The sequence below is a fragment of the Polaromonas sp. AER18D-145 genome (genome assembly GCF_002379095.1).
In the GTDB taxonomy this organism is placed as follows: Bacteria; Pseudomonadota; Gammaproteobacteria; order Burkholderiales; family Burkholderiaceae_C; genus Polaromonas.
On sequence record NZ_NBZV01000008.1, the window covers coordinates 1 to 57671 of the forward strand.

Genomic DNA, 57671 nt, shown 5'->3' on the forward strand with positions numbered 1-57671 from the left:
GCCTGTATGAAATCCTACAGATCTTGAACCTGTCCATGTTTGAAACTATCCCTATAAATCAACTACTTACGCCACCATCGCCGGATTCAGACCCGGATTTCGAGCCCGATCAGCTCGCTCTCCTCTGAAGAACGTTGGGACACTACTGATACAAGGTGATGTCGATGGTCCACACACCCGGTTCGGGTAATTGCGGATTTGTCAGTAACCTTTCAATGGACCCTTAAGAAATGTTTATGAATGTCGCGTGAAATTCTTGTTGGTAATTTTCGCGACGAAGAACGATGATTGATTCGCTCTCCTTGGACGGCGCGAAGTTTAAAGTGAGCGACAGGGTTGAAATAATTTCCTTGGCGTAAGTAACTCTGAATTCATTAAAAAAATGCCAGCGATCCAATCTATCAGTAAAAAGACTGACCCAACATATTTACGCAACCATGAACATATGTCCAGGTTGATTGAACAGTTGAGGTCACTTGAGCATCGTGCAGTATTGCGTTCCGCGAAGGCGGCGTCCAATTTCCACTCGCGCGGCAAACTCCTTCCGCGAGAGCGGCTGGCGAACTTGCTAGATCCAGGACAACCATTCCTCGAATTGATGACGCTGGCAGGCTATTGCGGTATCGAGGACACGGATCCAGAGACCAGCATTCCAGGTAGTGCCATCGTTGCTGGTATCGGTTGCGTGTCGGGCGTGGTTTGCATGGTGGTGGTTAACGATGCAGGAATCAGTGCCGGCGCCATGCAGTCGATGACCGCGCTTAAAGTCATCCGATGTCAGGAGATTGCGCTAGCCCACCGGTTGCCGTTCTTGCAGTTGGTGGAAAGCGCCGGGGGTAACCTGAAAAAGTACCGGGTGGAACGTTTCATTAACGGCGGCGGCATGTTCTACAACCTGGCACGGCTGTCGGCGGCCGGTTTGCCCGTCGTGTCGCTGATTCACGGCTCATCCGCTGCCGGGGGGGCCTACTTGCCAGGCCTGTCCGATTACGTGGTGATGGTGCGCAATCAGGCACGTGCTTTCCTTGCGGGACCCGCATTGCTAAAAGCTGCTACTGGTGAGGAGGCGAGCGAAGAAGAGCTGGGTGGGGCCGACATGCACGCCGCCACCTCCGGCCTGGCCGACTATGTGGCCGACGATGACCGTGACGCCATCAGGAAGGTTCGCGACCTGATGTTGGCCATTGGCTGGACCGAGGCGCCCCGCATCGCCAGCTGGAAGATGCCGCGCTACGAGGCGGCCGACCTGCTGGGCCTGATGCCTGCCGATGCCCGCACCCCCGTGGACATGCGCGAGATCATAGCGCGCCTGGTGGACGACTCCGAATTTCACGAATTCAAGCAGATGTATGGCGTGCAAACGGTGTGTGGCTATGCCGCGATTCAAGGCAACCCGGTCGGCGTTCTGACCAACAACGGGCCGCTGGACACTCTGGGCTCGACCAAAGCGGCCGAGTTCATTCAGCTATGCGTTCAACTGAACCGTCCCATCCTGTTTTTGCAGAACATCACCGGCTTCATCGTCGGCAAAGCGCACGAAGAGGCTGGCATGATCAAGCACGGCGCCAAGCTGATTCAGGCGTTGTCCAATGCACCGGTGCCGCGCATCACCATTCTGTGCGGTGCCTCTTATGGCGCGGGCAACTACGGCATGTGTGGACGAGCCTTCAAGCCTGACTTTCTGTTCTCATGGCCCAACGCCAAGACCGCCGTGATGGGGAGCGAACAGGCCGCGATGACCATGCGCATGGTGGCCGAAGGTGCGGCCAAGCGCTCTGGTCGCCCTGTGGCGCAGGCTGAACTGGAAGTCGAAAGCCGCCAGATCACTGAGAACTTTGAGTCCCAGTCCTCTGCCATCTACACCAGCAGCCTGTTGCTTGACGATGGCGTGATTGACCCGCGCGACACCCGTGAAGTCTTAAGCCTCGTGCTGAACACCATCGCGCAAGGAAAAAACCGTACCGTATCGCCGATTCAGTTTGGTGTCGCAAGATTTTAACCAGGAGACAACATGCTTACCCACGAACATATCGCATTACAGGACAGCGTTAGGCAATTGATTGAAAAAGAAATTGACCCTTTTGTTAACGAATGGGAAGCAGCCGAAATTTTCCCGGCGCACCAGGTTTTCAAGAAGCTTGGATCGGCTGGCTTCCTCGGTGTCAACAAGCCTGTCGAGTTTGGCGGCATGGGCCTAGATTACACCTACGAGATCGCATTTTGCGAGGCCATTGGCGCTGTAAGCGCAGGCGGTGTGGGCATGGCCATTGCGGTGCAGACCGACATGGCGACCCCGGCGCTTGCGCGCTTTGGCTCGGACGAACTGCGCGAGCTGTTCCTCAAACCCTCCATCGCGGGCGACTACGTGGTGTGTCTGGGTGTGTCTGAGGCGGGCGCGGGTTCCGATGTGGCCTCGGTCAAGACCACGGCCCGCAAGGATGGAGACGACTACATCATCAACGGCGCCAAAATGTGGATCACCAACGCCCTTCAGGCCGATTGGATGTGCTTGCTGGCCAACACCAGCGACGGCGATCCGCACCGCAACAAATCCCTGATCTGCCTGCCGTTGCGCGAAAACGGCAAGCTCCTGCCGGGCATCACCATGCAGAAGATCAAGAAGGTGGGCATGTGGTCGTCCGACACGGCGCAGGTATTCTTTGACAATGTGCGCGTGCCCCAGCGCTACCGCATTGGCGAAGAGGGCATGGGCTTCACCTACCAGATGCGCCAGTTTCAGGAAGAGCGTTTGAGTGGCGCTACGCGCCGCGTGACGGCACTGCTCAACGTTATCAATGACACGATTGACTACACCCGCGAGCGCAAAGCCTTTGGCAAACCCATCCTGGACAACCAGGTGGTTCACTTTCGCATGGCCGAGCTCAAGACAGAGGTGGAGTTGCTGCGCTCGCTGATCTACCGCGCCGCCCAAGTCCACATGAACAACGGCGATATGACCGAGTTGGCCTCGATGGCCAAGCTCAAGGCCGGCCGGCTGTGTCGCGAAGTTACGGATTCGTGCCTGCAGTACTGGGGTGGCATGGGTTTTACCTGGGAAAACCCGGTGTCGCGCGCCTGGCGTGACCTGCGCTTGATCTCCATCGGGGGTGGGGCCGACGAAGTGATGCTCACCATCATCTGCAAGCACATGGGTATTCTTCCCAAGAAGACAGCGTAATGACAATAAGGGGGATTTTTCCGGAAAACATGACATGAGATTTCACACTGTACTGATCGCCAACCGGGGGGAGATTGCCCTGCGCGTGATGAAAACCGCGCGCCGCTTGGGCTTGCGCACGGTGGCCGTTTACTCGGACGCGGACCGCGATGCCCTGCATGTGCGCGAGGCCGACATGGCCGTGCACATCGGGCCCGCCGACTCGTCCTTGAGTTACCGCAACATCCCCGCCATCCTGATGGCCTGCGCCCGCAGTGGCGCGCAAGCCGTGCATCCCGGCTATGGTTTTCTGTCGGAAAACGCGGAGTTCGCCCAGGCCGTGGTAGACGCCGGACTGACCTTTATTGGCCCATCATCCCGCGTTATCGCGCTGATGGGCAACAAGGCCCAAGCCAAGACGGCGATGCAGGCGGCGGGGGTGCCCACGATTCCCGGCGCACAGGACTGCACCGTGGACGAAGACGTGGTGGCTGCGGTGCGGCGCATCGGCTACCCGGTCATCTTCAAAGCGGCGGCGGGCGGTGGCGGGCGCGGCATGCGCGTGGCTCGAGAAGAGGCTTCACTGCTCAAGAGCTTTCACGAGGCTCAGTCTGAAGCGCTGGGGGCGTTTGGCTCGGACGAAATCATCATTGAACGTGCTATCGAGCGCGCCCGCCACATCGAAATTCAGGTGCTCTGCGATGAGCATGGTCACCACTTGCATCTGGGCGAGCGGGACTGCTCTATGCAGCGCCGTTTTCAAAAGATCATTGAAGAAGCGCCGTCACCAGCCGTGTCGCCGGCCCTGCGCGATGCCATGGGTGCCGTTGCACGCCAGGCTTGCGCGGCGATTGACTATGTGGGAGTGGGCACGCTGGAGTTTTTGCTAGATCCGGACGGTTCGTTCTATTTTATGGAAATGAATACACGTCTGCAGGTCGAGCACGGCGTAACCGAGCTGGTGACCGGTCTGGACCTGGTGGAGCAGCAGATACGCGTGGCCCAGGGAGAGCCGCTGGCGTTCGAACAGCAGGACGTGACCCTGCGCGGCCATGCCATCGAGTTGCGGGTTTGCGCTGAAGACCCAGACGCCGGCTTTGTGCCTCAGGTAGGCCGCGTCGACACTTGGTGCGCGTCGCCCGACATCCGTGTTGACACGGCGCTGGAAAGCCCGATGGTGGTAAGTCCGTACTACGACTCTATGGTCGCAAAGTTTCTGACTTGGGCCCCCAGTCGTGAAGAATGCATTCAAAAACTCAGTCTGGCTTGCGAGAAAACCGTACTGCTCGGCATCAAGACCAACTTGTCGTTTTTGGAGCGCTGCATCAACCACCCGGTGTTCCTGCGCGGCGAGGCGACGACCACGTTCCTGAGCCGGGAAGATCTGCGCGGCGTGCACTGGCAGCGCACACCTTCGCTGCATGCGGCGGTTGGGGGTGCTTTGGCGATCAGCGGCGTGTTCGACACGCTGCGCACCAACGAAGTACGCGGTGCCGCGCAGCGGCCTGCATTCGAGCTTCTGGTGGCGCGCCAAGGCGACGGTGGAACGGCCGTTTTGCCACAGGACGGAGACCCCGTGCGTGTGCGTGTGCGTCCGGTGATTGACGGATTCATGGTGAGCATGGGTTCTGCGTCTGATGAATCCGCAGCGCTTCAAGAGATCAGCGTGACGGATCTGCGCCTGGAGTCCGGCCGCATTGCCTTTGCCGTGGATGGTCTGCGCCGCAGCCTGACGGTTTCACAGCCTGACCTGCAGACGGTTTGGATTCAAGATGGCGCCTCGGCCTGGTGCTACCAGCGTGCAGTCCGCCAGGCGAGCCTCACCAGCGCTACCGCCGGCATGTTGCAGATACGCGCCCCGATGACGGGCAGAGTGATCTCCCTACTCCTGCAATTGGGCGACGAGGTCACGGCTCAACAGACCTTGGCGGTGGTGGAGTCCATGAAGATGGAAATGCCCATCACGGCCACTGTGGGCGGCACGGTTAGCAAGCTCAACACAAGCGCGGGCGAGCAGATCGCCACCGGCCAAATCCTGATGGAAATCACACGAGCATGAACATCTCTATCCACCCCCCCTCCACTGAACGCCGGATACAGATCGGCTGTGCCTCGGGTTTCTGGGGCGATTCCCAGATCGCCGTGCCACAACTGCTGACAAGCCAGACGCTGGACTACATCGTGTTCGACTATCTGGCCGAAACCACGATGTCGATCCTGCAACGGGCGCGCATGCGCAACCCCGAGTTGGGCTACGCCACGGATTTTGTGTCGGTGGCCATCAAGCCCAATCTGCGCGCATTGATGGAGCGCCGCATCCGCCTGGTGTCCAATGCTGGTGGACTTAACCCCGAGAAATGCCGCGATGCGATCCTGGCGTTGGCGCGTGAGCAAGGGCTTGCGCCGAAGATCGCCATCGTCACGGGCGACGATGTGACCGCGCTGGCCGCTGAGTTCCGTGCATGTTCCGACATATTTCCCAGCAAACCAGAGGACGCGGTCGCTGTGCCGGCCTCCCCGCTGTCGGCCAGTGCATACCTGGGCGCGCTGCCGATTGCCGAGGCCTTGCGCACCGGGGCGGATATCGTCATTACCGGGCGCTGTGTGGACAGCGCGCCGTTGGTGGGCATTGCCGCTTACGAGTTTGACTGGTCCTTTGACGACTACGACCGGCTGGCGCAGGCCAGCTTGGCCGGTCACTTGGTGGAATGCGGCCCGCAGGTAACGGGCGGCCTGTTCACAGACTGGGAGACGGTGCCCGACTGGGCCAACATCGGCTATCCGATCGTGAGCCTGGAAAGCAGCGGCGACTTCGAGTTGTACAAACCTCCTGCAACCGGCGGCCTGATCACGCCCGCGACGGTGACCGAGCAACTCGTTTATGAAATCGGTGACCCCGGTGCCTACCCGTTGCCCGATGTGGTGTGCGACTTCCGCCAAGTGAAGATAGCTCTGGTGGGTGTAGACCGAGTGCGTGTGATGGGTGCGCGAGGCTGCCAGCCCTCTGCTGACTACAAGGTTACCGTCACCTACCACCAAGGCTTTCAACTGGCCATCATGATGGCGATTCGCGGCCAGCGCGCGCTGGCCAAGGCGCGGCGAACGGCCGAGGCGCTGCTGGAGCGAACGCGCCTGCAGATGCGACAGAATGGGTTTGACGACTACCGCGACACCCTGGTGGAGTTGCTGGGGGCAGAGTCCATGTACGGCCCCCATGCGCGGGTGACCGAAAGCCGCGAGATCGTGCTGCGTATCGCCGCCCAGCACGAGGATCGCAAGGCGCTGGAATTCTTGCAGAAGGAGGTTGCGTCGGCCGGCATCTCCATGGGGCCGGGTACGCGCAGTCATTTTGGCGGGCGCGCGGACGTGCAGGCCGTTATCCGCACGGCGTCGTTCTACCTGTGCAAGAGCCGGGTTCCCGTGCTGCTGCAGGCGCAGGCCGGGACGGCACCGGTGGAGATTGTGCAAGCGGCGATGCAAGGGGTAGAACGGCAAGGCAAATCTGAGCACGCGCAGCACAACGCCATGCCTCAAGCGCTAACTCCGGGCGCAGACCATGACCCGATTCGCGTGCCCCTGTCACGGCTGGCGCATGCGCGCAGCGGCGACAAAGGTAACGATGCCAACGTAGGGGTGATTGCGCGCAAGCCGGAGTTTTTGCCGGTGCTCATGCGCGAGCTGACCGCGCCCCGCGTAAAGGACTATTTCCGCCACTTGATTGAGGGCGGCGTGACCCGCTTCGAGCTGCCCGGCACCAGTGCACTGAACTTCTTCATGGAAAGTGCGCTGGCGGGCGGTGGTTCCTGCAGTCTGCGCTCTGACCCGCTTGGCAAGTCCTACGCCCAGATGCTGCTAGACCTGGAGGTGGCGTGTCCGCGCGCTCTGTTGCAGGACGGCCACCCGTTTCCAGCGTGGTAACGCTTCGCGCCTTAAGCAGTTGTCGCGTTACCGTTTCATCGTTTCATCGTCAAAACCAAAAGGAGATAAGCATGCAGACAAATCGTAGAGAGTTCATGGCCTTGAGCGCTGGCGCTCTGATGCTAGGCTTGCCCGGGGCCGCGCGCGCGCAGCAGTTGGACAAACCGGTGCGCATCATTGTTGCCTACGCGGCTGGTGGAGCGTCCGACACCATCGCCCGCTACGTGGCCGAGAAGATTACCCAGAAGGTAGGGCATCCGGTGATTGTGGAGAACAGGCCCGGGGCCGATGGCAATATTGCGGCGGAAGCGGTGGCTCGGGCCTCGGCAGACAACAGCTATACGCTGCTGGTATCCGGAGTATCCACGCATGCGGCCAACGCATCGATCTACAAGAAACTGCCGTTCGATCCGGAGCGCGACTTTACGCCGATGACCACCTTGATGAGTTCCCCCTACCTGATGGTGATCAACCCCCAGCGCGTGAAGGTGACCACCTTGAGGGAGTTTGTTGCAAGCGCCAAGGCCGAGTCCAAAGACCTATCCTTCGCCAGTGCTAATGTGGGTGGTCGCGTTGCCGGTGAGCGTTTTCGCGCGCTGGCCCAAATTCAGGCGGTGAACGTGCCCTACAAGTCCAGTCCGCAGGCGATGACGGACCTGCTCGGTGGTCAGTTTGACTTTTACTTCTGCGACACGGTGACGGCCCTGCCCCAGATACAGGCCGGGAAAATCGTCGCATTGGGGGTGTCGGTACGGAACCGCATGTCCATGCTGCCGAATGTGCCAGCGATTGCCGAGTCGGGTTACCCCGATTTTGATGTGTCGTCGTGGATATCCATGTGGAGCGCCGCCTCGGTGCCGGTTGATGTCTCGAACCGCCTGGCCGAATGGGTTAACTCGGCACTGGATAATCCACAAGGACGTGACTTTATAACGAGCAAGGGGCAGTTGCCTTTCCCCGGCTCACCCAGCCAGTTGCGTGCCCTGCAGCGCCGCGATACCGTGGAGTGGGGTAATATTATTCGCTCGGCAGGTATGCAGCAGCCATGACGGTGCATGATGGGTATGATGGGCTGCGTACTTTTTCTCCGGCTCATGCTCAGGTCGGGGAAAACAGTTCGGTGAGTTTGCGGGTGGCGTCACTGCTGTCGTCCATACGGGCGTAGAGCTGGTAGCTGACGGAGGGTAGCGGCGCTAACCCAAGTTCCTGGTCCACCACTTTGAGGTCCGGCGTGAGCATCTCAATCGTTCGCGCCGTGATGCCCAGGCCGGCACGCAAGGCGGCGCGCAGGCCGGTCACGGTGGTGGTCTGAAAAGTCGGGCGCCAGGCCCGATTCTGTGCCTCCAGGCTCTCTAGTGCCATGCGCCGGAACACGCATGGCGAGTCAATCAGAACCAGTGGCAGTGTCGGGCTTTGCAAGTGGTGGGCGCGCGTACCAGAAAGCCAGACCACCGGCGAGGTGCGCAGCACGATGCGGCGAAACTCATCATGGTTTTCCAGGTCGAGCATCAGGTCGATGTCCCCGCGCCGTAGCGCGGACGCCAACCAGCGGCTGCGCCCCACCTTGATTTCGATGCGAAGACTGGGGTAGGTTTCCGCACACAAGGCCAAGTAGTCCGGCAGCAAGGTGTCTACCCCATCCGCACAGGCTCCTAGCTTGACCGGGAAGTCAAATACATCTTGCGCCATGGCACGGCAGGCTTCGTCGTTGAGGCTCATGATGCGCTTGGCATATTCCAGCAGTCGCGCGCCTTGGTCGGTCAGCCGCTTGTTGCGACCGATGCGCACAAACAAGGTGCAGCCCAGAACGGACTCCAGCCGCTGCATCTGCTGCGATACCGCGGCCTGCGAACGAAACACCGTTTCTGCCGCGACAGCAAAGCTCTCGCGCTCCGCCACAGCGGTGAAGGTACGAAGCAGGCCTAGGTCCAGATTACGCAGTCCCATAAGTATTCCTTAACAGTTTTTCCATTTTCCTCCATTTTCTAACTGGTACTGAGTAGCAGACAAGATTAAGATTTTTCCATTGAAAATGAGATTCAAACCAATTGGCCCTGCTGCGGGCACTGCATATGATTCATAAGGCTTACACGGGGTTGCGGGTGCTTGACATCTCACAGGGGATTGCCGGGCCCTATTGCGCGCAGATGCTGCAGCAATTGGGAGCGGAGGTGGTGAAGATTGAGCCACGTGAGGGTGACTGGAGTCGAACCATGGGTCTGGCACGCGGTGGTATGACGGCCATTTCCATCGCCTACAACCGGGGCAAGCGCAGCATCGCGCTGGACGTGCGGCACTCTGAGGGCCTGGCGATTGTGCAAGCGTTGGTCGCCCAATCTGACGTGTTGGTGCAGAGCTTTCGCCCCGGTGTGGCGCAACGCTTGGGCATCGGTTACGAGCAGCTTTCCAGCCACAACCCAAAGCTGGTGTATGTCTCGATCAGTGGCTTCGGCCCGAGTGGGCCCTACCTGACTCGGCCGGCAACCGATTCGGTGGCGCAGGCGATCACTGGTTTTGCCGTAGCCAACGCGGCGGCCGACGGTACGCCCCGTATGACCAAACCCTACATGGCCGACATCAGCTGCGGCATGTATGCCGCCCAGGCGGTGGGTGCCGCGCTGTTTGCTCGGGAGAGGCAGGGCACGGGCGCGCATCTGGACGTGAGCCTGCTGGCCAGCCTGGCGGCCTTGCAAAACATCCTGGTGATTGATCGCCTGTGGGGCGATGGGCATGCTCCCCAAGTTGCGACCACGCCAAAGGCCGCGACAGTGCCCCAAGGCATTTCCCGCACCGCTGACGGACACATCGTTCTGGCGGCATTAAGCGACGCAATGTTCGCGAGCATTTGCGAGTTGCTGGGCCGACCCGAGTGGCTGGCCGATCCGCGCATGGCTACCGCCAGCGACCGACTGCGCGTTGCCGCCGAAATTCAGGCGGGCGTGGCCGACGCGCTGCGCACCCGGACCACGGCAGAGTGGACACGTCGCTTCAGTGCAACCGATGTGTTGTACGCGCAGGTGAATGATTTCAACGATTTTCTGGCCGATCCCCAGGTGGCACACCTGGGCTTGTTGCAGTCGATGTTGCAGCCAACTTCGCAACAAATACCACAGGGCCCGGAGTCTACGGCGCATCAACTCCTGTTTGCCGGCCTTCCCGGTGTCGCACCAGATGCGCGCCCTGCCGGCGAGCGCGCACCACTCCCAGGCGAGCACACGCGGCAAATTTTGCAGGAACTGGCCTACAGCGAGGAACACATTGCCCAGCTTGAGCAAGCTGGCGTAGTTGGCCCATTGGCTCACCAAGCCGATGCTAAAAATGAAGACACCATTCCCACCTATGGCGCCGCCTTCACCTCTATCCCTTCTACTCCGAGAACATGACCACGCCATTACCAAATCCAGACGCCATTGAGGTGTCTAGCAGTCCCGTCCGCGTTGTGTGCCGCAATGGCCTGTGTGAAATCACCTTGAACCATCCAGAGTCGCGCAATGCGCTGGGGGTAGACATGGTGGACGCGCTAACCGCTGCCGTGGCCCACGCCTCGACCGACGCGGAAACTCGAGTGATCCTGATCACCGCTGCTGGCGAGGTCTTCAGCGCTGGCGGCAACCTGAGCAATATGACCGAGCGGTTGGTGGCCCAGCCCGAGGCTGGGGGGGTGGACCCAATCGCCGTCGGCAACCGTCGCTATGGCAAATTTCTGGAACTGTTCAGTGCCTGCCCCAAGCCTACCGTGGTAGCCGTGCGAGGTGCGGCCATGGGCGGCGGCGCGGGCCTGGTATGCGCGGCAGACATTGCTATTGGCATGCAGGGTGCCAGGTTCGGTTTTCCGGAAACAGCCATCGGCCTGGTGCCCGCCCAGATTCTGCCTTTCGTGGCCGCGCGCATCGGCGTGCAGCATGCCCGTCGTTTGATGCTGACGGGCGAACGCATTGGTGCGCAGGAGGCGTTACGTATAGGCATGATCGACTACTTTGTGGATGACCCGCAAACGCTGCAAGACCGGGTGACCAGCATTACGGCCATGATTGCTGGTTGCGGACCTGTCGCGTTGGCCCGAACCAAACAGATGTTACGCACCACGTTCGACATGGAGTCTTGGCAGACAGAGGGCCTGCCCCGTTACTTGGACGCGGCCTCGCAGCTATTTGCCCAGCAAATGCGTACGGAGGCGATTGAGGGTGTGGCCGCCTCGCGCGCGAAACGCCGCCCCAACTGGACCCCTCCCCTGCAAACCGGAGCTTGAGCAAATACATGATGAACAACCAAGTCAATTCGTCCGTCGCAGACACGGACCTGGAGGAAATCCGCACCGCCGTGGCCTCGCAGTGCGGGCGTTTTGACGACGCCTACTGGCTGGCCAAGGACACGGAAGGCGGGTTTCCAGGCGACTTTTATCGGGCCATTGCCGATGCCGGCTGGCTGGGCATTTGCATGCCTCCAGCGTTTGGGGGCTCGGGTCTGGGCATGCGGCACGCGGCCACGTTGGTGCAGACCATTGCGGCGTCGGGTGCCGGCATGTCGGGAGCTTCGGCCATCCACATGAATGTGTTTGGCCTGCAGCCGGTGGTGGTGTTTGGCAGTCCTGAACAGCAGGCACGTATGCTGCCGCCCCTGATCGCCGGGCGCGAGCGCGCTTGCTTTGCCGTGACCGAGCCCAGCGTCGGACTGGACACCACACGCGTGAAAACACGAGCCGTGCGCGAGGGTGACTACTACGTGGTGCACGGACAAAAGGTCTGGATCTCCACAGCGCAAGTGGCCGAGAAAATGCTGCTGCTGGCGCGCACCAAGCCGATAGAGGAATGCGCGCGGCCCCAGCATGGCCTATCGCTGTTCTACACCACGCTGGATCGCGCGAGGGTGGATGTACGGGAAATTCACAAGATGGGGCGCGCTGCGGTGGACTCGAACGAGCTGTTCATTGACGGCCTGCGCATCCCGCTTGAAGACCGCATTGGCGAGGAAGGGCGAGGCTTTGAGTACATCCTCCATGGCATGAATCCCGAGCGCATTCTGATTGCCGCTGAGGCGATTGGCCTGGGCCGTGCTGCGCTGGGCAAGGCCGTGCAGTACGCCAAAGAGCGGGTGGTATTCAATCGCCCGATTGGTATGAACCAGGCCATCCAGCACCCGCTGGCCGAGCGTTGGATGGCCTTGGAGGCGGCGGACCTCATGGTGCAGCGCGCCGCATCGCTGTACGACCTTGGGCAGGAATGCGGCGCGCAGGCCAACGCCGCCAAGTTCCTCGGGGCAGAGGCGGGGTACCAAGCCTGTCTGACGGCAGTAATGACGCATGGCGGCTTTGGCTATGCCAAGGAGTACCACGTGGAGCGTTATCTGCGCGAGTCGCTGATTCCCCGAATTGCGCCGATCAGTCCTCAGATGATCCAGTGCTTTATCGCCGAGAAAGTTCTCGGCCTACCGAAATCCTACTAAGAACATGAACATGTCCGCACTCAATGGCTTAAAAGTTGTCGATCTATCACGTGTGCTGGGTGGTCCATTGTGTGCTCAGATTCTGGGCGACCACGGCGCCAGCGTGATCAAGGTGGAGGGGCCCGACGGGGATGAAACGCGGACCTGGGGTCCACCTTTTCGCGATGGCCAAGCTTCTTATTTTGCGGGCATCAACCGCAACAAACAAACAGTCTGTGTAGATTTGTCGCAGCCTCAGGGCCGTGACGTGGTGCTGCGACTGCTGGAAGATGCCGATGTGTTGATCGAAAATTTCAAGACGGGCACTCTAGAGCGCTGGGGCATGGGCTATCAAGAGATACTCGCTACGCGATTTCCACGCCTGATTCACTGCCGCATCACTGGCTTTGGCGACAGCGGCCCACTGGGTGGCGTGGCGGGTTACGACGCCGCCGTTCAAGCCCTAGCCGGCCTGATGAGCGTCAACGGCGAGCCCGAAGGGCAGCCGACGCGCATGGGTGTGCCCATTGTCGATGTCACAACAGGGCTGAACGCCACCATCGGCATTCTTATTGCTTTGTCAGAGCGTAGCCGGAGTGGGCTTGGGCAGCAAATCGAATCCACGCTGTTCGACAATGCGCTCGCCGCACTCTACCCGCACTCGATCAATTCGCTCTTCACCGGCAAGCCGCCCAAACGCTCCGGCAACGGCCACCCCAACATCGCACCCTACGACAGCTATGCCACGGGCACCGAGCCCATTTTCTTGGCGGTTGGCAACAACGGGCAGTTCGCCCGCATGTGCGTGGCGATTGGGCGCGATGAACTCCCGGGCGACGTACGCTTTGCCACCAACGCCGACCGTGCCGCTCACCGGTTTGAGCTGAAGGCCGAACTTGAGAGAGCATTTAACCGATTTGAGGCGAAGCAACTGTTCACCCTGCTGACCGGGGTGAATGTGCCGTGTGGGGTGATCCACAGCGTGGTGGAAGCATTGGAACATCCCCACACCGTGCACCGTGAAATGATTGCAAAAATTGGTCCGCACTCCGCCGTAGCATCCCCTATCAAGCTCAGCAGAACGCCAGCCAGCTACCGCATTGCGCCGCAGGAGATTGGCGAGTCGACGCGCAGGGTGCTGGGTGAGCATGGGTTTTCTGCGAGCGAGATCGAATCGCTACTGGCCGGAGGCGTTATCCGCCAAGGCGGCTTAGAGATTATCCGTAAATAATGGTTACGTCCAACTTGATCTTTCTGAACGCCATGATTGATGCGGCCGAGTGGTTGAGAGCCAGAAAGCTGCGGTCAAGTTTTTCGTACCGCACCAGCAGTTTTCGGAACCGGTTGAACCAGCTATGCGCCAGGACGGTCGAACGCTTGATCTGGATAGTGGCAAACGTCTGGCTATCCGCCCGCGCTCGGGTGCCGAATTTGTGCCGCTACAGTTGCCGCAGTCGGCGACGGTGGGCGCCGCCGGGCATGATGAAGCCGTGTGCGTGTATCACGAGGAAGGCTTCTTTGGATGCGTGACCGTCTCTAGTTTCAGGTTCGGTCAAGGCCCGGTGGCTCAGGTGTAACGGGCAAGCCGCTCCGCCTCACCCCGCCAGCTTGCCCTGCAACTCGGCCACCGCCTCCGGGTTGACCAGCGAAGACAGGTCACCCGGACTGTCTCCCCGGTACACGGCCCGCACCACGCGGCGCATGATCTTCATGTTGCGCGTCTTGGGCAGGTCGCTGACCAGCAGCACCTGCCTGGGGCGGTAGGAGGCGCCCATGCCATGGACGACCGCCTGCGACAGTTCGGCCTGCAGCGCCGCGTCCGCCGCCACGCCGGGCATGGGCACGCAGACGCAGACGATGGCCGATCCCTTGATCTCGTCGGGCACGCCGATCACGGCCGCCTCCGACACCTTGCCGGTGCCGGTGAGCAGGGTCTCGATCTCTGACGGGCCGGTGCGCTTGCCCGAGACCTTGATCGTGTCGTCGCTGCGCCCGAGGATGTAGAACAGGCCGTCCTCGTCACGCATCGCGAAGTCGCCATGCACCCAGACGCCGGGAATGGTGCGCCAGTAGCTGTCGAGGTAGCGTTGGTCGTCCTGCCACAGGCTCTTGGTGAAGCCGATGTTGGGGTTGCGCAGCACCAGCTCGCCGACCTGGCCCGCGCCGACCGGCTGACCGCTGTCGTCGACGATGTCGACCCCGGCGCCAAGCCCGCGCGCGCCGAACGAGCCCGGCCGCAAGGGGTGGTGCAGGGTGCCGGTGAAATTGCAGCCGCCCACCTCGGTGCCGCCGACGATGTTGAGGAAGGGCAGACGTTCCTTGCAGACGTGCTTGAAGAACCAGCGCCAGGGCGCTTCGGTCCAGGCCTCACCGCCGGAGCAGGTGATGCGCAGCGAGGACAGGTCGTAGCGCTCCACTTCTTCGTCGCCGTAGCGCATCAGGCTGCGGATCAAGGTGGGCGCGACACCCAGGTAGGTGACTTGATGGTCCTGCACCAGGCGCCAGAAGCGGCCCGTGTCGGGAAAGTCGGGCGTGCCCTCGACCACCAGCAGGCTGCCACCGAAATAGCTGGGAATGCAGGCGCACATGGCGCCCACCATCCAGCCCATGTCGCTCATGAAGAAGAAACGATCACTCGGTTTGAAATCGGCGCAGATGTGCATGTCGCGCGTGACCATCGAGCCCAGGAAACTGACGTGCGTCCAGACACAGCCCTTGGGCTTGCCGGTGGTGCCCGAGGTGTAGAGCAGCACGGCCGGCGCATCGGCCTCCATCTCGGCGGTCGGCAGGTCGTGGGGCTGGCCGGCGACCAGCGTGGCCCAGTCGTGGTCGCGTCCCGGCGTCATCGGGCAGGGGGCGGCGTCGCCCAGGTGGCGCAGCACCACCACGTGCTGCACGCTGGGTACCTCGCGCAGCGCTTCGTCCAGCACCGATTTCATGATGCCGGGCGCGCCGCGCCGCCAGGTGCCGTCCACCGTCAGCACCGCCTTGGCTTGCCCGTCGTTCAGGCGGGCGACGATGGGCTGCGGTCCGAAGCCCGAAAACAGGGGCATCAAGACGGCGCCAATCTTCAGTACGGCAAAGAACGCGATGAAGGTCTCCGGCAGGTTGGGCAGGTACAGGCCGACCCGGTCGCCCTGGCCGATGCCCAGCGACTGCAAGGCCCCGGCCAGGCGACACACCTCGGCATCAAACTCGCGGTAGCTCAGGCTCCTGCGGTTTTTCGGGTCTTCGCCTTCCCAGACCAAAAATGTCTGCTCCCACACCGGCGTGCCGCGGTGCCGGTCCAGGCAGTTCAGCACGATGTTGGTGGTGCCGCCGACACACCAGCGCGCCCACTCGATGCCGCGCGAGGTGTCGAGCATCTGCGTGTAGGGCTGGTAAAAGCGGAAGTCGCAGAACTCGAGGACTTCCCGCATCAGCCAGGCCGGATCGGCATCGGCACGAGGGCTCAGGCTCTCGAAGCTGGATTCGCCTACTGTGTGCAGGAATGCCGTGAGGTTTGATTGCGCAATCAGTTCAGGGGTAGGCACCCAATCAAACGGTTGTTTGGTAGAATTCATGCCTGAATCCTATCCGAACGTCGTGTTGGAGTCCAGCGGCCCAGTCTCCGCGCATCGTTTCTTCTCCGTAACGCTACGCAGTCAGAAAGCACAGAAAGGCGGTCCATCCGTGCATGTCGATGAAGCGATCCGCAGCCGGAAATCGGTCAGGCGGTTTCTATCCACGTCCGTACCCACTTCGGTCGTGCAGCACATCCTGCGCGTGGCGGCGCGGGCTCCGAGTGGCAACAATGTGCAGCCGTGGAAAGTGTATGCGGTGGCGGGTGAGGCCCGGCAGCGCCTGTGTGATGCCTTCATCGAGGCGGCTACGCACGAACCTGACCGGCATCAGCCCGAGTACGCGTATTACCCCACGACCTGGGTCGAGCCCTATCTGGAGCGCCGGCGTCGCTGCGGCTTCGGTCTATATGCAACCCTGGGCATAGCCCGCGATGATGCGGCGGCGCGTGAGCACCAGATGCTGCGCAACTACACGTTCTTCGACGCGCCAGTAGGCCTGCTCGTCACGCTCGACCGCCGCCTGAACACCGGCAGCTTCATGGATCTGGGCATGTTCATCCAGAACATTCTGGTGGCCGCCCGCGCGCAGGGCCTGCACACCTGTGCGCAGGCGGCGTTTGCCTGGTACCACAAGGTGGCGCGTGCTCAACTGCCTATGAACGACCATGAAATTCTCGCCTGCGGCATCGCCCTCGGGCACGAGGATCTGTCGGCCCCGGAGAACGCTTTCATCACCGAGCGTGCCGAGGTGGAGGCATTCGCCAGCTTTCATGGTTTCTGATTCCGCTTGCCGGGATTGCGCGCCAGCGGATGCGTCTTCCCTCTGCTCGGCAATACATTAAAAAGAGGAGACTGATCATGATTCTGCACAGCACAGAGGCTTTGAAGCGCTACACCGAAAGCGGTCACTGGGGTCGACGTACCCTGCTCGATTTGCTGCGCGAGACGGCGGCCAAGGCGCCGGAGCGGCCAGCCGTGGTCGACCCGGCGGATCGGCCGGATCTCACCGGCACAGCGGCACAGAGCCTGAGTTATCGGGAGTTGTCGGCAGCGGTCGAGGCCATCGCGACCGGGCTGCTGGACATGGGCTTGCGCAAGGACGAGATCGTCGTCGTGCAATTGCCCAACGTCTGGGAACTGGTGGCCATGTTTCTCGCGGTCAGCCGTGCCGGGGGTGTGCTTTCGCCGATGCCGATTCAATGGCGCGACAATGAGTTCCAGAACGTCAAGAAACTCACCGAGGCGCGCTTCTTTTTCGGGATGCGCGATTTCAAGGGTGCCGACCAAATGGCCATCGCCGAGAAGACCGGCTTTGTCGCGCTGCCGATCGAGCGCATCGCCGAGATGGCGCACGGTGCGGCTGACATCGCCCGGCTCGACGCCATCGACGTCGACGCCAACGACATTTTCAGCCTGTGCTGGTCGTCCGGAACCGAAGCCCTCTCCAAGGGCTGCCCGATGTCGCACAACAACTGGCTCTTCCAGATGAACCTGATCCCGCAGACCGCCGGGCTGCACGAAGGGGACCGGGTGCTGGCGACCGCGCCGGTGGTCAACATGACCGGCGTGGCGACCTGGCTGGCCTCGCTGGCCATCGGTGGCACGACGCTCCTGCATCACCCGCTGAACATGCCGCTACTGCTCCAGCAGTTGATGCACGACCAGGTGCACTTCACCCTGCTGGTGCCGGCCGTGCTGAACATGATTCTCAAGCTGCCCAACGTCGACCAGCTCGACTTTTCCGGCGTGCGTTGCATCGCCTCGGGTTCGGCGCAGCCCTCGCGCTGGAGCATGGAGGAGTTCAAGCGGCGCTGGAACATCGAAATCCTGCATGCCTGGGGGCAGACCGAAGGCACCGCGGTGTTTGCCGGCGCGCTGGACGTGCCCGACTTCGCCAAGCGGGCCGATCACTTTCCGTGGTGGGGCCGTCCGGGCGTTGCGTGGCCCTCGGGCATACGCGGTGTCGAGATGAAGCTGCTCGACGAGGCCGACGCCGAATGCACGCAGCCGGGCCAGGTGGGCGAGCTGGTCTACCGCGGGCCCAACGTGTTTGCCGGCTACTACCGGCGGCCGGACCTGGCGAAAAGCACGTTCACCGCTGACGGTTTTTGCCGCACCGGGGACTTCTTCATCGTGCGCGACGCGCACCACATCGGGTTTTTCGACCGCAAGAAGGACATCATCATTCGCGGTGGCTACAACGTCAGCGCCGCCGAGGTCGAGAACCTGGTGCTGACCCATCCCGGCGTGCAGGAGGTGGCGGCGGTGGCGGTGCCCGACGAGATCATGGGCGAAAAGACCTGTATCTACGTCGTGCCCAAGGACAAGGCTCAGCCGCCGACGCTGGAGGATATTGTCGGCCACCTGAAGCAGATCGGCGTGGCGGCCTACAAGTTGCCCGAACACATCGAGTACCTTGACACCATCCCGCGCAACCCGGTGGGGAAAATTTTGAAGGCGCAGCTGCGACAACGTGTGCGTTCAGCGGCCGCCTGAACCAACCCCAACCCCTGAACCCTGTTATGGCAAACATCAAATCCGCCCCCTCGACACATACGCTTCGGGGTAAAACAGCGATCATCGGCGCAGGCATTTCGGCCGTCGGCCGCGTGCCGGGCAAGAGCGCGCTCGCACTGGCCGCCGACGCGGCAGGCAAGGCGCTGGCCGACGCCGGCATCGGCAAGCACCAGATCGATGGCGTGCTCTCAAGCTCCGCCTTTGCCTCTCCGTTCCACCGCTTCAGCGTGGCCTTCAGCGAGTACCTGGGCATACAGCCCACGTTTTCCAACACTCTGCAGGTCTCGGGCGCCACGGCGGCGACGATGTTCAACATCGCCGCTGCCGCCATTGCCGGCGGCCTGGCCGAGACCGTGCTGGTGGTGGGCGGTGACAGCCTGCTGACCGGCCTGTCGCCCGACCTGGCCCTGCGCTCCATGACCGAAAGCCGGGACCAGCAATACGAAATGCCCTTCGGCATTCCCGTGGCCAACACCTTTGCCATGACCGCGCACAGGCACATGAAAGAGTTCGGCACCACGGCCGAGCAGTTCGCCCAGGTGGCGGTGATCCACCGCGACCATGCGCGGCGCACGCCGGGCGCGCAGATGACCGCGCCACTCACGGTCGACGACGTGCTGAACTCCGGCTGGGTGACAACCCCTTACCACAAGCTCGACTGCTCGCTCATCTCCGACGGCGCGGCGGCCTTCATCGTCACCTCGGCCGAGCGCGCCAAGGCGCTGGGAATTGCCAAGCCTATTTACATCCTCGGTGGCGGCGAATGCTACACGCACGAGCACATCTTCCTGATGCCCTCGCTGACCACCACCGGCGCTGTGCAGTCGAGTGCCAAGGCCTACGCCATGGCGGGCTGCGGGCCGAAGGACATCGACGTGGCCGGGGTCTATGACTGCTTTACCGGCACGGTAATCATGATGCTGGAGGATCTCGGCTTCTGCCCCAAGGGAGAAGGGGGGCCTTTCGTCGAAGACGGGCAGATCACCTACGGCGGCGCGATTCCCTGCAACACCCATGGCGGCCTGCTGTCGTTCGCGCACTCGGGCATGCCGGGCTCGCTGTTTCATTTCTACGAGGTCGTCAATCAACTGCGCGGCAACTGCGGCGAACGCCAGGTCGCGGGCGCCGAACTCGGCCTGGTGCACAGCCTGGGCGCCGGCTTTGCGACCAACGCAACCACCATCCTGGGAACGGAGGCCACGCTGTGATCAATCCGAAGGACGCCCACATCAAGCCGCAGCCGACGTCGGATGCGGATTCGGAAATCTATTGGCGCGGCATTCAGGAGGGCAAGCTGCTGCTGCAGCACTGTCCCGGGTGCGACCACGTGCAGCTCTACCAGCAGATGATCTGCCGTGAGTGCGGCAGCGAGCGCCTTGAGCACCGTCCCGCCAGCGGCCGCGCCAAGGTGCATTCGTTCAGCGTGGTGCACCGGGCGCCCGGCCCGGCCTTCAAACAGGACACGCCCTATGCCGTGCTGCTGGTCGAACTCGAAGAAGGTCCGCGGATGATCAGCGCCTTCGTCGGCCCGGACCCTTCGGCGGTCACCTTCGACATGGCTGTCGAGCTGGTTTGCGAGCCCGTCGGGGGCGGTGTGTCGCTGCCGCGATTCCGGGCGGCCGGACTTCAAGCGTGAAACAGCGTCTTCGTGCGTCTTCTGAGTGTCTGAAGGCATGACCCAACCCAAAGCGACATTTCGCTGGCCCCATTTCGCTGCGTCGTCCTCCCAGGCGGTAGTCGAGGGGGCTCCCCCTGACCTGACGACGGCCACGGTTGCGCGGCGGGCGATTGCGCCCTTGTCCATGCGTGATCGGATCGTGGCCATCGTTGCGCCGGCCGGCTATGGCAAGACGACATTGATGGGAGGATGGTTTCGCGCTTGCAAAGACGCCGACCCCGTGTGGGTGGGGCTTGATGCTTCCTGGCGCGACCAGGTGTTCTTTGTGCGCTCTTTGTTGAATGCAGTCGGAGGTCCGTCCGAGCCTGTCGCGATGGGTGCCATCGACGCGACGGCGGCGGTCGAGAGCGGCTTGCTGGCGTTGTTGCAGGCCCTTGGCCAACGTCGTCGTCCCATGGTGCTGTTCTTCGACGATGTGCATGTGTTGCGTGGCAGCGAGAGCGCTCACACCCTGAGCCGTCTGTTGGTGGCGGCACCCGACTACTTGAGGTTCGTCGTTTGCGGCCGCGAAGGGATGGATTTCGATCTGGCCGTGCTGACCGCGCGCGGGCTGGTACGCTGGGTGACACAGCACGAGCTGAAGCTCGACGCGCAGGATGTGCGGGAACTGGTGCGGCGGCGCCGCCTGTCGGCCGGTGACGAAGAGGTTGAGCATATCGTCGGGATCACCGAGGGTTGGCCGGCATTGGTACAGCTTGCCCTCGCCAGCGGCGAGGGCGTACAGGAGGCCGCCGGGGGCAGCAGTAACTTGCTAATGGACAGCTTCGTTTACGAGAGCTTCTTCAAGGGCCTCGCGCCGGCCCGACGGCAGGCGCTGTTCGTGATGGCCGCCATTGGCGACTTCACGCTGCCGCTGCTGGTCGCGCTCGATGCGCCCGAGGGGGCGGAGGCGATCGCCGAAGGCGAGCAACTGGGCATCGTGCAGCGTCGGGGACGCGTGGCTGGCGAGCCGTTCTACGCCTTGCATGCGCTGGTGGCGGAGCGCGCACTGACGCGATTGGCCGACATGGGGCTGAGGCCTGTGTTTGTGCGCATACTGCGAACGCGTTGTGCGCAATGGTGGCATGCCCGGGGCGAGGTCTACCGTGCGATCCGCGTGGCCCTGGAAGGTGATGACGCAAGGCTGGCGTCGGCTTATCTGACCGGCTACGCGCGTCAACTGGTGCAGGGCGAGGGCCGGCACGAGACCTTCCTGGACCTGCTCGCGCAATTGGAATCACGCGGCGTGGAGCCAGACTGCGCGCTGATGTTGCAAGCGGTGTGGGCGCTGGTGTTTTTGCGCCGCTATGCCGAGGCGGCAGCGTGGCTGACGCGCATTGAGCGGGCTTGTGGCAAGGGACAATCAGCCGGCGTTCGCTTGATCCTGCATACGACCGTCCTTCAGCGCGGCGTGATCGCCGGCCTGCGTGATAACGAGGCCGATGCCGAGGTCTTTGTGCGCCGGTGGCTGGCAGGGCCACCCGATCCGGACCCATTCCACTATGGAGCCGCACAAACGGTGCTGGCCTATGCGCACAAATGCAATGGACGCTTCGCCGAGGCTGCCCAGTCCTTGCGCGAGGCGCAAGTGAAGTTCGAGGAGGCTCCTTCACCTTACGGCCACATGTGGGTGCGGGTGATCTCGGCCGCCTCGCTGCTCAAGGCGGGGCGGCATCGTGATGCCCTGGCAGACAGCGCCTCGGCGCTGGCCGAAGAGCCAGCTTTCGCTCCCGGCGCCGCGGGCCTGGCGGCCATGCTGCGCGCGATCCGCGCGTTGCTGCTGTATGAACGCAACCAGTGCACTGACGCGATGGTGGAAGTGGAAGCGGCACTGCCACTGCTGCCGCACCAGGGCATTGTCGATGCGATGGTCGCGGGCTACGTGGCGGCGTCACGTCTGCAGGCGGCGCGGGGCGACATATCCGGTGCGCTCGATGCGGCGGCGGAGGGCGAGCGCGTGGGACTGGCGCGCGGCTTCGTGCGCCTGCAGCTCACGATGGTGGCCGAACGTGCGCTGCTGCTGTTGCGCGCCGGCGACGTCGAGGCGGCGCGACAAATGGCCAACGATAATGGGTTGCTGCCGCAAGGACCGCAGACCAATCTGCACAGAGACAAGGCCGAGCGCCTCTGGGCCCGCCTCGATCTCGCGCAGGGGCGGCCCGATCTCGCTCTGCAATGGGTCGATTCCGGCATCGCCAGGGCGCGACGCAGCCACCAGCAGCACAAGCTGGCCGAGTTGTTGATGCTGCGCTCACTGGCGTTGGTGCGAACAGGAGATGCCGAGGGTGGGCACGACGCGGTGATGGAAAGCCTTCGCATCGCGGCATCGAACGGCTACGTGCGCCTGTACCTTGACGAAGGCCCCGAGTTGGAGAGCCTTTTGCGCCGCGTGGCTGACAAGCCGCAGAGTCCCACGCCGGCGTTTTTATACGCGCGAACGCTGCTGCTTGCCGCGGGCGCTGCATCTGCACGTCAGGATGCGGCGCCCGCGGACCAGGAGCGACCAACCGAGCGCGAACTGCAGATCCTTCGCCTGCTGGCAGATGGCCTGTCCAATGGCGAAGTGGCGGGTCGGCTTGTGTTGACCGAGGGCACGGTGAAATGGCATCTTCACAACATCTACGCGAAGCTGGGCGTGAAAAATCGCACGGGTGCTTTGCGCGAAGCTCGCACTCGGGCCTGGCTAGTTTGATGGGGCTTGCTTTTGCGGCATTCATTGAATATGTTTACCGCAAATCTTTTAGACCCCCGGCAGCCGGTGGTCCTTGAACTGCTCACGCAACTGGTTCTTCAGCATCTTGCCAGTGGCGCCGATGGGGATGGCCTCGACGAACACCACGTCGTCCGGCACCCACCAGGAGGCGACCTTGCCTTTGTAGTGTTCAATCAGCGCTTCGCGGGTGACCTCCGCGCCCGGTTTGCGCACCACCACCAGCAAGGGCCGTTCATCCCATTTCGGGTGCGGCACGGCGATGGCCGCTGCCATCGCCACCGCCGGGTGCGCCATGGCGACGTTCTCCAGGTCGATCGAGCCGATCCACTCGCCGCCGGACTTGATCACGTCCTTGCTGCGATCCGTGATCTGCATGTAGCCGTCGGCGTCGATCGTGGCCACGTCGCCGGTGGGGAACCACTGCGCGCCGGTCGTGTCGCTCACCAGGGGTTTGGCGCCATCAGGGCCGAAGTAGCTCTGGACTACCCAAGGGCCACGCACCAGCAGATCGCCCGGCGTCTTGCCGTCCCAGGGGACGTCGGCCCCCTGCGGATCGACGATGCGCATGTCCACGCCGAACACGACCTTGCCTTGCTTGGCGAGCAGCGCATGCTGTTCGTCCAGTGGCAGGGACAGGTGTTTCTGCTTCAGCCGGCTGACCGTTCCCAGGGGCGACATCTCCGTCATGCCCCAGGCGTGGATGACTTCAATGCCATGGTTATCTTCAAAGGCTCGCATCATGCTTGGCGGCACGGCCGAGCCACCGATGATGGTGCGCTTCAAGGGGGCGAGGCTGAGCGCGTTCTGCTCGGCGTGCTGGAGCATGCCGAGCCAGATCGTGGGCACGCCGGCCGCAAACGACACCTGCTCGGTGGTAATCAGCTCGTGCAGCGACTTGCCGTCCAGCGCGGCCCCCGGCAGCACCAGCTTGGCGCCGACCATCGCGCAACTGTAGGGCAGGCCCCAGGCATTGGCGTGAAACATCGGCACCACCGGCATCACGCAGTCGCGCGATGAGATGGAGATCGCGTCCGGCATGAGCGAGGCATAGGTGTGCAGCATCGTCGAGCGATGGCTGTAGAGAACGCCCTTGGGGTTGCCGGTGGTACCCGAGGTGTAGCACAGCGACGAGGCGGTGTTCTCGTCGAAAGTGGGCCATGCGAAGTCGGGCTTGTGCGCCGAGATCAGGTCTTCGTAGCACAGCAGATTGGACAACTTGCTCGCCGGCATCTTGTCCTTGTCGATCATCGCGACAAAGTGACGTACCGTCTTGCAGCGCCCCGCCACGGCCTCGACCAGGGGCAGGAAGGTCAGGTCAAAGAACAGCACCTGATCCTCGGCATGGTCGAGGATGTAGAGCAACTGGTCCGGGTGCAGGCGCGGGTTGAGGGTGTGCAGCACCGAACCGCTGCCGGAGGCGGCGAAATACAGTTCCAGGTGCCGGTAGCCGTTCCAGGCCAGCGTGGCGACGCGCTGCGAAGCTTTCACACCGAGATTGCCGAGCGCATGGGCCATCTGGCGCGCGCGGTCGTGCAATTGCGCATAGGTGATGCGGTGGATGTCGCCTTCGACGCGGCGCGAGACGATGGGCACATCGCCGCTATGGCGTGCCGCATGGGTGATGAGTGAGGAAATGAGCAGGGGGGCGCTCATCATTTGACCGTTCATGAAGTCTCCTTGGATTTTTTGGTTAAGGCTAAATCCGGCCACTGGCCGGGTATCGTGTTGAGAGGTGCCATAGCGCCTCTGTGGGGTGGTGACTTTTATGCGAATGAATCTACGGAAGTTTGTGGCTTGACAGGATGGCCCGCGCACACTTCTCGCCGATCACCATGCAGGGGGCATTGGTGTTCCCGCCGATAACCGTAGGCATGATGGAGGCGTCGGCGACACGCAGGCCCGAAAGCCCATGCACCCGCAACTGCGCGTCGACCACGGCCCTGTCGTCATTGCCCATCTTGCAACTGCCGACCGGGTGGTAAATGGTTTCCGCACTGCGCCGGATGTAGGCCTTCAGATCCTGGTCGCTGCTCACGCCGGCACCCGGTGCGACTTCGCCGCCATGGATGTCGTGGAAGGCCTTGGCCTCAAAGATGCGTCGCGCAAGTTTCAGGCCACGCAGCATCTCGTCCCAGTCGTCGGCATGGCTCAGGTAGTTGGGCTGAATCATCGGTGCGGCCAGCGGGTCGGCGCTTTTGAGGCCGATGAAACCACGGCTTTTGGGGCGCAACTGGCACATGTGCAAGGTGGCGCCGTAGCCGGGGGCCAGGTCACGGCCATGGTTTCGCAGGTAGGTCGGCAGGAAGTGAAATTGCACCTCTGGCAGCGCCGATTGTGGCGAGAGCCTGGCGAAACCCCCTGTCTCGGCCACGTTGCTGGACAGGAAGCCTTCGCGCTTGCGCCAGTATTGCCAGAGCCCGGCAAGTGCTTTCGGCAGGAAACCAGGCGCGACACCAATCGCCTGTTTGCTGCGGTCACGGATCATCACCGTCACGTCGAGATGGTCCTGCAGGTTCTGGCCCACGCCTTGCAGGTCGGCGACCAGGTCGATGCCCAGGCCCGTCAATTGCTGCCTGGGCCCGACACCCGACAGCAGCAGCAACTGCGGCGAATTGATGGCGCCGCCGCAGAGCACGATTTCACGCTCGACCTCGATGCGCTGTCGCTCGCCTTTGCGTTCGATCTCGACCCCCACGGCCTGTTTGCCAGAGAACAGGATGCGCGTGACATGGGCGCCGGTGAGCACGGTCAGATTCGACCTGTCCATGACAGGGTGCAGGAAGGCCCGAGCGCTGCTCCAGCGTTCCCCGTTCTTCTGGGTCACCTGGTGAGGCCCCGCACCTTCCTGTTGCGCGCCGTTGAAGTCCATGTTGCGCGAAATGCCGCATTGCACGGCGGCGTCGATGAAGCGGCCCGACAACGGGTTGGGCGATCGCACATCGGCGACGTTCAGTGGCCCATTTGTTCTGTGGTAGGTCGAGACACCGCGCTCGTTATTCTCATGTTCCATGAAGATCGGCAGCAGATCCTTGTAGGCCCATCCGGCGTTTCCCGCTGCTGCCCATGCGTCGTAATCAGCCTGGTGTCCGCGCATGTAGACCATGGCATTGATCGAGCTGCTGCCCCCGATTGTTTTTCCCCGCGGCCAGTACAGGCGACGACCTTCGAGTTCGGCTTGTGGTTCGGTGTCGAAATACCAGTTGTACTTGCGGGTGGCGAGCAAGCCCACGAGGCCCATGGGCGTGCGGATCAGCGGTGAGTCGTCGGACCGTCCCGCTTCGAGCAGGCACACGCGGTTCGACGGATCCGCGCTCAATCGGTTGGCCAAGACACAGCCGGCCGAACCTGCGCCCACGATGATGTAATCGAATTTCAAGATTTGTCCCTATGCGATTCAGAGAAAAAAGAAATGCACCAGGCTAGCTCGGTGCAACCGAGGCCATCAGACCAGACGCAGCGTCCAGTTGATCAGCCGTCGCGACAGATGGGTGTAGGGCGGGTAGAAGGTCGAGGCCAGCAACAGCCAGGTCTTGACGACCGCGCGCTCATGGCTGAAGGCCTTGAACCCGTAGACCCCGTGTGCGCTGCCCAGACCGGAGTTGTTGACGCCGCCAAAGGGCAAACGGCCATGCAGGAACTGCACGACGCTGTGGTTGACGCAGGCACCGCCCGAACTCGTCTCGCGCAGCACCTTGTCGGCGACCTTGTGGTTCTTTGTCCAGATGTACAGCGCGAGCGGCTTGGGCTGGTCGTTGATCTTGGTTATGACTTCGTCGAGATCGCGGTAAGCAATGACGGGCAGCAGCGGGCCGAAAATTTCCTCCTGCATGATCTTTGCATCCGGGCTGATGTTGTCGATCAAGGAGGGTGCGACGAACTGGCGATCTGTCTGGTGCTGGCCACCGGCCAGCAGCCTGGCGCCTTTTTGGAGCGCGTCATCCAGCAGTCCGACGATGCGCTTGGCATGGCGTTCATTGACGATGTGTGCCAGGTGAGGGCTGGTGCGCACGGCATCTCCTTCACCGTAGGCTTTGGCCAGGGCTTGGCGGCAGTGCTCTACAAAAACATCCTTGACCGATTCGTGGACGTAGACGTGATCCGGCGCAATGCAGGTCTGGCCGCTGTTGGTGCATTTGGACCACATGAGGTTGGCCGCCGCTGCTTTCAGGTCCGCCGTGGCATCGACGATGGTGGGGCTTTTGCCGCCCAGTTCCAGTGTCACGCTGGTCAGGTGCTTTGCCGCCGCGGCCATCACCACGCGGCCAATCGCCGGTGAGCCGGTAAAGAAGATGTGATCGAACGGCAGATCCAGCAGGGCCTGCGAGACCGAAGCGTCGCCCTGGAACAGGGCCACCTCGTCTTCGGGAAACACCTCGCGCACGATTTCGGCCATCAGCGCCGATAGATGCGGTGTCATCTCCGAGGGCTTGAGAATCGCTGTGTTACCGGCGGCGATGGCTGAGATCAGTGGGCCGAAAGTCAGATTGACCGGGTAGTTCCAGGGCGAGATGATCAGGCAGCGGCCCTTGGGTTCGCACTGCACGTAGCTCGACGTGCCGAACATCAGCAGGGTCGGAAAAACCTTGTTCGGCTTCATCCAGCGGCGCAGATGGCGACGCGCATCGTTGGCTTCGGCCACGATGGGCAAGATTTCGGTCAGGTCGACCTCGGCGGCCGGTTTGCCGAAGTCCAGTGCGCCAGCGCGCTGAATGTCGGCCTGGCGGGCGAGCACGGCCCGCTTCAGGCGGTCGATCTTGTTGAGTCGCTGCGCGGCGGTCGATTGGCGAAGCCGCAATGCTGTTTCGCGTTGGGCGGCGAAGATGCGGTCTATTTCCGCTTGTCCCGCCGGTTCGTCGGGGTTGACAAGCCGCATGGCATTGGAAGTCACCTTCATTTCTGTCTCCTGCATTTTATTTTGGTCTCGTATCACGTCGATTCGAGGTCGAAGCAAGTCTATTCAGATGCGCGATGGAAATCACCCTAACGAAAGTTAGGTGCAACGTCGTGTGCTTCGATCTACCATTCTTCGAGTGTTGGCGAAAAGCTGGCCGAGCCTCTTTCTTGCAAGTGGGTGGAGGCTAAGTGATTACCCTTAATTCACACGATTCACACGACAGGAGACATGACAATGAAAACAGTTTCGATTCAAGGTTCCGGGGATATGCGGATAGCCCGCGGCGAAGTCAAATCTTCGCGGGAGGTCATCGGGGCGCCGTGGGCCAAGTTCTTTTTGGCGCTGCTTGCGTTCGCGGTGCTCTATACCGGCTATCGCGTCTACTCCGAGGTGTCGGCGTTCACATACGGGCTCGACTATTTCAGCCACGAGTTCGATGTTTACTGGATGCGTCTGCTGTACGGACAGTTGCTGCTGATTGGCGCGCTGGGAACCGGGGCTCTGGTGTATCTCTGGCGCACCCGTGAGCGGGATTTTTCCCGGATCGGGCCACGAGAGGAGGTGCGGCGCCTGTTCGTGCTGATGGCGCTCATTTTGCTGTTCGCCATCATGTTTTATGTGACCGGTTCGATCTACACGGAGGCCGATGCAGCCTGGCACCAGGTGACGATCCGGGATACTGATTTCACCCCCACCCATATCGGGTTGTTCTATTTTTGCGTGCCCTTGCTGGTGTTTTGGGGCTTCATCTCGTTCGCCTACGCCCACACGCGCATCCCGCTCTTTGGCAATCGCATTTCGCTGCCGTTCGCGATCATCGTCGCCGGCGCGTTCATGATCATGCCCAACGTTGGCTTCAATGAGTGGGGTCACACTTTCTTCTATGCCGAGGAATTGTTCGCCGCGCCGATTCACTATGGCTTTGTGTTGCTGGGCTGGTCTACGTTTGCGGCTGGTGGATTGCTCCTGCAGATACTGGGTCGCGTGGCCGAGCTGACGAAGCAGCCGGTGTCGGCGCAAGACGCGCATCAAACGGCTCACTGATACGCCTTTCCGGGTAAATGCATCGGGGCTAGGTCCAATGCTGTTCATTTATTAAGCGCTACAACCCCGTTCGCCCTGAGCTTGTCGAAGGGTCGTCACGGTGCAAACAGGCTTCGACAAGCTCAACCCGAACGGTTAAGCGAACAGTATGGGGCTTGGTCTCGATGACAAGCTGTGCGCTTGACCTTCCAATTTATTTCTGGAGACTTTGAATGTCCGTTTTGACTCCGGCTGAGGCCGCCTTTAGCCCGCAGGAAGCGGCCCGCGTTGATGCCCAGGTTGACTGGGTGGTCATTCCGCTCTTTGTTGTGCTTCTGGGGTCCGTATTCGCCTTCCAGTTTGCCTTGCTGGTGGGGGACTGGGATTACTGGATCGATTGGCGGGACCGCCGTTATTGGCCGCTGGTCACGCCATTGGTGCTGGTTATTCTGCCCGGCGTATTTGGATATGCCTTTTGGAAGCTGCTGCGCATACCGCTGGGGGCAACGCTGAGCATTATTGGGTTGACGCTGACGGGCTGGGTTAGCCGGTACTTGAACTTTCATGAGTTCGCGGGCTTTCCCATGAACATGGTGCTGCCCTCGACCTTCATTGGCGTGGGTCTCCTGATCGATTGCACCCTGCTGCTCACGCGCAGCTGGTTTTTCACGGGAATTTTTGCTGGCTTTCTTTCAGGGCTGCTCCTGTACCCGATGAATTGGCCGCTGCTCGCCCCGTTCATGGTGCCGGTCGAAATGCACGGCACGCTGATGACGGTGGCGGACGTGATGGGCTTTGAGTACATCCGCACTGCCATGCCCGAATATGTGCGCATCATCGAGCAGAGTACTTTGAGGACATTCGGCGATGCAGTCACACCGCTGACGGCGGTTTTTGCTGGCTTCCTGACCATATTGAGCCTCTGGTTCTGGGCCTGGGTTGGCTCACTCGGTGTCAAGGCCGTGTGGCTGCGAAAAGTTGTTTAAGGAAGAGGTCATGAATTTCATTGCAAAATTGTTCGCAGTCATTCAAGGCCTGATCGTCGTCCTGGTCACGTTTTCGGCAACGCCGACGTATGCCCATGGTGAAAAGGCTCAGCAACCCGCTTTGCGCATGCGCACCGTGCATTGGTTTGACGTGGATTTGTCGACGCGCAAGCTCGATGTCAACCAGATTCTGGTCGTCAAGGGAACTTTTGTTCCTTCCCTGTCCTGGCCGGAGCATGTCGCGTCCATCGAGGACACCGCCTATCTCAATGTGGGCGTACCCGGGCCTTCTTTTGTGCGCCTGGACAGCCGCGTCAACGGTGTGCCCACCATACGCAGTAGTTCGTATAAGCGCGGTGAGCAGTACAACTTCGAGATCACGCTGAAGGCCCGCACACCCGGCCGCTATCACCTGCATCCCATCATCAACGTGCTGGATGCCGGGCCGATGATTGGCCCCGGCATCTGGGTCGAGGTCGGGGGCGACCCGGCGGCATTTGACAACAGCATCAAAACGTTGTTCGGCCAAACCCTTGATTTGGAAACGCACGGCTTTGCCAATGCGGCTTCCTGGTCAGCGGTGTGGGTTGTGCTTGGTTTGGTCTGGTTTGGCTATTGGCTGACCAAGGTGCCTTTGATCTTGCCGAGGTTCCGGCGTGCCAGCGCGCTGGGTGAGAACGCCGACGACATGATCACCACGCGCGACCGTCAGGCGGCACTGGTTATCCTGGTGGCTACGCTGATGCTTATCGCTGGCGGGTTTTTCTATGCCACCGAGCGCTGGCCGGTCACGACGCCGCTACAGACCGGCAAGATCAAGACGCCGCCCCTGAAGATGGCGCCTTCGCCGGTGTTGGTCACGATGGATGATGCACGCTACCGCATCCCGGGCCGGAGCTTCCGTATCGAGCTCACGGTAACCAACAGCGGGAAGAGTCCCGTGAGCGTTGGTGAGTTTGCCTCAGGCGGCCTGCGCTTTATCAATTCCGCGGTGCTGAAGGTCACACCAAAAGACCAGGACGATCTGGTCGCGACAGACGCGTTGCGCGTGGAGGGCGGCTCGATCAATCCAGGAGAAACGAAGAAGATCGTGGTCTATGCGGACGATGCGATGTGGGAGACGCAGCGCATGACGACGATGATCTCCTCCCCGGATGCGGTGGTGGCCGGCATGCTGTTCTTCTTCGATGCGCAGGGCCGTCGCTATCCAGTAGAGATCAGCGGACCGATGATCCCTTTGTTCGGGGGGTAATGGAGATGCGACTGATCCGAACGTTGAGTTCCGCGCTGCTGGCCGTGGCTGCGGTATCGGCATGGGCCCATGGCGGGGTCGGCATTGAAGACGACAAGTGCATCCTGCGCATCGGCAGCGACCGGGCCCATTTCGCCGGCTACCAGCCCGAGCACCGTGCCAGTCAGGAGTTCTGCGAGGACATCCCCGAAGTCGGACGGGCAGTGATCGTGATTGACTTCATCCAGCCCGCGCTGCGCGAACGCGTGGTCGAGTTCCGCATCCTGCGTGACGCGGACGGGCTGGGTGCCAAGGCGCGCTACGAGGATCTTGGTGACACGGACCAAATCGCGCAGCGGACGATGGTGGCGCTGCCGGCCAAGGTTTATCCGCGCGGCACGGTCACCCTGGACCACAAGTTCAGCGAGCCCGGCTGGTACATCGGCCTGCTCAGCGCGACCGACCCGGCCAGCGGGAAGACGGAGACCTCGGTCTTTCCGTTCCGCGTCGGCGTGCGCAACTATTGGAAATACCTGCCATTGCCCTTGTTCTTTATCGGCATGGCCTGGCTCTTGTACCGGCTTACCAGACAGCGGCGAAAACCCCCGATCACCGACGTACCTCAAAAGTAGACAGCATGAAAAAAGGAGACAAGATGAAAATTTCGATGAACATGGCGGGTAACGCGCGTCAAGAAAAAACCGCCAACCGACCTGCAATGGCCCTGACATTGGCGGTGGTTTCGCTGCTGGTGATGGCCGCGCCGCCCGTCATGGCCGAGGAGGCCAAGGGCTCGAAGGCGCACATTGCGGCCGTGACCAGGAAAGTCGACGGCGCCTTCATCCGTGCCAATGAGGCGCGAACGAACGACTGGCCCAGCCACGGCCTGGACTATGCCGAGACCCGCTTCAGCAAGCTCCAGCAGATCCATACCGCCAACGTCAAGGATCTCGGCTTGGTCTGGTCCTACAACCTCGAGTCGACGCGCGGCGTCGAGGCCACGCCGCTGGTGGTGGACGGCGTCATGTATGTCAGCGCCTCCTGGAGCATCGTCCATGCCATTGACGTGCGCAGCGGCAAGAAGATCTGGACCTTCGATCCCAAGGTGCCGCGCGAGGCCGCTTACAAGGGCTGCTGTGACGTGGTCAACCGCGGCGTGGCGCTGTATCAGGGCAAGGTCTTCGTCGCCTCCTACGACGGCCGGCTGATCGCGCTCGATGCGGCCACCGGCAACAAGGTCTGGGAAAAAGACACCATCATCGACCGCAAGTTCAGCTACACGATCACCGGGGCGCCACGCGTGTTCAAGGGCAAGGTGATCATCGGCAACGGCGGCGCCGAGTACGGCGTGCGCGGCTACATCACGGCCTATGATGCCGCCACCGGCGACCAGAAATGGCGCTGGTTCACGGTACCCGGCGACCCGAGCAAACCGTTCGAGGACGAGTCCATGGCCAAGGCCGCCAAGACCTGGGACCCCGCGGGCAAGTACTGGGAAGCCGGCGGTGGTGGCACCGCCTGGGACACGCTGACCTTCGATCCCAAACTGAACCTGATGTACGTGGGCGTCGGCAACGGTTCACCCTGGGCGGCAGCCAAGCGCAGCCCCGCGGGCGGCGATAACCTGTACCTGGGGTCCATCGTCGCGCTCAACCCCGACACCGGCAAGTACGTCTGGCACTACCAGGAAACACCCGGCGACAACTGGGACTACACCTCGACCCAGCCGATGATCCTGGCCGACCTGAAGATAGCGGGCAAGCCACGCAAGGTGATCCTGCATGCGCCGAAGAACGGTTTCTTCTTCGTGATCGACCGCACCAACGGCAAGTTCATCTCGGCGAAGAACTTCGTCGACGTGAACTGGGCCAGCGGCTACGACGCGACGGGTCGCCCCATCGAGACTGCCGATGCGCGTCCCACGGATCGACCGTACGATGCCATTCCAGGCCCCTACGGCGCGCACAACTGGCACTCCATGTCGTTCAATCCACGGACCGGGCTGGTCTACTTGCCTGCGCAAAACATACCCGTCAACATGATGGATGACAAGAACTGGAGCTTCAACTCCAACAAGCCAGGTCAGCCAGGCTCCGGTACCGGTTGGAATACCGGCAATTACATCAATGCAGTCTCACCAAAAAGCAAGCCGTTTGGCCGACTGATTGCCTGGGATCCGGTACAGCAAAAAGAAGCATGGCGCCAGGAACAGGTCTCACCGTGGAATGGTGGCACGCTGACCACGGCCGGTAACCTCGTGTTTCAGGGCACGGCGGACGGGCGTTTCATCGCCTACAACGCCCAAAATGGCGAGAAACTCTGGGAGTCGCCCACGGGGACCGGCGTGGTGGCTGCGCCTATCACCTATCTGGTGGATGGCAAGCAGTACGTGTCGATTGCCGTGGGATGGGGCGGCAGTTACGGTCAGGATAAGCGGGCCACCGAGCGGCAAGGTCCGGGCACGGTCTACACCTTTGCCGTTGGCGGCAAAGCGCCCATGCCGGACTTCGTCGCTTACCGGATGGGCGAACTGGTGGCAGGGGTGAAATACGACCCGGCTCACTACGAGGCCGGCACCTTGCTGTATGTCAGCAATTGCGTTCTCTGCCATGGTGTTCCCGGCGTGGACCGTGGCGGCAACATCCCCAACCTCGGTTACATGAACGCGGCCTTCATCGAAAACCTCGACAAGTTCATCTTCAAAGGTCCCGCCATGAGCCGGGGCATGCCTGACTTCACGGGCAAGCTGAGCGTGGACGATGTGGAGAAGATCAAGGCCTTCATCCAGGGAACGGCAGACGCGATACGTCCCAAGAAATGACCGATACATGACCGATGGCGCGAAGGAGTGCGCCGGGGAGTTGTGCGCGGCTGCCTGCCGTGCAGCCGGCGACGGGCCGACGGTTCTTGCAGGGCTTCGCGCCCGGTCGGCCAGATTCTATGGCTTACGGATATGAGGAAAAAACCATGCAATCGAAAAAAGTTTCCGCTGTCTGTATCGCGGTCCTGATGGGTGCGCTGGCGGGACCCGTCGCCTTGGCGACCGAGCACGCGCACGCCGCATCCAAGAGCGGCGCGGCGAAGGACATGAAGGTACTGCCGCCGCTGCGCATCGTGTCGCCGCTTGCCGGGGCGCAGGTCGGGCCCAACATTGAGGTCGAGTTCGAGACCGATGCGGAGCTGGCGAACATGACGATGAGCGCCAAGTCCATTGGCGTTCATCTGCATGTCGGTATCGACGGTACGTCTCTGATGCCGATGATGGCGGACTTGGTCCGCGTGGGCAAGAATCGTTACCGCTACGCCTTTGACCTGCCCGCAGCCCCTGGGCCGCGCGTCATTAGCGTGTACTGGTCCGATGCATCCCACAAGACCATCGAATTTTCGGTACAGAAGGTGAGTGTGGTGGTCGTTTCGAATCAGGGTAAGGTCAAACCTTGAACGTACAGTCAAGTCGTCCTTGATGCCAATGAATAGAACTGCAAGCAGCTATTGAAGTAATAGCATCATCGGCCCATGAAGTCGTTGCTCGCCTACCCACAACGAAGGAAAGTCTCATGACAATCGGAAAGACATTGAAACACGTACTCGCCATCGCCTCCTTTGCCTGGGCAGCCGGTCCTGCTTTTGCGCAGGACACGCCCGTCGGGCTCTGGAAGACGATTGACGACGACGGCAAGACGGTGAAAACCTTGATTCGCATCAGCGAATCGGCTGGCGTGCTCAGTGGCGTGATCGAGAAACTCCTCGATCCCAAGGCGGCGACCGTCTGCACGAAATGCACCGACGACCGCAAGGACAAGCCGGTGGTCGGGATGACGATTATTCGCGGCATCAAACACAATACCGCTGACGCTGCGCTGTGGGACGGCGGCGAGGTGCTCGATCCGGAGAATGGGTCGACCTACCGGCTGCGTCTGCGGCCCGCCGACGGGGGCAAGAAACTCGAGGTTCGAGGTTTCATCGGCGTGCCGATGATAGGGCGCTCGCAAACCTGGGTGCGCGCCGAGTGAACGCCCGGCGCAAGATGGTTTCGTGGCTCGTCGCGCTGCTGGCCATGGCCGCCACTGGCACGGCGCTGGCGCATGCCGCGCTGGTCAAGTCCGAACCGGCACGGCGGGCGACGCTGTCCAAACCGCCGCCGCAGGTCAGGCTGTGGTTCAACGAGCGGCTGGAGCCCGAGTACGCGACGATCAGCGTGATCAGGGAAGGTGCCGGCCCGGTCACGACCCAGAAGGCCCGGGTTGACAAGGACGACCCCAAACTGCTGGCGCTGGAATTGCCCATGCTCAGCCCGGGTACCTATACCGTGAAATACCGGGTGCTCTCGGTCGATGGCCATACGGTCGATTACGGTTATACCTTCACCGTGAAGGCCGAGGGCGCCGGGAAGTAAATGGAATTCCTCGGCACGGCGCTGCGCTGGCTGCAATTGACCAGCGGCCTGGTGCTGTTGGGCAGCTTTGCCCTGCTGCTGCTCGCGGGTCCTGGCCGAAGCCCGGATGCCGCGCGCTGGCGTGGCGCGGTCTTTGCCGCCGCGCCATGGCTGGTGGCACTGCTGCTGGCCACGGCGGCAGGTCTGTTGATGTTGCAGGCGGCTTCGGTCAGCGGCCGCGGCGAGGCGGCCTTTGAGTGGTCCGAATGGGTCAGGCTGCTGGAGCGAACGCGCTACGGCGCGGTCTGGCAGGTGCGGCAGGCGGCAGCGCTGGTTCTGCTGCTGTTGTTGCTGAGCCGAGGGCCTCTGAGCGCGCGGTTCGGCGAGCGCGTCGTCTGTGTGGCGCTGCTCACCCTGGCGCTGGGAATCAACGCGGCCTCGGTATTTACCGGGCACGGCGCTGCCACAGAACCGCTTTGGCTCGCAGGTGCCGGCCATGCGGTGCATTTGCTGGCGGCGGGCGCTTGGGCCGGAGGGTTGCCGGCGCTGGCCTACGGACTTCACCTGGCGGCAAGAGGCCGGGATCCGCCGTTCCGGCAGATGTTCCTCGGCGTGTTGCGCCGCTTCTCTGTGCTTGCGACGGTTTGCGTTGCTCTCATCGCTGCATCCGGCACCCTCATCGCGTACCTGCAGTTCGGCGCGCCGATCCGCTGGCCCGCACGGACAGACGACATCTTCGGCGGTCTGATGACGGTGCTCGAACGCAGCCTGGCCCCGCTGCTCAGTACATCGTTCGGTCTGCAGGTGTTGGCCAAAATGGTTCTGCTGGTGCCGGTGCTGCTTGTTGCAGCGCGGGTTCGCTGGGTCTGGATGCCGCGTATGGGCAAGGTGGCATTTGAGCAGGGTCTTGCGTGGCAAGGCGCGGCCGGTCTGGTCCGGGTGGAACTGGGCGTTGTGCTGCTGATCCTGCTCTTCGCAGCCGGTCTGACAGGTACGCTGCCCGCGGCCCATGCGCAGATGGTGTGGCCGCTGCCGTTTCGTCTGTCGCTCGCGGCCACCTGGGACAAACCGGGGGTGGTGAGCACGGTCGTGGGTGCGTCGTTGCTGGCTATGGGCGGACTGGCTTGGCTGGTGCATGCCCTTGTGTCAGGGGCCCGCGCCGACGCGGCGCAGGGCGGGCGCCGGATCCGTTTGGGTGCTGCCGTGCTGATGACCCTCTCGGGGCTGGTCATCGTTCTATACGCGCTCTCGGTGGACGCCTATCCCGACACCTATCGGCGCACGGATGTCAGTTACAACGCGGTGTCGGTCACGCGCGGGGCGGCGCTGTATTCCCAGCACTGCGTGTCCTGTCACGGTCCGGGTGGCAAGGGGGACGGTCCGCTGGCCACCCGCTTGCCCACCAGGCCCGCCGACCTCACCGAACCGCATACCGCGTTGCACACGGCGGGCGACCTCTTCTGGTGGCTCACCCACGGCAAGCCGAAAACCGCCATGCCCGGCTTTGCACAGGAAATGACCGACGAGGAGCGCTGGGACATGGTGAACTTCCTGCGCGCCTTCTCCGCGGGCTTCCAGGCCCGCATCCTGACGCCGCAGGTGGTACCCGGGCGGCCCTGGCTCGGTCCGCCCGATTTCGATTTTGTGACCCGGTCGGGCCTGACCGCGGCGCTCATGGAGTACAGGGAGCGCAAGTCCGTGCTGCTGGTCTTCTACTCGCAGCCCTTCTCCGCGCAACGCCTGGCCGAACTGACACGTGTCTACCCGCGCCTGCAATCCAGCGGCGCCGAGGTGATCGCCATTGCGTTGCCAGGCGCCCCGCCCTTGCAATCGCAGCCGTTCCCCGTTGTCACCGATGGGGCGCAGGAGGCGGCGACCGCCTACCTGCTGTTGCGGCGCACCTTGAGCGACCCCGGCAAGACCATCCTGGGGGAAGCACCGTCTCACATGGAATTCCTGCTCGACCGGTTCGGCTATGTGCGAGCGCGCTGGCTGCCGCAGGACGAGGAGGGTGCCGGTGAAGGATGGCGCGACACACAGTTTCTGCTCGACCAAATCGAACGCATCCACCGCGAGCCGCGCATCCTGCCGCCGCCCGATGATCATGTGCATTGAGCGGGAGTGCTCTGCCGGGCGGTCTCGGCCCTGCACCGATCAGACCGCTTTGACCAGCGACTTGGTGTAGATGCGGTAGGTGCCGATGCCGCGCGACACGATGTCTCCGTCGAGTGCGTCGAGCATCACTTTCACCGACACGTAGGCCAGCGTCTTGCCGATGTGGTCGGGTATCGCCGATGCAAACAGGATCCCGGTGCCGACCGCACGAATGAAATCCACGGTGAGCGTGACCGTTACCGACGACTGGATGAGCTGGCCGCTGCCGGGGATAGGCCGGTCGATCAGCGTTCTGCCCCCGACCGCATCGAGCAAGGTCAAGGGCACGCCGCCGTGGAGAACGCCGTGGGGGTTGAGGTGGTCGCGCCGGATCGGAAGCCGGAAATACAGGCCGTTTTCTCCGTGCAGGATGTCATAGCCCACGAGCTGCTGGAACGGCCCGTGAGAGTAAGTGGCGGACGGAAGTGGGGGCTTGATTTGCGCCTGGAGTTCGGCCTCGGCCTGGAGCATTCAGTCGTAGCTCATGGCCTTGTCGCGGCTGGCTTTGGCCTTGATCTTGGTGCCGTCCACCGCAATGGTGCCCACCCAACTTGACCAGTGGGCCGATTACTACGCTCATACCTCATTGGACAAGGCTTGGTAAGTAACTATTGCCAAGCGGTGAGATTGAGTTTATATTTTTAACAAAACAAGTGTTTGTTTTTTTAGTTGTGGCAAAAAAAGTATGCTCGACAAGCGAGCCAAGGAAACGCCCGTGACAAAGCTCTCCCGTCTCGACACTGCTTCCGAGACCCGTTCAGACGCCGCAAAGGTCTCCCGGCGCGCTCACAACCGTTTGCCCAAATTGCTTGACGAAGCAGCGCGCGTATTCGCCAAGCGGGGGTTCTCCGCCGCGTCGATTCGAGAGATTGTTGAACCCGTGGGGATGCTGCCCGGCTCGCTCTACTACCACTTTGAAACTAAAGAAGCCTTGCTAGTGGCTGTTTATCGCGAAGGCGTTGAACGCATTTCTGCCAGGGTCGATGCCGCCATTGAGGGTGTTGACGCTCCGTGGGATCGGCTTGAAGCCGCCTGTATAGGACACCTGTCTGCCTTGCTCGACCGCACAGATTACTCGCAAGTGGTAATACGGATCCGACCCGACGATGCCCCTTCCGTCGCTACCGAACTGACCATCCTGCGCAACTCCTACGAGCACCGCTTCGAAGCTCTGCTCGAAATGCTTCCATTGCCGAAGTCGGTCGAACGGCGTGATCTGCGCCTCTTGCTCATGGGTGCATTGAATTGGAGTCAAACCTGGTTCAGGGAAGGGGGCGCGTTGACGCCGGACAAGATTGCCAGGCGCTTCGTTCAGTTATTAAAAATGAATCTACTTAAACCATAAAGGAAGTCAAATGACCTTACAAAACTTCAACCCCAGGGTGTTGGTGACGAAGATTGGATTGGATGGTCACGACCGCGGCAGCCGCCTGGTCGCTGCTGCATGCCGCGACGCGGGAATGGAGGTGATTTATACCCCTCCGTGGCAGAGCATAGAGACGGTCGTGAAAACCGCTCTTGAGGAGGGTGTCGATGTGATCGGCATCTCATCTCTGGCCACCGATCATCTCATCGTCCCCAAGCTGACGAAAGCGCTTCGGGAAGCCGGTTTGGGTAATTTGCGCGTCGTCGTTGGCGGCATTGTGCCGGACAACGAAGAAGCCCTGTTGCTTGAGAGTGGCGTACGGGAGGTATTCCATCCCGGCAGCACGATGGATGAAATTACGGCCCGCATTCGCGACTATGCACGCGAAGCTCGAATCGAGGGTGCTGCCTTGCTTGATAAAGGAAATTGAAATGGACAAGTTAATTGAACCAATGAGCGACAAAAGTTCTGAATCGACACCCTCTCACGCCGCGTGGGAAACGGAATACCGCGAGTCGATTCCGGCTGAGCGGCCACTCGAAAACGTGTCGGGAATTCCGGTCAAGCCGCTTTACACCCCTCAGGACTGGGCGCGGTACGGTAGCGATGATCCGCTGAGCTACCCTGGCCAGCCCGACTACACGCGTGGCATCTATGCCACGATGTATCGTGGGCGCACCTGGACTCAGCGCCAACTGGTCGGGCTCGGTACCCCGGCGGACTACAACGCGCGGCTACTAGGCCTGATGGAGGGCGGTGCGACGGCTGTTTCACTCATTCCCTGCAATTCGGTGTATCGCGGCTATGACATGAGCACGGTCGACAAGGAACTTCTCGGAACATGTGGCGTTGTGATCAACAACGTCGACCACATGCAACGAAGCCTCCAGGGGGTTGACGTCGGAGAAGTCTCGTGCGCATTGAATGACCCGTCGCCATTTACTCTTTTGGCCTTCATGCTAATTGCGGCGGAAAGGCGAGGTACCGACTGGCGATCAATCACTGGCACTTCCAACCAGAGTGACTACATCTCGCACTTTGTCGCGAATCACATGTTCTACCGGCTTTCGCTGAGTGGTTCGCGCCGCGTATTGCTCGATCACATTGCGTATTGCAAGCAGTATGTTCCCCGCTGGAATCCGATGTCGGTGGTCGGCCAGCATATGCAGCAGGCAGGCGCGACGCCGGCTGAGGCGATGGCCTTCACGCTGTGTACGGCTATTCAGAACGCCGAAGACTGCATCGCTCGTGGCATGGATCCCGATGATTTCTTGCCGCGATTCACGTTCTTCTTCGACATCTCGCTGAACCTGTTTGAGGAGGTTGCCAAGTTTCGTGCCGGGCGACGTATTTGGTCCCAGATTACTCGTGAGCGACTCGGCGCCAAGGATCCGCGGTCTTGCCGCTTCAAATTTCACGGGCAGACATCAGGGGTTGACCTGACACGGCAACAGCCGCTCAACAACATTGCCCGCGTCACCGTTCAGGCAATGGCCGGAATCTTTGGAGGTCTCCAGTCGCTGCATACGGATGCCTACGATGAGGCACTGGCGTGTCCCAGCGAATTTGGTGCGCGGATTGCCGTCGCGACCCAGAACATCCTTCGCGAGGAGTCGCACCTGACGGACGTGATTGATCCGCTTGGGGGATCGTTTTATGTAGAAGCGTTGACGGACCAAATGGAAGACAAGATCCGGTCCATCATCAAAATGATCGATGAAGCTGGTGGAATGTACAAGGCCGTCGAGTCTGGACAGGTCCAGCGAATGATCGGCGCGTCAGCCCTGCGGGCCCAGCGGCGCATTGAGTCGGGAGAGCAGATTGTCGTAGGTGTCAACGCGTTTAAAGTCGACGAGAACGCCAGTGCCAGACCCCTCATCGAACGTCCTGATCCGGTGATCATGCAGCGGCATTTGGACGATTTTGCGGTGTGGAAAAACGGGCGCTCCGCCACTGACGTTGACAAAGCGCTGGACCATATCTCCCGTGTTGTCGACGATTCTTCAGGCAATGTATTCGGTGCAGTCGTTGATGGCGCACGAGCAGGGCTGACGCATGAAGAAATCTGCGCACGCCTGCGCCGAGATCTTGGTTTTGGCCACCCATTGGCAGTCGTATGATGCTGTCGTCAGATACCAGCCGCCGATCCATGCTCGCCCATGTGCTGGCGGGTGATCGCCGGGTGATTGCCCGCATGTTGACATGCCTGGACGATGGCGTGCCGGGTAGCCAGGAGGCCGCTGAGCTCTTGTCCGCGCATGCTGGTCGTGCGCTCGTGGTCGGAGTCACAGGCGTTCCGGGCGGCGGCAAATCTACCCTTGTCAACGCCATGATGGGTATTTGGCTCGCCCGAAACCTGAGGGTGGCAGTGGTTGCTGTCGACCCATCGAGTCCGGTCAGCGGTGGCGCTGTGCTGGGCGACCGAATCCGGATGAGTGAATATGGTGCGCATCCGAACTGCTTCATACGCTCGCTTTCAGCCCGCGGTCAACTGGGCGGTCTGTCCGGCACGGCGCGTGCTGCGGTCGACTGCTTTGATGCGGCCGGGTTTGACCGAGTGATCGTGGAGACCGTTGGCGCCGGTCAGTCTGAAACTGCCATTACGTCACTGGCGGACACCCGCGTAGTGGTTTGTCCTCCGGGCTTGGGGGATGACGTGCAGGCCATCAAGGCGGGCATCCTCGAGATTGCAGATTTGCTCGCGGTCAGCAAGGGCGACCTGCCGCTGGCCGAAGAGACGGCCCGCGACATGCGAGAGATGCTGACGCTGCGCCGAGCGGTCAAGAACGGCGCATGGACACCCAGGGTGATGGTCGTGAGCGGAGCGCAGTCCAAGGGCGTTTCCGAGCTCGTTGCGGCGATCGAAGAACATGCGGCCGCAGCCGGTACCGGTCGTCGGCTCGCGGCAAATGCCAGCACCGCTGCGCAGATGTCGGACTCCTCCGATGGACCGATACCCGATGCCGGGCCTTGGTTGGCGCACCTGTCGTCTTTGGCACAACGCGATGGGCTTTGTGCAACGTTGGGAATTTCCGTGACCGAAGGCGGGCCAGGGCGCGCAGTGGTGCGCATGACCGTTGATGCCCGGCATATGAACTTCAACGGTGGTTGTCATGGCGGCGCGATTTTTTCCCTGGCCGACAGCGCATTCGGCCTGGCCTCCAATTCACACGGTGCATTGGCGATGGGCATCGACGCCCACGTTACGTTCCAGGTCGGGATAGGGGTTGGCGAGAACCTTGTTGCCCGGGCAACCGAGCTTATGCGCAGTCATCGAATCGGCATGTACAGAGTCGACGTTGCGCGAGTGGAGGCTGACGGGGAGGAGACTCCCGTGTCCAACTTTACCGGGACGGTCTACATCAGGCAGGAGCCCCAGGCAAAACGCCAGACCGGGTCCGTGACAAATGGTCTGGCGAACGGCGCGCCCGTTCCCGATGTTTATCGAACCGCCAAGGACTGAAGACGGCATGGTGGAGACGCTTGATAATGACTTTTGGACAAGAAACCTTCATGCAAACGACCTTCCCGCGCCTGCTGCTTAAACAAGCCGCTGAGCGCGCCAGCGCGCCCGCGATGCGTGAAAAAGAATATGGCATTTGGCAAGCCCACAGTTGGGCCGACATGGCGCAACTTGTGGAGCACATAGCCTGCGGCCTGCACCAGGCTGGCCTGCAGCGCGGCGAACACATGATCATCATTGGCGCCAACCGCCCGCGCCTGAACGCCACCATGCTGGCAGCGCAATCGCTGGGCGCGGTGCCCGTGCCGCTGTATCAGGACGCGGTGGCGGCCGAGTGCCTGTTCCCCATTACCAACGCCGAGGTGCGCTTTGCCCTGGTGGAGGACCAGGAACAGGTTGACAAGATGCTGGAGGTGCGCGAGCAGTGCCCCCAGTTCACGCACATCTGGTACGACGATCCGCGCGGTCTGCGCAATTACGTCGAGAACGGCCTGGGCTCGCTGGATGAACTGCTTGCGGCAGGCAAGGTGTTTGCGCAGCAGCACCCGGACTTTTTCCGCCAGGAGATGGAGAAAGTGCAGCCCGGCGATGTGGCTGCCATGTTCTTCACCTCGGGCACCACCGGCAACCCCAAGGGCGTGGTGCATACCCATGACACGCTAATCAACCGAGCTCAGGCCGGCGCCGAGTTCGACCACCTTCGCGATTCGGAAGAAGTGCTGGCCTATTTGCCGCCAGCTTGGATCGGCCAGAACATCTTCAGCTATGCGCAGTGGCTGGTTTGCGGCTATGTGGTCAATTGCCCGGAATCGTCCAGCACGGTCATGATCGATCTCAAGGAAGTGGGGCCTACCTACTACTTCGCGCCGCCGCGCGTGTTCGAGGGGCTGCTGACCAGCGTGATGATCCGCATGGAAGACGCTTCCCGCCCGAAGCGCCGTATGTTCGATTACTTCATGGATCTGGCGCGTCGCGTCGGCCCGGCGCGCATGAGCGGCCAATCCATCGGCCTGCTCAACACTGCTCTTTATGCCCTGGGCAACTTGCTGGTCTATGGCCCCTTGCGCAACAACCTTGGCATGAGTCGCGTGCGCGTGGCCTACACGGCCGGCGAGGCCATCGGCCCGGACCTGTTCAGCTTCTACCGCTCCATCGGCATCAACCTCAAGCAACTCTACGGTTCCACCGAGACCGCTGTGTTCGTCTGCCTGCAGCCTGACCATGAGGCGCGCGCCGACACGGTAGGCATTCCCTGCAAAGGCGTGGAGATCAAGGTGGCCGACAACGGCGAGATTCTCGTCAAGTCGCCCGGCCTGCTCAAGGAATACTACAAGAACCCCGCAGCCACGGCCGAGGTGCTGACCGCCGACGGCTGGTATCACACCAGCGACGCTGGCTTCATCGACGCGCACGGTCACCTCAAGATCATCGACCGCGTCAAAGACGTCGGCCGCATCAAGGGCGGCGCCTTTGATGCGGCCATGTTCGCGCCCAAGTACGTGGAGAATAAGCTCAAGTTCTTCCGGCATATCAAGGAGGCCGTCGCCTACGGCGACCAGCGCGAGAAGGTCTGCGTGATGATCAACATTGACTTCGACGCCGTGGGCAACTGGGCCGAGCGCCGCAACCTGCCTTACGCCGGCTACACCGATCTGGCGCAGAAGCCCGAGGTGTACCAGCTCATCCAGGACTGCGTGGAAAAGGTCAACGCCGACCTCAGCCGCGATGCGCTGCTGGCCGGCAGCCAGATCAGCCGCTTCCTGGTGCTGCACAAAGAACTCGATGCCGACGACGGCGAACTCACGCGCACCAACAAGGTACGGCGCGGCTTCATCGCCGAGAAATACAAGCCGCTGGTCGATGCACTCTATGGCGGCAAGATCGAGCAGTTCATCGAGACCGTGGTGAAGTTCGAGGACGGACGCTCCGGCAGCGTGAGCGCGACCCTGAAGATTTCCGATGCCAAGACCTTTGCCCCTGTGAAAGCAGCCGCCTGAGAAATGACGTAAGTATCATGAGAAAAAACATCGGTGATGTCATTCTTGACGTCAAGAATATCTCCCTCAGCTTCGGCGGCGTCAAGGCGCTGACCGACATTTCATTCAATGTGCGCGAGCACGAGGTGCGTGCCATCATCGGTCCCAACGGCGCCGGAAAAAGCTCCATGCTGAATTGCATCAACGGTGTCTACACACCGCAGCAAGGCTCCATCACCTTTCGCGGCAAAACCTTCAGCCACATGGACAGCCACCAGGTGGCCGTGATGGGCATCGGGCGCACCTTCCAGAACCTGGCGCTGTTCAAGGGCATGAGCGTGATTGACAACATCATGACCGGGCGCAATCTCAAGATCAAAAGTAATCTGCTGTGGCAGGCGCTGCGCATCGGACCGGCCCAGCGCGAAGAAGAAATGCACCGCGAAGCGGTTGAGCACATCATCGATTTTCTGGAAATTCAGGCCTACCGCAAGACCCCGGTCGGCCAGTTGCCCTACGGCCTGCAGAAGCGCGTCGACCTGGGCCGCGCCCTGGCCATGGAGCCACAGGTGCTGCTGCTGGACGAACCGATGGCTGGCATGAACGTGGAAGAAAAGCAGGACATGTGTCGTTTTGTGCTGGATGTGAACGAAGAGTTCGGCACCACCATCGTGCTGATTGAGCACGATATGGGGGTGGTGATGGACATTTCAGATCGTGTTGTGGTGCTCGACTACGGCAAGAAGATCGGCGACGGCACGCCGGATGAAGTACGCAACAACGACGAAGTGATCAGCGCCTATCTGGGTACCAACCATTGAGCGTCGGGAGACAAAAAAATGACATTCTTTCTCGAAACACTGACTGGCGGCCTGATGGCCGGCATGCTGTATTCCCTGGTGGCGCTCGGCTTCGTTCTGATCTTCAAGGCATCGGGCGTATTCAACTTTGCACAGGGGGCAATGGTGCTGTTTGCGGCGCTGGCCATGGCTCGCTTTGCCGAGTGGATTCCGAGGTGGACCGGCATCGAAAGCGCCGTGGTCGCCAACATCATCTCCTTCGTGATAGCCGGCGCCATCATGTTCGCGCTTGCCTGGCTGATCGAGCGGCTGGTGCTGCGCCATCTCGTCAACCAGGAGGGGGCGACGCTGCTCATGGCGACGCTGGGCATCGCCTACTTCATGGAAGGCCTGGGCCAGACCCTGTTTGGCGGTGACATCTACAAGATCGACATCGGCATGCCCAAGGAACCGGTCTTCGTGATGGAATCGGTGTTTCAGGGTGGCGTCCTGGTCAACAAGGAAGACTTGATCGCCGCCGCCATCGCGGCGGCGCTGGTGGTGGTGTTGAGCCTATTCTTCCAGAAGACGTCCACGGGCCGCGCGCTGCGTGCCGTGGCGGATGACCACCAGGCGGCGCAGTCAATCGGCATTCCGCTCAACCGCATCTGGGTGATCGTGTGGTGCGTGGCCGGCGTGGTGGCTTTGGTGGCCGGGATGATCTGGGGCTCCAAGCTGGGTGTGCAGTTTTCGCTGGCGACCGTGGCGTTGCGCGCGCTGCCGGTCGTGATGCTGGGCGGCCTGACCTCGGTGCCGGGAGCCATCATCGGCGGCCTGATCATTGGTGTGGGCGAAAAACTCTCCGAGGTGTACCTCGGCCCGTTCGTCGGCGGCGGCATCGAAATCTGGTTTGCCTATGTTCTGGCCCTCGTTTTCCTGCTGTTCCGGCCGCAAGGGCTGTTTGGCGAAAAAATTATTGACCGAGTTTGAAACATTGTGGAACAGACCGCAGCTACGCGAAGCGAGCCAACTCTGTCCCCAACTGACTGAGTAACCCCTATGTTTTACAGAGAAAACGGTCAATTCAAGACCAGCTACCGGGCCGACCAGCAGATATTCCCGATCTCCCAGGATCGCATCGCCGTCGCGCTGATGCTGGCCGTCGTCTTTGTGGCCGTGCCGATGTTCGCCAGCGACTACCTGTTCCGCGCCATCCTGATTCCCTTCCTGATCTTTTCACTGGCGGCGATCGGGGTGAACATTCTGGTGGGTTACTGTGGCCAGATTTCGCTGGGCTCGGGTGCCTTCATGGCCGTGGGTGCCTATGGCGCCTACAACTTCTTCGTGCGCATCCCCGGCATGCCGCTGATTCCGGCGCTGATTCTGGGCGGGCTCTGCGCCACGTTCTTCGGCATCCTGTTCGGTCTCCCGAGCCTGCGCGTGAAGGGGCTGTACCTGGCGGTGGCCACGCTGGCCGCGCAGTTCTTCAGCGACTGGATGTTCCTGCGCATCAGGTGGTTCACCAACGACTCGCCCTCGGGCTCGGTATCGGTGTCCAACCTGCAGGTGCTGGGCATGCCCATTGGCAGCGCGCTGAGCAAGTACCTCTTCTGCCTGGGCATCTTGGTCGTGGTGGCGCTGCTGGCCAAGAACCTGGTGCGCGGTGCCATCGGTCGCGAGTGGATGGCCATCCGCGACATGGACGTCGCCGCCGCCGTGATCGGCATTCGCCCGATGTACGCCAAGCTCAGCGCCTTTGCCGTCAGCTCCTTCATCATCGGGGTGGCCGGCGCCTTGTGGGCCTTCATCTACCTGGGTGCGTGGGAGCCGGCCGCGTTCTCGGTAGACCAGTCATTCCGGCTGCTGTTCATGGTGATCATTGGCGGCCTGGGTTCCATCATGGGCAGCTTCTTTGGTGCGGCGTTCATCGTGATACTGCCAATCGCCCTGAACCGGTTTTTACCGGTGCTGCTCGACACGTTTGGCATCGAAATTTCCACCGTCGGCATTTCACACGCGGAGCTGATGATTTTTGGCGGCCTGATTGTGTGGTTCCTGATTGTGGAACCACACGGCCTGGCCAAGCTCTGGTCCACGGGCAAACAGAAATTGCGGCTGTGGCCATTTCCGCATTGAGCCGCATCAAGGTTTGAGTTTTTTTCGGGTGGTTTGTATTTATTATTTTTAAGGAGACAACAATGAAAGTTCGTCAATTGATTCTGGCAGCGGCCGTGGTGGCTGCTGGCGCGTCGGGCGTATCGACCAGTGCATTTGCTCAGGCCAAGGAGCAGTTCTTCCCCGTGCTGGTTTACCGCACGGGCGCGTACTCGGCCAACGGCACTCCGTGGGCAAATGGCTACGTTGATTACCTCAAGCTAGTCAACAAGCAAGGAGGCATCAACAGCGTCAAGCTCTCGTTTGAAGAGTGCGAGACTGGCTATGACACGGCCCGTGGTGTGGAATGCTACGAGCGGCTCAAGGGCAAGAACGGGGGCGCAACGGTGTTCCAGCCGCTGTCGACGGGAGTCACCTTCGCGCTGACTGAAAAGGCGCCTGAGGACAAGATTCCTCTTATTACCGCTGGGTACGGTCGCAGCGAAAGTGCAGACGGTGGTGTATTCAAGTGGAATTTCCCACTCACTGGTGTGCATTGGGCCTCTGCGGACCTTCAAATCCAATACATCGCCAAGAAGGAAGGCGGCTTCGACAAACTGAAGGGAAAGAAACTAACGTTGGTTTACCACGATAGCCCCTATGGAAAGGAAGCAATTCCGGTATTGCAGGAGCGCGCCAGGATGCACGGCTTTGATCTTGCAACGATTCCGGTCACCCATCCGGGTGTAGAGCAAAAGTCGGCATGGCTGCAAGTGCGCCGAAGCCCCCCCGACTACGTCTTGTTGTGGGGCTGGGGCGTCATGAATCCCACCGCACTCAAAGAGGCACGGGCCACCGGCTTTCCGACCAGCAAAATCATCGGGCAATGGGCTTCAGGCGGGGACCCTGATGTAAAAGATGTGGGCGATGCCGCGATTGGTTACAGCGCTGTGGTGCTGCAACCCACCGGGGCCGCGCCTGAGGCGAAAGTGGTGAAGGACATCTTGGCTCAATTGCACGCCAAGGGTGAAGGGACGGGCGCGAAGGAAGAAGTCGGTCAGGTACTCTACATGCGGGGTCTCGTGTCCGCCATGTTGGGCATCGAAGGTGTTCGTCGCGCGCAGGAGCGCTTCGGCAAAGGCAAGTGGATGACCGGTGAACAGGTGCGCTGGGGCCTGGAGAACCTCGCACTCGACCAGAAGAAGCTCGACGCAATGGGCTTTTCGGGTGTGATGCGACCCTTGTCCACGTCGTGCGTCGACCACATGGGGTCTTCGTGGGCACGTGCTCACTCATGGAACGGCACAAAGTGGACGGCCTCTTCCGACTGGATGGAAGCGGACGATCAGATTCTTAAACCGATGATCAAGGCGACTGCTGACAAGTACGCTGCCGAGAAGAAACTGACTCGTCGTTCGGGCGCAGACTGCCAGTCCTGATTCGACCTGTCATTCCGGGCTTTTTAAATGTCATTGCGGACTTGATCCGCAATGACAGGACAGCCGCCAGCATTGCGCGCAGTGCTGCAGATTGGTAAAAGAAAGAATCCATGGACTCCAAAAACATCCTTCTCAACGTCAACGGCATCGAGGTCATCTACAACCACGTGATCCTCGTACTGAAGGGCGTGTCGCTGCAGGTGCCTGAGGGCCGCATCGTTGCCCTGATGGGTGGCAACGGGGCGGGCAAAACGACCACGCTGCGCGCGGTGAGCAACCTGCTGGCCGGCGAACGCGGCGCGGTGACCAAGGGCCGCATCGAGTTGCGCGGCGAACGCATTGAACGCTTGAACGCGTCCGACATGGTCGAGCGTGGCGTGATCCAGGTGATGGAAGGCCGCCGCTGCTTCGCCCACCTGACCATCGAGGACAATCTGATGACCGGTGCCTACACTCGCCGCGACGGACGCGCCGCAGTGGCGGCGACACTAGAGAAGGTCTACGCCTACTTTCCTCGCCTGAAAATGCGCCGCACCTCGCAGGCCGCCTACACCTCGGGCGGCGAGCAGCAGATGTGCGCCATCGGTCGCGCGCTGATGGCGAACCCTAAGATGATGCTGCTCGACGAGCCGTCGATGGGCTTGGCGCCGCAAATCGTCGAAGAGGTGTTCGAGATCGTCAAGGACTTGAATGCCAAGGAGCGCGTGACCTTTCTGCTCGCCGAGCAGAACACCAACATGGCGTTGCGCTACTCGGACTACGGCTACATCCTGGAGAACGGGCGCATCGTGATGGACGGCGAAGCCGTTTCGCTGCGGGAGAACGAGGACGTCAAGGAATTTTACCTTGGCGTGGGCAGCGGCGACCGCAAGAGCTTCAGGGATGTGAAGAGCTACAAGCGCAGGAAACGCTGGTTGGCGTGAGCGAGATGGCGCAGAAGACATTGATTCCGGCGACCGAATGCGAGACGTCACATAGTCGGTGCGATATTAGCGACATGACAACCTGGGAACCCTGACGGATGACGCGTAAAGCAGTGCGAGACATGAAACGATTAGTCCGACGAGGCGTTATGCCATACGCGCCCTCCGATGATCAAGAGCGATCCCGAGAAGCTGCGCTCGCGTTGTTGACGCGTAGCATCAAATTTGGTCACCGCCGGTTGGCAGTCATCCGGTTGGCAAAGGCTGTCGAGGTCAAGGCGTCTGTGACTAAAGAACAATGGGAATACTGCGAGAGGGTGGCAGCGGAATCGTCCGATATCGCAGTGCGCTGCTTGATGATCTCTTCGGTCAATCGTATCCAGGTAAGCTTCCAATCCAGCGCATTGCCTCTCAGCCAATTACCCAACATGGAAGCGACGGAAAAATTGGAAATTGACTGACCAAGAAAGCAAGATTAACCGGAGATACCCGAGACTGCGGCCCCGCAGTCTCGGGAGACGGAACGCATGCGCGTAAGGCTGCCGACGAGGCCAGGCCCTGCGCTCTCATGGCTGATCGACCTTGAAGTAGTCCGGCTTGCCAGCAGGCCAGAACTCGCCCCACAGCAGCATCCCGCCTTCGACGTTGAGCACCTCGCCGGTGATGAACTTGCCCGAGGGAGCGGCGAGGTAGACCACCGCCTCGGCGATGTCCTGCACGTCGCCGGCCCGCTTCATCGGGTTGCACTGGTAGAAAGTGGCGACGTTTTCCTCGCGGTAGTTGTTGAAACCGTTGCTCTCGATGGCGCCGGCGCCAATGCAGTTCAGGCGGATGCCGTGCTCTGCCCACTCGATGGCCAGCGTGCGCGACAGCGCGATGACGCCCGCGCGCGAGGCGGTGGTGTGCGCCATGCCGGTGAGGCCGCGGTCGATGGCTGCGGTGATGTTGACGATGTTGCCGGGTCGGCCCTGTTCCACCCAGCGTTTGGCCGCTCCCTGCATCATGTACCAACTGCCGTTGAGGTTGGTGTCGATCACCGCGTTCCAGCCCTTGACGCTGAAGTCCATCGCATGGGCGGCAAACTGGCCGCCGGCGTTGTTGACCAGCACGTCGACGCCGCCGAAGCGTTCCCACACGGCGCTGAGCATGGCGTCCACCTGCTCGGGCTCGCGGATGGTCATCGGGTAGGTCAATACCTCGCGGCCCGATAGCGCGCGTAGTTTTTCGGCGCAGTCATCGAGCTTGTCGGCCTTGCGCCCGCAAATCGCGAGCGTGGCACCCAGCCGGGCAAACAGAAAGGCGATCGCCTTGCCGATGCCGCTGCCGGCGCCCGACACCAGTACCACCTTGCCGGCGAACAGGTCATCGCGGTAGACCGTCGGGAGCGCGGCCAGGGCTTCGTCGCCCGGGCCGAACTTGGGGTGTTGCGTCTCAGCCGAGTTCATGCGCTCACCTTGAAGTAATCGGGTTTGGCGATGGTCCAGACTTCGCCCCAGAGCACGCCGCCGCCGTCCACCGTGAGCAGCTCGCCGGTGATGAACTTGCCGCTGGGTGCGCTGAGGTAGACCGCGGCCTCGGCCACGTCCTGCACGTCACCGACATGCTTCATCGGGTTGGCACCTGCGAAGGCTTTCACCGCCTCGGGGGAATACTGACGGAAGCCGGTGCTGGCGATCGCCCCCGGCGCGATGCAATTGACGCGGATGCCATGCTGCGCCCACTCCACGGCAACGGTTTTGGACAGGTGGGTCACGGCGGCGCGCGCCGCGCAGGTGTGCGCCACGCCCGGCATGCCGCGCTGGAAGGTGGCGACGATGTTGACGATGTTGCCCTGCGTGCCGGTATCGCGCCAGCGGCGCGCCAGTGTCTGCATCATGTACCAGGTGCCGTTCAGGTTGGTGTCTATCACCGCCTTCCAGCCCTTGACGCTGTAGTCCAGCGCCCGCTGCGGGAATTGCCCGCCGGCGTTGTTGACGAGCACGTCTATGCGTCCGAAGTGCAGCCACGCCACGTCGATCAACTGTTCCACCTGCTCGGGCTCGCGGATCGTCATGGGTTGCACCAGCACGTCAGAGCTGCCGAGCCGGCGCAGCCATTCGGCGCAGGTCTCTAGCTTGGCTGGGTCGCGCCCGCAGATGACCAGCTTGGCGCCTAGGCGCGCGTACAGGAAGGCGATGGCCTTGCCGATGCCGCTGCCGGCGCCGCTGACAATCACCACCTGCCCATCGAAGAGTCCGGGCTGGTAGACGGTGGGTCGGGTTGCGAGGGCTTCGTCGTCGAAGCCGAAGGTAGTGTCTTCTGTCATGTTGTCCCTTCAGAATCGGAAAATTCCGTAATGCGGGTCGGCGATCGGGGCGTGGGCGGCGGCTGAGAGCGCCATGCCCAGTGCGTTGCGGGTGTCAGTGGGCGCCAGCAGACCGTCGTCCCACAAGCGCGAGGTGGCAAAGTAGGCGTTGGATTCGCGCTCGGCCTTTTCGTACACGCGCTGGCGCAATTGCGCCATTTCGGCCTCGTTGGGCGTGTGGCCGTTGCGGCGCAGTTGGGCGATTTTCACATCGACCAGGGTGTTGGCCGCCTGGTCCGGGCCCATCACGCCCATGTGCACGTTCGGCCAGGCCCAGATCATGCGCGGGTCCCAGGCCCGGCCGCACATGCCGTAGTAGCCCGCACCGAATGCCGCGCTGGTGATCACGGTGAACTTGGGCACCTCGCTGCCGGCCTGTGCCATCAGCATCTTGGCGCCGTCCTTGGTGATGCCTTCCATTTCGTAGTTGCGGCCTATCATGTAGCCGGTGGTGTTTTGCAGGAACACGAGCGGCGTGCGGTTCTGGTTGCACAGCGAGATGAAATGCGCCGCTTTCTTGGAACTGTCGCTGAACAACACGCCGTTGTTGGCCAGGATGCCCACGCGATAGCCCCAGATGTAGGCGTAGCCGCAGACCAGCGTCGTGCCGTAGGCGGGCTGGTATTCGTGGAAGCGGCTGCCGTCGACCATACGGGCAATCAGTTCGCGCTGGTCAAACTGCACCCGGTGGTCGGGCGAGACGATGCCCAGCATCTCGTCGGGGTCGTAGTAGGGCGGCTCGGCATCGCGCTCGGGCAGATAGCTCTTCGTCGCTGGCTTGAACTGCGCGACGATCTCGCGGCAAATCGCGATGGCGTGGGCTTCGTTGTCGGCTGGGTAATCGACCGTGCCGGATACCTGGGTGTGTAAATCACAGCCTCCGATCTCGTCGGCGGTGTGCTCCTCGCCGGTGGCGGCCTTGACGAGCGGTGGCCCGCCGAGGAACACGCCGCCGGCGCCACGCACGATGATGCTGTAATCGCACAGCGCCGGGATGTAGGCACCGCCGGCGGTGCAGTGGCCGAACACCATCGCGACCTGCGGCACGCCGGCCTTGGACAGCAGGCATTGGTTGCGGAACACCCGGCCACCTTCGATGTACACGCCTGACAGTTCTTCAAGGAAGGCGCCGCCGCTGTCGCACAGATGCAGGACCGGCAACTGGTTCTCCAGCGCGATGTCCAGCAGGCGTGCCAGCTTGCGCGGTGTCAATGTGTACCAGACACCGCCTTTGACGCTGGAATCGTCGGCGTGGATCAGCACCTCGCGGCCACTGACCACGCCGAGACCGGTGACCACGTTGGCACCCGGTACCTCGCCGTTGTAGTCCTCGCAAGCAGCCAGCGCCGAGAACTCAAGAAAGGGCGTACCGGGATCGAGTAGCAAGTCCAGCCGTTCACGCACTAGCAGTTTTCCCTGCGCGCGCACGCGCTTGATCTCATGCGGCGGACGTTGGTGGCGCGTGATTTCCATGCGCTCGCGAAAATTCGCGACGATAGCGCTCATGGCTTGATGGTTTCGCCGGAACGCTTCGGATGCGGTGTCGATGCGGGAGTCGATGCGTTTCATCAATCAGTTCTCAGAGGTCTTGCAGCGTCACGAGGGTGGACTTGAGAGCGAAGGTGTTGCCGATGGCAAAGTGCACCGCCTTGACCCGGGCATCGCGCGGTGCCGTCAGCGTGGTTTCCAGCTTCATGCTTTCGATCACGATGAGCGGTTGACCAACGTGCACGGCATCACCGACGGCCACATGAACCGCGATCACCGTGCCGGGCATCGGTGCCTGCAGCAAGTCGGAAGCGGCACCGGCCCGGTCGCCGCCGGAGGCTGCGCTGAGATCGATCACCTCGACCTCGAGGGCGCCGGTGGCCGCGCTATGCACGAATCGGCTGTCGCCCCGTGTGGCGATCCAGACGGCTTGCGAGCGCTGATCCACGGCTACCCGCCAACGGCCATCAGTCAGCGCCTTTCCCTGCATCTCGAATTTGCGTTCGCCATGGCTGACGTGGAACACGCCATTCGCTCCACGTGTTACCACGAGGTCATGGACCTGGCCATTGATGACATAGCGGCGGCGCATCGTCAATTCCTCCAGGGTCCCATGGCGGCGTGCATCGCGGGAATGGCGTGCACGGCGCGCAACAGTTCGCGGTCGGCGAGCACCGCCGATGCCAGTACCAGGTCGATGTCATCGGGTGTGAGAGACTCGCGCAGCTCGTCGGCACAGCGTGCCAGCATGCCGGTGTCGGCCTGGCCAGCACGGAACTCGGCATGGCGCAGTACCCGCGTGAGGTAGCGTGCGTTGGTGGTCAGACCCAACAGCACCGATTGCTCAAGCGCCAGGATGGAGCGTTCGATAGCCTGTGCACGCGTGTTGCCATGGCAAATAATTTTGGCGATCATGGGGTCAAATGCAGTGCTCACCGCCTGACCTTCGCGCACGCCGGCATCAACCCGCACGCCGGGACCGGATGGCGGCCGCCAGCACAGGATGTCACCGGTGGCGGGGCGGAAATCATGCTCGGCATCTTCGGCGTAAAGCCTGCATTCGATGGCGTGACCAAGCCGCACGATGTCCGCCTGGGCGTAGCCGAGCGGCTCACCCTGGGCAACGCGCACCTGTTCGCGAACGAGGTCAAAGCCCGTGACCATTTCGGTGACCGGGTGTTCGACCTGCAGACGCGTGTTCATCTCAAGAAAGTAAAACTCGCCACCGGCGCCGTAGATGAACTCCACGGTGCCTGCGCCGCGATAGTTGGCGGCGCGGGCAATGCCGGCCGCGGCTTCGCAGATATCGTGGCGCTGCGCCGGTGAAAGGGCCGGGGAGGGGGTTTCTTCAATGATTTTCTGGAAGCGCCGCTGCACTGAACATTCACGCTCCCAGAAATGCACCAACTGGCCATGCGCGTCGCCCATCACCTGCACCTCGATGTGTCGCGGGCGCTCCACATAGCGTTCGACAAACAGCCGACCGTCGCCAAAATAGCGCTCACCTTCGCGCCGTGCGGTCTCGATCTCGCGATCCAAAACGGACAGGTCACGCACGATGCGCATGCCCTTGCCGCCACCGCCGGCTGAAGGCTTGATCAGCAGCGGCGCGCCGAGCGCCCTGGCGCGCTCGACGAAGCTGGCCGGGTCATCGTCCTCGATGGCGCTCGGCGCTACCGGAAAGCCGCGTTTGGCGACGAAGTTGCGCGCGCGCACCTTGTCGCCCATCAGTTCGATGGTGTCCGAACGCGGGCCAATGAAGACGATGCCAGCAGCGTCTAGCGCACGCGCAAACGCAGCGTTTTCAGACAGGAAGCCGTAACCGGGATGCACCGCCTGTGCCCCGCTGTGCCGACACGCTTCGACCAGCTGCGCGATATCGAGGTAGGCAGCCACGGGTGTCGAGCCGTGCAATTCGACCGACTCGTCAGCCTCCAGCACGGCCGGGCTATCGGCGTCCACCGCGTGGTAGGCCACCACGGTGGCGAGCCCCATGCCCTTGAGTGTGCGCAGGATCCGCAGCGCGATCTCGCCACGGTTGGCGATCAGAACTTTTTGAAACACGGGCGGGACCCAGCTGTACGGCGGGTGACGGTCAATGCATGCAACGGCGTCTGGTGTCAATCGAGCACGGGGATGGGGTCGGACACGCGCTCGAAGCGGGAGTTTTTGGCGTCCGAACGCAACACGAGCACGCTGCTCGGCGAGTGCCGGTCATTGGGGCCAAAACTGATTGGAGAAGCCAGCCCATCGGTGCTGAAGTTCTTGGTTGTTTCCAGCTTCTCGACGACACAGGCGCGGGTCAGCGCCTTGCCACAGCGGCGGATCGCGTCTTCCATCAGCAGCGCACCGACGTAGGCTGTGATCGAATAGCGGTTGAGCATCTTCTGCTCGTCGGCTGACAGATACTTCTGTGCCAACCCCATGAACTTGGCCATGCCTGGCACCGACAGGTCGGTCAGAGGCGGGACATAGTCGGCGACGAAGTAGCCGTCGCCCGCGGCGCCGGCGAGCGCCTGAACAGGGGTCAGGTGGGCCGAGTGCACCGCAAGGATGGTCAGCGGCATCTGGTTTTTGGCGGCTTCCTTCATCAGCATCGAATGCTCGGCCACCACGCCGCCCGACGCGAGAAAGGTCGCACCCACCTGCTTCAGACTCAGCATCTCGGCCGAGAAGTCCTTGGTGCCACGCTTGAAGGAGATCTCGGACACGCTGTTGAGCCCCAGCTCCTTGATCGCCTTCTGGTAGCCGCAACGCACGTCGCTGCCAAACTCGTCATCCTGATAGACCAGTGCAAACTTCTCCTTTTGCAGCTTCTTGCTCGCCACCATGTACTTCATGGCGGAGCTCAACTCCTGACAATAGGTTGGCCCCACCACGAATACCGTTTTGTTCGGTGGCGTGAAGTGCGCCGCTGCCACGGCCATGGCGTTGATGGTTGGCAAGCGCTGCTCGTTGATGTAGGGCAGCATGGCTTGCAGCATGGCTGAACCCGAGGTGCCGATCAGGCCGAAGATGCCTTCCACGTCGACCAGTCGCTTGACGCCCTGCACGGCACGCTGGGGCACATAGCCGTCGTCGTCCTGGCGAATTTCCAACTTGCGGCCGTTGATGCCACCGCGGGCGTTGACATCCTGCTCCCATACCCGCAAGGCAAGCATGTGGGCCTTGCCCAGCAGGCTAGGGGGGCCGCTGACGGGCGTCACCGAGCCGAGGACGATTTTGGTGTCGGTCACGCCGGGGTCGGCAGCGGCGGCGGTCGTGGCCGTCAGACCGATGACCATGCTGAGCAGACTGGTGGCGGCATATCGAAAGTATTTGCGTGTCATGAAAAGGCACTCCTGGTTGAGAAATGGGGGTGGGGCTAGTGGCGCGTCGTCAGGATCACTTGGCGCTCAGAAATTCAGAGGCTCGCTCGAATTTCCCGGCGCTGGCATTCGCCTTCAGCAAAATGGGGCGGGTGCCCGACTGTCGAACATTGGGCCCGAAGGTCAAGGGGGCCATGATGCCGTCGCTAGTGAAATTCTTGGTCTGTTCGAGCTTTTCGACCACGCAGGCACGCGTGAGGTTTTTGGCACAGGCGTTGAGCGCTGATTCGAGCAACTGGACACCCACATAGGCGGTCAATGAATACCGGTTCATGCCCTTGACCTCATTGGCTGAAAAGTATTTGTAGGTCAGTGCTGTGAGTTTGCCGATGCCCTGGGTTTCAGTGTCGGTCACTGGAGGCACATACTCGGCGACGTACATGCCGTCCGCTGCCGGGCCGGCCAGGGCCAGCACCGCAGGCAGATGCGAAGGGTGAGCGGCCAGGCGCACGACTTGCATCTGGTTCTTCGCGATCTCTTTGAGCATTGCGGCGGTTTCGGTGATGATGCCGCCGGTCAGCACAAAGGTGGCGCCGGCGCGCTGCACGCTCAACACCTCGGCGGAAAAATCCTTCGCCCCGCGTTTGTAGGCAACTTCGATGCTGCTTTTCAAACCGAGCTCTTTCAGGGCCTGGTCGTAGCCACACTTGACATCGACGCCATAATCATCCTCCTGAAATATCAGGCCGAACTTGGAGCCCTGCAGCTTCTGGGATGTCACCAGATGCTTCATGCTGGCAGAGACCTCCTGGCAGTAAGTTGCACCGATATTGAACAGCGTCTTGTGCGGTGGGTTGAAGTGGGCGCTGTTGACCGCGATGT

At 61.7% G+C, this 57671-nt stretch carries 47 protein-coding genes and 1 pseudogene (1 of these 48 running past the window's edge); 34 read left to right on the forward strand and 14 right to left on the reverse strand.

The genetic code is table 11. The features are described 5' to 3' along the window. Positions 1–382: 382 nt before the first annotated feature. From B7G52_RS06245 to B7G52_RS06265, 5 genes are all read left to right on the forward strand, one after another. Complete coding sequence (locus B7G52_RS06245) at positions 383–1999, forward strand: carboxyl transferase domain-containing protein (RefSeq protein ID WP_096696785.1); 1617 nt, start codon at positions 383–385, stop codon at positions 1997–1999. Positions 2000–2011: 12 nt separating this feature from the next. Then, complete coding sequence (locus B7G52_RS06250; RefSeq protein ID WP_096696786.1) at positions 2012–3178, forward strand: acyl-CoA dehydrogenase family protein; 1167 nt, start codon at positions 2012–2014, stop codon at positions 3176–3178. 34 nt (positions 3179–3212) lie between these two features. Continuing rightward, positions 3213–5216, forward strand: a complete 2004-nt coding sequence (locus B7G52_RS06255; RefSeq protein ID WP_096696787.1) for an acetyl-CoA carboxylase biotin carboxylase subunit — start codon at positions 3213–3215, stop codon at positions 5214–5216. Beyond that, positions 5213–7075, forward strand: a complete 1863-nt coding sequence (locus B7G52_RS06260) for an acyclic terpene utilization AtuA family protein (protein WP_096696788.1) — start codon at positions 5213–5215, stop codon at positions 7073–7075. Before B7G52_RS06255 ends, B7G52_RS06260 begins: the two co-directional genes overlap by 4 nt. Positions 7076–7146: 71 nt before the next feature. After that, positions 7147–8124, forward strand: a complete 978-nt coding sequence (locus B7G52_RS06265) for a tripartite tricarboxylate transporter substrate binding protein (RefSeq protein ID WP_096696789.1) — start codon at positions 7147–7149, stop codon at positions 8122–8124. Positions 8125–8173: 49 nt separating this feature from the next. Here B7G52_RS06265 and B7G52_RS06270 read toward each other — a convergent pair whose 3' ends face one another. Next, the gene (locus tag B7G52_RS06270; RefSeq protein WP_170954689.1) at positions 8174–9022 is read right to left on the reverse strand and encodes a LysR family transcriptional regulator; all 849 of its coding nucleotides are present in this window, start codon (positions 9020–9022) and stop codon (positions 8174–8176) included. A 101-nt stretch (positions 9023–9123) separates the two neighbouring features. On the opposite strand from B7G52_RS06270, the gene B7G52_RS06275 reads away from it, so the two are divergent. Genes B7G52_RS06275 through B7G52_RS06290 form a run of 4 tightly spaced genes read left to right on the forward strand, consistent with a single transcriptional unit; the run spans position 9124 to position 13727 of the window. Beyond that, entirely contained in the window at positions 9124–10458 is a 1335-nt protein-coding gene (locus tag B7G52_RS06275) for a CaiB/BaiF CoA-transferase family protein (protein WP_240523343.1), read from the forward strand. Next, positions 10455–11324 (forward strand): enoyl-CoA hydratase/isomerase family protein, encoded by an 870-nt coding sequence (locus B7G52_RS06280; protein WP_096696790.1) that lies wholly within the window; start codon positions 10455–10457, stop codon positions 11322–11324. Before B7G52_RS06275 ends, B7G52_RS06280 begins: the two co-directional genes overlap by 4 nt. A gap of 11 nt (positions 11325–11335) precedes the next feature. Further along, positions 11336–12517, forward strand: coding sequence for an acyl-CoA dehydrogenase family protein (locus B7G52_RS06285; protein WP_096696862.1), 1182 nt, complete (start codon positions 11336–11338; stop codon positions 12515–12517). Positions 12518–12527: 10 nt separating this feature from the next. Further along, the gene (locus B7G52_RS06290) at positions 12528–13727 is read left to right on the forward strand and encodes a CaiB/BaiF CoA-transferase family protein (protein WP_096696863.1); all 1200 of its coding nucleotides are present in this window, start codon (positions 12528–12530) and stop codon (positions 13725–13727) included. On the opposite strand, the pseudogene B7G52_RS24410 reads toward B7G52_RS06290, so the two are convergent. Both B7G52_RS24410 and B7G52_RS06305 read right to left on the reverse strand, forming a co-directional pair. Then, a pseudogene (locus tag B7G52_RS24410) lies at positions 13714–13860 on the reverse strand (IS5/IS1182 family transposase); the annotation flags it as partial. The gene B7G52_RS06290 and the pseudogene B7G52_RS24410 sit on opposite strands and share 14 nt — an antisense overlap. Before the next feature lie 231 nt (positions 13861–14091). Next, positions 14092–16059 carry an AMP-binding protein gene (locus tag B7G52_RS06305; protein WP_096696791.1) on the reverse strand — a complete coding sequence of 656 codons (1968 nt, stop codon included), beginning with the start codon at positions 16057–16059 and terminating at the stop codon, positions 14092–14094. Between the two features lie 109 nt (positions 16060–16168). Between B7G52_RS06305 and B7G52_RS06310 the strand changes: the two genes are divergently transcribed. The 5 genes from B7G52_RS06310 (at position 16169) to B7G52_RS23985 (ending at position 22925) form a co-directional block, all read left to right on the forward strand. Beyond that, positions 16169–16840, forward strand: coding sequence for a nitroreductase (locus tag B7G52_RS06310; RefSeq protein WP_096696792.1), 672 nt, complete (start codon positions 16169–16171; stop codon positions 16838–16840). A 77-nt stretch (positions 16841–16917) separates the two neighbouring features. After that, positions 16918–18555, forward strand: coding sequence for a class I adenylate-forming enzyme family protein (locus B7G52_RS06315; RefSeq protein ID WP_096696793.1), 1638 nt, complete (start codon positions 16918–16920; stop codon positions 18553–18555). Positions 18556–18581: 26 nt separating this feature from the next. Further along, complete coding sequence (locus tag B7G52_RS06320; protein WP_096696794.1) at positions 18582–19784, forward strand: thiolase; 1203 nt, start codon at positions 18582–18584, stop codon at positions 19782–19784. Continuing rightward, complete coding sequence (locus B7G52_RS06325; RefSeq protein WP_096696795.1) at positions 19781–20212, forward strand: Zn-ribbon domain-containing OB-fold protein; 432 nt, start codon at positions 19781–19783, stop codon at positions 20210–20212. Before B7G52_RS06320 ends, B7G52_RS06325 begins: the two co-directional genes overlap by 4 nt. A gap of 37 nt (positions 20213–20249) precedes the next feature. Beyond that, on the forward strand, positions 20250–22925 hold the full coding sequence (locus B7G52_RS23985) for a LuxR C-terminal-related transcriptional regulator (RefSeq protein WP_240523345.1): 2676 nt from the start codon (positions 20250–20252) through the stop codon (positions 22923–22925). A 48-nt stretch (positions 22926–22973) separates the two neighbouring features. Here B7G52_RS23985 and B7G52_RS06335 read toward each other — a convergent pair whose 3' ends face one another. From B7G52_RS06335 to B7G52_RS06345, 3 genes are all read right to left on the reverse strand, one after another. Beyond that, positions 22974–24614, reverse strand: a complete 1641-nt coding sequence (locus tag B7G52_RS06335) for a 3-(methylthio)propionyl-CoA ligase (RefSeq protein WP_096670269.1) — start codon at positions 24612–24614, stop codon at positions 22974–22976. Positions 24615–24723: 109 nt separating this feature from the next. Next, positions 24724–26322: a GMC family oxidoreductase gene (locus B7G52_RS06340; RefSeq protein WP_170954690.1), complete on the reverse strand. Its 1599-nt coding sequence runs from the start codon at positions 26320–26322 to the stop codon at positions 24724–24726. Positions 26323–26388: 66 nt separating this feature from the next. Then, positions 26389–27840, reverse strand: coding sequence for an aldehyde dehydrogenase family protein (locus B7G52_RS06345; protein WP_240523346.1), 1452 nt, complete (start codon positions 27838–27840; stop codon positions 26389–26391). A 234-nt stretch (positions 27841–28074) separates the two neighbouring features. Here B7G52_RS06345 and B7G52_RS06350 point away from each other — a divergent pair, with 234 nt between their 5' ends. From B7G52_RS06350 to B7G52_RS06390, 9 genes are all read left to right on the forward strand, one after another. Further along, positions 28075–28884, forward strand: a complete 810-nt coding sequence (locus B7G52_RS06350) for a methane monooxygenase/ammonia monooxygenase subunit C (RefSeq protein ID WP_170954691.1) — start codon at positions 28075–28077, stop codon at positions 28882–28884. 212 nt (positions 28885–29096) lie between these two features. After that, positions 29097–29849 (forward strand): methane monooxygenase/ammonia monooxygenase subunit A, encoded by a 753-nt coding sequence (locus B7G52_RS06355; RefSeq protein ID WP_096696798.1) that lies wholly within the window; start codon positions 29097–29099, stop codon positions 29847–29849. Positions 29850–29859: 10 nt separating this feature from the next. Then, the gene (gene amoB, locus B7G52_RS06360) at positions 29860–31101 is read left to right on the forward strand and encodes a bacterial ammonia monooxygenase, subunit AmoB (RefSeq protein WP_096696799.1); all 1242 of its coding nucleotides are present in this window, start codon (positions 29860–29862) and stop codon (positions 31099–31101) included. Positions 31102–31106: 5 nt separating this feature from the next. Continuing rightward, positions 31107–31712, forward strand: coding sequence for a hypothetical protein (locus B7G52_RS06365; RefSeq protein ID WP_141396382.1), 606 nt, complete (start codon positions 31107–31109; stop codon positions 31710–31712). Between the two features lie 23 nt (positions 31713–31735). After that, positions 31736–33901: a PQQ-dependent dehydrogenase, methanol/ethanol family gene (locus B7G52_RS06370; protein WP_240523347.1), complete on the forward strand. Its 2166-nt coding sequence runs from the start codon at positions 31736–31738 to the stop codon at positions 33899–33901. 146 nt (positions 33902–34047) lie between these two features. Continuing rightward, a complete protein-coding gene (locus B7G52_RS06375) occupies positions 34048–34521 on the forward strand; it encodes a hypothetical protein (protein ID WP_096670281.1) in 474 nt (157 codons plus the stop codon). 116 nt (positions 34522–34637) lie between these two features. Next, positions 34638–35093, forward strand: a complete 456-nt coding sequence (locus tag B7G52_RS06380) for a DUF2147 domain-containing protein (protein WP_096670283.1) — start codon at positions 34638–34640, stop codon at positions 35091–35093. After that, entirely contained in the window at positions 35090–35476 is a 387-nt protein-coding gene (locus B7G52_RS06385) for a copper resistance CopC family protein (protein WP_205853030.1), read from the forward strand. Before B7G52_RS06380 ends, B7G52_RS06385 begins: the two co-directional genes overlap by 4 nt. Further along, entirely contained in the window at positions 35477–37570 is a 2094-nt protein-coding gene (locus B7G52_RS06390) for a c-type cytochrome (RefSeq protein WP_096696802.1), read from the forward strand. It abuts the gene before it with no gap. A gap of 39 nt (positions 37571–37609) precedes the next feature. Here the strand turns inward: B7G52_RS06390 and B7G52_RS06395 are convergent, their stop codons facing one another. Further along, complete coding sequence (locus B7G52_RS06395) at positions 37610–38080, reverse strand: PaaI family thioesterase (RefSeq protein ID WP_096696803.1); 471 nt, start codon at positions 38078–38080, stop codon at positions 37610–37612. Positions 38081–38324: 244 nt separating this feature from the next. Here B7G52_RS06395 and B7G52_RS06400 point away from each other — a divergent pair, with 244 nt between their 5' ends. The 11 genes from B7G52_RS06400 to B7G52_RS06450 all read left to right on the forward strand — a co-directional run bounded on the left by B7G52_RS06400 (position 38325) and on the right by B7G52_RS06450 (position 50110). Continuing rightward, positions 38325–38954, forward strand: coding sequence for a TetR/AcrR family transcriptional regulator (locus B7G52_RS06400; RefSeq protein ID WP_170954692.1), 630 nt, complete (start codon positions 38325–38327; stop codon positions 38952–38954). A 10-nt stretch (positions 38955–38964) separates the two neighbouring features. Beyond that, complete coding sequence (locus tag B7G52_RS06405) at positions 38965–39405, forward strand: cobalamin B12-binding domain-containing protein (protein WP_096696805.1); 441 nt, start codon at positions 38965–38967, stop codon at positions 39403–39405. Position 39406: 1 nt separating this feature from the next. Then, a complete protein-coding gene (locus tag B7G52_RS06410; RefSeq protein ID WP_300562967.1) occupies positions 39407–41095 on the forward strand; it encodes a methylmalonyl-CoA mutase in 1689 nt (562 codons plus the stop codon). A gap of 29 nt (positions 41096–41124) precedes the next feature. Then, on the forward strand, positions 41125–42438 hold the full coding sequence (gene meaB, locus B7G52_RS06415; protein WP_170954693.1) for a methylmalonyl Co-A mutase-associated GTPase MeaB: 1314 nt from the start codon (positions 41125–41127) through the stop codon (positions 42436–42438). A gap of 50 nt (positions 42439–42488) precedes the next feature. Beyond that, positions 42489–44435 (forward strand): long-chain fatty acid--CoA ligase, encoded by a 1947-nt coding sequence (locus B7G52_RS06420; protein ID WP_096696867.1) that lies wholly within the window; start codon positions 42489–42491, stop codon positions 44433–44435. Positions 44436–44449: 14 nt separating this feature from the next. Next, positions 44450–45235: an ABC transporter ATP-binding protein gene (locus B7G52_RS06425; protein ID WP_170954696.1), complete on the forward strand. Its 786-nt coding sequence runs from the start codon at positions 44450–44452 to the stop codon at positions 45233–45235. An 18-nt stretch (positions 45236–45253) separates the two neighbouring features. Then, positions 45254–46183 (forward strand): branched-chain amino acid ABC transporter permease, encoded by a 930-nt coding sequence (locus tag B7G52_RS06430; protein ID WP_096696808.1) that lies wholly within the window; start codon positions 45254–45256, stop codon positions 46181–46183. A gap of 69 nt (positions 46184–46252) precedes the next feature. After that, complete coding sequence (locus B7G52_RS06435) at positions 46253–47329, forward strand: branched-chain amino acid ABC transporter permease (protein WP_096696809.1); 1077 nt, start codon at positions 46253–46255, stop codon at positions 47327–47329. A gap of 62 nt (positions 47330–47391) precedes the next feature. After that, entirely contained in the window at positions 47392–48726 is a 1335-nt protein-coding gene (locus B7G52_RS06440) for an ABC transporter substrate-binding protein (protein WP_096696810.1), read from the forward strand. Between the two features lie 110 nt (positions 48727–48836). Then, entirely contained in the window at positions 48837–49649 is an 813-nt protein-coding gene (locus B7G52_RS06445; RefSeq protein ID WP_096666997.1) for an ABC transporter ATP-binding protein, read from the forward strand. Positions 49650–49771: 122 nt separating this feature from the next. Further along, positions 49772–50110, forward strand: a complete 339-nt coding sequence (locus tag B7G52_RS06450) for a hypothetical protein (protein ID WP_141396314.1) — start codon at positions 49772–49774, stop codon at positions 50108–50110. A gap of 105 nt (positions 50111–50215) precedes the next feature. On the opposite strand, the gene B7G52_RS06455 is transcribed toward B7G52_RS06450, so the two are convergent. The 7 genes in view from B7G52_RS06455 to B7G52_RS06485 are tightly spaced (at most 56 nt apart) and all read right to left on the reverse strand, a layout consistent with a single transcriptional unit that may run on beyond the window. Then, entirely contained in the window at positions 50216–51094 is an 879-nt protein-coding gene (locus tag B7G52_RS06455) for an SDR family oxidoreductase (protein ID WP_096666993.1), read from the reverse strand. Continuing rightward, entirely contained in the window at positions 51091–51954 is an 864-nt protein-coding gene (locus B7G52_RS06460; protein WP_096696811.1) for an SDR family oxidoreductase, read from the reverse strand. Before B7G52_RS06460 ends, B7G52_RS06455 begins: the two co-directional genes overlap by 4 nt. A 9-nt stretch (positions 51955–51963) precedes the next feature. After that, positions 51964–53562: a carboxyl transferase domain-containing protein gene (locus B7G52_RS06465; protein WP_096696812.1), complete on the reverse strand. Its 1599-nt coding sequence runs from the start codon at positions 53560–53562 to the stop codon at positions 51964–51966. A 10-nt stretch (positions 53563–53572) separates the two neighbouring features. After that, the gene (locus B7G52_RS06470) at positions 53573–54073 is read right to left on the reverse strand and encodes an acetyl-CoA carboxylase biotin carboxyl carrier protein subunit (RefSeq protein WP_205853031.1); all 501 of its coding nucleotides are present in this window, start codon (positions 54071–54073) and stop codon (positions 53573–53575) included. A 2-nt stretch (positions 54074–54075) separates the two neighbouring features. Then, positions 54076–55545: an acetyl/propionyl/methylcrotonyl-CoA carboxylase subunit alpha gene (locus B7G52_RS06475; RefSeq protein ID WP_096666987.1), complete on the reverse strand. Its 1470-nt coding sequence runs from the start codon at positions 55543–55545 to the stop codon at positions 54076–54078. Between the two features lie 56 nt (positions 55546–55601). Continuing rightward, positions 55602–56810 carry an ABC transporter substrate-binding protein gene (locus B7G52_RS06480; RefSeq protein ID WP_096666985.1) on the reverse strand — a complete coding sequence of 403 codons (1209 nt, stop codon included), beginning with the start codon at positions 56808–56810 and terminating at the stop codon, positions 55602–55604. Between the two features lie 55 nt (positions 56811–56865). Then, a protein-coding gene (locus tag B7G52_RS06485; RefSeq protein ID WP_096666983.1) for an ABC transporter substrate-binding protein crosses the window boundary here: on the reverse strand, positions 56866–57671 show its 3' portion. Its footprint extends 397 nt past the window's final position; the window shows 806 of its 1203 coding nt (coding positions 398–1203); the start codon falls outside the window, past its right edge; it ends in the stop codon at positions 56866–56868.

Bases quoted from the DNA above. Each gene is read 5' to 3' on its own strand.
- B7G52_RS06390 (WP_096696802.1), top strand. From the start codon at position 35,477: ATGGAATTCCTCGGCACGGCGCTGCGCTGGCTGCAATTGACCAGCGGC.
- B7G52_RS06315 (WP_096696793.1), top strand. From the start codon at position 16,918: ATGATTCTGCACAGCACAGAGGCTTTGAAGCGCTACACCGAAAGCGGT.
- B7G52_RS06470 (WP_205853031.1), bottom strand. From the start codon at position 54,073: ATGCGCCGCCGCTATGTCATCAATGGCCAGGTCCATGACCTCGTGGTA.
- B7G52_RS06450 (WP_141396314.1), top strand. From the start codon at position 49,772: ATGAAACGATTAGTCCGACGAGGCGTTATGCCATACGCGCCCTCCGAT.
- B7G52_RS06420 (WP_096696867.1), top strand. From the start codon at position 42,489: ATGCAAACGACCTTCCCGCGCCTGCTGCTTAAACAAGCCGCTGAGCGC.
- B7G52_RS06350 (WP_170954691.1), top strand. From the start codon at position 28,075: ATGAAAACAGTTTCGATTCAAGGTTCCGGGGATATGCGGATAGCCCGC.
- B7G52_RS06460 (WP_096696811.1), bottom strand. From the start codon at position 51,954: ATGACAGAAGACACTACCTTCGGCTTCGACGACGAAGCCCTCGCAACC.
- B7G52_RS06335 (WP_096670269.1), bottom strand. From the start codon at position 24,614: ATGAACGGTCAAATGATGAGCGCCCCCCTGCTCATTTCCTCACTCATC.
- B7G52_RS06355 (WP_096696798.1), top strand. From the start codon at position 29,097: ATGTCCGTTTTGACTCCGGCTGAGGCCGCCTTTAGCCCGCAGGAAGCG.
- B7G52_RS06455 (WP_096666993.1), bottom strand. From the start codon at position 51,094: ATGAACTCGGCTGAGACGCAACACCCCAAGTTCGGCCCGGGCGACGAA.
- B7G52_RS06260 (WP_096696788.1), top strand. From the start codon at position 5,213: ATGAACATCTCTATCCACCCCCCCTCCACTGAACGCCGGATACAGATC.
- B7G52_RS06395 (WP_096696803.1), bottom strand. From the start codon at position 38,080: ATGCTCCAGGCCGAGGCCGAACTCCAGGCGCAAATCAAGCCCCCACTT.
- B7G52_RS06345 (WP_240523346.1), bottom strand. From the start codon at position 27,840: ATGAAGGTGACTTCCAATGCCATGCGGCTTGTCAACCCCGACGAACCG.
- B7G52_RS06445 (WP_096666997.1), top strand. From the start codon at position 48,837: ATGGACTCCAAAAACATCCTTCTCAACGTCAACGGCATCGAGGTCATC.
- B7G52_RS06305 (WP_096696791.1), bottom strand. From the start codon at position 16,059: ATGAATTCTACCAAACAACCGTTTGATTGGGTGCCTACCCCTGAACTG.
- B7G52_RS06290 (WP_096696863.1), top strand. From the start codon at position 12,528: ATGTCCGCACTCAATGGCTTAAAAGTTGTCGATCTATCACGTGTGCTG.
- amoB (WP_096696799.1), top strand. From the start codon at position 29,860: ATGAATTTCATTGCAAAATTGTTCGCAGTCATTCAAGGCCTGATCGTC.
- B7G52_RS06370 (WP_240523347.1), top strand. From the start codon at position 31,736: ATGAAAATTTCGATGAACATGGCGGGTAACGCGCGTCAAGAAAAAACC.
- B7G52_RS06435 (WP_096696809.1), top strand. From the start codon at position 46,253: ATGTTTTACAGAGAAAACGGTCAATTCAAGACCAGCTACCGGGCCGAC.
- B7G52_RS06265 (WP_096696789.1), top strand. From the start codon at position 7,147: ATGCAGACAAATCGTAGAGAGTTCATGGCCTTGAGCGCTGGCGCTCTG.
- B7G52_RS06270 (WP_170954689.1), bottom strand. From the start codon at position 9,022: ATGGGACTGCGTAATCTGGACCTAGGCCTGCTTCGTACCTTCACCGCT.
- B7G52_RS06405 (WP_096696805.1), top strand. From the start codon at position 38,965: ATGACCTTACAAAACTTCAACCCCAGGGTGTTGGTGACGAAGATTGGA.
- B7G52_RS06410 (WP_300562967.1), top strand. From the start codon at position 39,407: ATGGACAAGTTAATTGAACCAATGAGCGACAAAAGTTCTGAATCGACA.
- B7G52_RS06250 (WP_096696786.1), top strand. From the start codon at position 2,012: ATGCTTACCCACGAACATATCGCATTACAGGACAGCGTTAGGCAATTG.
- B7G52_RS06280 (WP_096696790.1), top strand. From the start codon at position 10,455: ATGACCACGCCATTACCAAATCCAGACGCCATTGAGGTGTCTAGCAGT.
- B7G52_RS06430 (WP_096696808.1), top strand. From the start codon at position 45,254: ATGACATTCTTTCTCGAAACACTGACTGGCGGCCTGATGGCCGGCATG.
- B7G52_RS06255 (WP_096696787.1), top strand. From the start codon at position 3,213: ATGAGATTTCACACTGTACTGATCGCCAACCGGGGGGAGATTGCCCTG.
- B7G52_RS06375 (WP_096670281.1), top strand. From the start codon at position 34,048: ATGCAATCGAAAAAAGTTTCCGCTGTCTGTATCGCGGTCCTGATGGGT.
- B7G52_RS06380 (WP_096670283.1), top strand. From the start codon at position 34,638: ATGACAATCGGAAAGACATTGAAACACGTACTCGCCATCGCCTCCTTT.
- B7G52_RS23985 (WP_240523345.1), top strand. From the start codon at position 20,250: ATGACCCAACCCAAAGCGACATTTCGCTGGCCCCATTTCGCTGCGTCG.
- B7G52_RS06320 (WP_096696794.1), top strand. From the start codon at position 18,582: ATGGCAAACATCAAATCCGCCCCCTCGACACATACGCTTCGGGGTAAA.
- meaB (WP_170954693.1), top strand. From the start codon at position 41,125: ATGCTCGCCCATGTGCTGGCGGGTGATCGCCGGGTGATTGCCCGCATG.
- B7G52_RS06245 (WP_096696785.1), top strand. From the start codon at position 383: ATGCCAGCGATCCAATCTATCAGTAAAAAGACTGACCCAACATATTTA.
- B7G52_RS06440 (WP_096696810.1), top strand. From the start codon at position 47,392: ATGAAAGTTCGTCAATTGATTCTGGCAGCGGCCGTGGTGGCTGCTGGC.
- B7G52_RS06285 (WP_096696862.1), top strand. From the start codon at position 11,336: ATGAACAACCAAGTCAATTCGTCCGTCGCAGACACGGACCTGGAGGAA.
- B7G52_RS06480 (WP_096666985.1), bottom strand. From the start codon at position 56,810: ATGACACGCAAATACTTTCGATATGCCGCCACCAGTCTGCTCAGCATG.
- B7G52_RS06365 (WP_141396382.1), top strand. From the start codon at position 31,107: ATGCGACTGATCCGAACGTTGAGTTCCGCGCTGCTGGCCGTGGCTGCG.
- B7G52_RS06465 (WP_096696812.1), bottom strand. From the start codon at position 53,562: ATGAAACGCATCGACTCCCGCATCGACACCGCATCCGAAGCGTTCCGG.